This window comes from Rothia endophytica, assembly GCF_928381505.1.
Lineage (GTDB): Bacteria > Actinomycetota > Actinomycetes > Actinomycetales > Micrococcaceae > Rothia > Rothia endophytica_A.
Genome location: NZ_CAKMSJ010000001.1, coordinates 57,672 through 115,342, shown reverse-complemented (window position 1 = coordinate 115,342; position 57,671 = coordinate 57,672). Strand labels below are relative to the sequence as shown.

Annotated in this window: 43 protein-coding genes and 1 tRNA gene (1 of these 44 only partly in view); 26 read left to right on the top strand and 18 right to left on the bottom strand. The window is 58.2% G+C overall.

The window, feature by feature from the left end:
- Positions 1-120: 120 nt before the first annotated feature.
- The gene (locus L6990_RS00475) at positions 121-888 is read left to right on the top strand and encodes a transposase family protein (protein WP_237202117.1); all 768 of its coding nucleotides are present in this window, start codon (positions 121-123) and stop codon (positions 886-888) included.
- Positions 889-1,095: 207 nt separating this feature from the next.
- Here L6990_RS00475 and L6990_RS00470 read toward each other — a convergent pair whose 3' ends face one another.
- The 4 genes from L6990_RS00470 to L6990_RS00455 form a co-directional block, all read right to left on the bottom strand.
- Positions 1,096-1,368 carry a hypothetical protein gene (locus L6990_RS00470; protein WP_237202116.1) on the bottom strand — a complete coding sequence of 91 codons (273 nt, stop codon included), beginning with the start codon at positions 1,366-1,368 and terminating at the stop codon, positions 1,096-1,098.
- Between the two features lie 315 nt (positions 1,369-1,683).
- Entirely contained in the window at positions 1,684-2,817 is a 1,134-nt protein-coding gene (locus tag L6990_RS00465) for a P-loop NTPase (protein WP_237202115.1), read from the bottom strand.
- A gap of 14 nt (positions 2,818-2,831) precedes the next feature.
- The gene (locus L6990_RS00460; RefSeq protein WP_440480465.1) at positions 2,832-3,530 is read right to left on the bottom strand and encodes a DUF1003 domain-containing protein; all 699 of its coding nucleotides are present in this window, start codon (positions 3,528-3,530) and stop codon (positions 2,832-2,834) included.
- Positions 3,523-4,830: a magnesium transporter MgtE N-terminal domain-containing protein gene (locus tag L6990_RS00455; RefSeq protein ID WP_237202114.1), complete on the bottom strand. Its 1,308-nt coding sequence runs from the start codon at positions 4,828-4,830 to the stop codon at positions 3,523-3,525. Before L6990_RS00455 ends, L6990_RS00460 begins: the two co-directional genes overlap by 8 nt.
- A gap of 190 nt (positions 4,831-5,020) precedes the next feature.
- On the opposite strand from L6990_RS00455, the gene L6990_RS00450 reads away from it, so the two are divergent.
- A complete protein-coding gene (locus tag L6990_RS00450; RefSeq protein WP_237202113.1) occupies positions 5,021-5,983 on the top strand; it encodes a general stress protein in 963 nt (320 codons plus the stop codon).
- Positions 5,984-6,180: 197 nt separating this feature from the next.
- Here the strand turns inward: L6990_RS00450 and L6990_RS00445 are convergent, their stop codons facing one another.
- A complete protein-coding gene (locus L6990_RS00445; RefSeq protein WP_237202112.1) occupies positions 6,181-7,725 on the bottom strand; it encodes an aminopeptidase P family protein in 1,545 nt (514 codons plus the stop codon).
- 57 nt (positions 7,726-7,782) lie between these two features.
- Here L6990_RS00445 and L6990_RS00440 point away from each other — a divergent pair, with 57 nt between their 5' ends.
- Complete coding sequence (locus L6990_RS00440; protein ID WP_237202111.1) at positions 7,783-8,604, top strand: PHP domain-containing protein; 822 nt, start codon at positions 7,783-7,785, stop codon at positions 8,602-8,604.
- A gap of 200 nt (positions 8,605-8,804) precedes the next feature.
- Here the strand turns inward: L6990_RS00440 and L6990_RS00435 are convergent, their stop codons facing one another.
- The gene (locus L6990_RS00435; RefSeq protein WP_237202110.1) at positions 8,805-10,469 is read right to left on the bottom strand and encodes a glycoside hydrolase family 13 protein; all 1,665 of its coding nucleotides are present in this window, start codon (positions 10,467-10,469) and stop codon (positions 8,805-8,807) included.
- A gap of 213 nt (positions 10,470-10,682) precedes the next feature.
- Here L6990_RS00435 and L6990_RS00430 point away from each other — a divergent pair, with 213 nt between their 5' ends.
- On the top strand, positions 10,683-12,116 hold the full coding sequence (locus L6990_RS00430; RefSeq protein WP_237202419.1) for a GuaB1 family IMP dehydrogenase-related protein: 1,434 nt from the start codon (positions 10,683-10,685) through the stop codon (positions 12,114-12,116).
- Between the two features lie 277 nt (positions 12,117-12,393).
- Here the strand turns inward: L6990_RS00430 and L6990_RS00425 are convergent, their stop codons facing one another.
- The 4 genes from L6990_RS00425 to L6990_RS00410 all read right to left on the bottom strand — a co-directional run bounded on the left by L6990_RS00425 (position 12,394) and on the right by L6990_RS00410 (position 16,639).
- A complete protein-coding gene (locus tag L6990_RS00425) occupies positions 12,394-14,004 on the bottom strand; it encodes a DEAD/DEAH box helicase (protein ID WP_237202109.1) in 1,611 nt (536 codons plus the stop codon).
- Positions 14,005-14,243: 239 nt separating this feature from the next.
- Positions 14,244-14,477, bottom strand: a complete 234-nt coding sequence (locus L6990_RS00420; protein WP_237202108.1) for a DUF3107 domain-containing protein — start codon at positions 14,475-14,477, stop codon at positions 14,244-14,246.
- 132 nt (positions 14,478-14,609) lie between these two features.
- Positions 14,610-15,266: a TetR/AcrR family transcriptional regulator gene (locus L6990_RS00415; RefSeq protein WP_237202107.1), complete on the bottom strand. Its 657-nt coding sequence runs from the start codon at positions 15,264-15,266 to the stop codon at positions 14,610-14,612.
- 77 nt (positions 15,267-15,343) lie between these two features.
- A complete protein-coding gene (locus L6990_RS00410; RefSeq protein WP_237202106.1) occupies positions 15,344-16,639 on the bottom strand; it encodes a glutamyl-tRNA reductase in 1,296 nt (431 codons plus the stop codon).
- 243 nt (positions 16,640-16,882) lie between these two features.
- Here L6990_RS00410 and hemE point away from each other — a divergent pair, with 243 nt between their 5' ends.
- The 8 genes from hemE to hemL all read left to right on the top strand — a co-directional run bounded on the left by hemE (position 16,883) and on the right by hemL (position 25,985).
- Positions 16,883-18,004, top strand: coding sequence for a uroporphyrinogen decarboxylase (gene hemE / locus L6990_RS00405; RefSeq protein WP_237202418.1), 1,122 nt, complete (start codon positions 16,883-16,885; stop codon positions 18,002-18,004).
- Positions 18,005-18,015: 11 nt separating this feature from the next.
- On the top strand, positions 18,016-19,464 hold the full coding sequence (gene hemG, locus L6990_RS00400) for a protoporphyrinogen oxidase (protein WP_237202105.1): 1,449 nt from the start codon (positions 18,016-18,018) through the stop codon (positions 19,462-19,464).
- Between the two features lie 52 nt (positions 19,465-19,516).
- Positions 19,517-20,320, top strand: coding sequence for a hydrogen peroxide-dependent heme synthase (gene hemQ, locus L6990_RS00395; protein ID WP_237202104.1), 804 nt, complete (start codon positions 19,517-19,519; stop codon positions 20,318-20,320).
- Entirely contained in the window at positions 20,320-21,639 is a 1,320-nt protein-coding gene (locus tag L6990_RS00390) for a ferrochelatase (protein ID WP_237202103.1), read from the top strand. The genes hemQ and L6990_RS00390 overlap by 1 nt, the downstream gene beginning before the upstream one ends.
- Positions 21,640-21,708: 69 nt before the next feature.
- On the top strand, positions 21,709-22,728 hold the full coding sequence (gene hemC, locus L6990_RS00385) for a hydroxymethylbilane synthase (protein ID WP_237202102.1): 1,020 nt from the start codon (positions 21,709-21,711) through the stop codon (positions 22,726-22,728).
- Positions 22,729-22,742: 14 nt separating this feature from the next.
- Complete coding sequence (locus tag L6990_RS00380; protein WP_237202101.1) at positions 22,743-23,558, top strand: uroporphyrinogen-III synthase; 816 nt, start codon at positions 22,743-22,745, stop codon at positions 23,556-23,558.
- 21 nt (positions 23,559-23,579) lie between these two features.
- Positions 23,580-24,593, top strand: coding sequence for a porphobilinogen synthase (gene hemB / locus L6990_RS00375; protein WP_237202100.1), 1,014 nt, complete (start codon positions 23,580-23,582; stop codon positions 24,591-24,593).
- 66 nt (positions 24,594-24,659) lie between these two features.
- Positions 24,660-25,985: a glutamate-1-semialdehyde 2,1-aminomutase gene (hemL, locus tag L6990_RS00370; protein ID WP_237202099.1), complete on the top strand. Its 1,326-nt coding sequence runs from the start codon at positions 24,660-24,662 to the stop codon at positions 25,983-25,985.
- A 263-nt stretch (positions 25,986-26,248) separates the two neighbouring features.
- Here the strand turns inward: hemL and L6990_RS00365 are convergent, their stop codons facing one another.
- Both L6990_RS00365 and L6990_RS00360 read right to left on the bottom strand, forming a co-directional pair.
- Positions 26,249-27,580, bottom strand: a complete 1,332-nt coding sequence (locus L6990_RS00365; RefSeq protein ID WP_237202098.1) for a threonine/serine ThrE exporter family protein — start codon at positions 27,578-27,580, stop codon at positions 26,249-26,251.
- 40 nt (positions 27,581-27,620) lie between these two features.
- Entirely contained in the window at positions 27,621-28,310 is a 690-nt protein-coding gene (locus L6990_RS00360; protein WP_237202097.1) for a 3'-5' exonuclease, read from the bottom strand.
- A 121-nt stretch (positions 28,311-28,431) separates the two neighbouring features.
- On the opposite strand from L6990_RS00360, the gene L6990_RS00355 reads away from it, so the two are divergent.
- Both L6990_RS00355 and L6990_RS00350 read left to right on the top strand, forming a co-directional pair.
- A complete protein-coding gene (locus L6990_RS00355) occupies positions 28,432-31,929 on the top strand; it encodes a UrvD/REP family ATP-dependent DNA helicase (RefSeq protein WP_237202096.1) in 3,498 nt (1,165 codons plus the stop codon).
- Between the two features lie 8 nt (positions 31,930-31,937).
- Positions 31,938-35,645 carry an ATP-dependent DNA helicase gene (locus L6990_RS00350; protein ID WP_237202095.1) on the top strand — a complete coding sequence of 1,236 codons (3,708 nt, stop codon included), beginning with the start codon at positions 31,938-31,940 and terminating at the stop codon, positions 35,643-35,645.
- Positions 35,646-35,738: 93 nt separating this feature from the next.
- On the opposite strand, the gene L6990_RS00345 is transcribed toward L6990_RS00350, so the two are convergent.
- On the bottom strand, positions 35,739-36,731 hold the full coding sequence (locus tag L6990_RS00345) for a phosphotransferase (RefSeq protein ID WP_237202094.1): 993 nt from the start codon (positions 36,729-36,731) through the stop codon (positions 35,739-35,741).
- Positions 36,732-36,768: 37 nt separating this feature from the next.
- On the opposite strand from L6990_RS00345, the gene nudC reads away from it, so the two are divergent.
- From nudC to L6990_RS00330, 3 genes are read left to right on the top strand one after another with little or no spacing between them, the layout of a single operon-like run.
- Positions 36,769-37,926, top strand: a complete 1,158-nt coding sequence (gene nudC / locus L6990_RS00340; RefSeq protein ID WP_237202093.1) for an NAD(+) diphosphatase — start codon at positions 36,769-36,771, stop codon at positions 37,924-37,926.
- A gap of 42 nt (positions 37,927-37,968) precedes the next feature.
- Positions 37,969-39,798, top strand: coding sequence for an ATP-dependent helicase (locus L6990_RS00335; protein ID WP_336604460.1), 1,830 nt, complete (start codon positions 37,969-37,971; stop codon positions 39,796-39,798).
- Positions 39,798-40,367 (top strand): M48 family metallopeptidase, encoded by a 570-nt coding sequence (locus L6990_RS00330; protein WP_237202092.1) that lies wholly within the window; start codon positions 39,798-39,800, stop codon positions 40,365-40,367. Before L6990_RS00335 ends, L6990_RS00330 begins: the two co-directional genes overlap by 1 nt.
- Positions 40,368-40,541: 174 nt before the next feature.
- Here the strand turns inward: L6990_RS00330 and L6990_RS00325 are convergent, their stop codons facing one another.
- Positions 40,542-41,939 (bottom strand): zinc-dependent metalloprotease, encoded by a 1,398-nt coding sequence (locus tag L6990_RS00325; RefSeq protein ID WP_237202091.1) that lies wholly within the window; start codon positions 41,937-41,939, stop codon positions 40,542-40,544.
- 219 nt (positions 41,940-42,158) lie between these two features.
- Between L6990_RS00325 and L6990_RS00320 the strand changes: the two genes are divergently transcribed.
- The 3 genes from L6990_RS00320 to L6990_RS00310 all read left to right on the top strand — a co-directional run bounded on the left by L6990_RS00320 (position 42,159) and on the right by L6990_RS00310 (position 46,782).
- Positions 42,159-43,241 carry a YlbL family protein gene (locus L6990_RS00320; protein WP_237202090.1) on the top strand — a complete coding sequence of 361 codons (1,083 nt, stop codon included), beginning with the start codon at positions 42,159-42,161 and terminating at the stop codon, positions 43,239-43,241.
- A gap of 240 nt (positions 43,242-43,481) precedes the next feature.
- Complete coding sequence (locus tag L6990_RS00315; protein WP_237202416.1) at positions 43,482-46,511, top strand: UPF0182 family membrane protein; 3,030 nt, start codon at positions 43,482-43,484, stop codon at positions 46,509-46,511.
- A 194-nt stretch (positions 46,512-46,705) separates the two neighbouring features.
- Positions 46,706-46,782, top strand: a tRNA-Met gene (locus L6990_RS00310).
- 136 nt (positions 46,783-46,918) lie between these two features.
- Here L6990_RS00310 and L6990_RS00305 read toward each other — a convergent pair.
- The gene (locus tag L6990_RS00305) at positions 46,919-47,359 is read right to left on the bottom strand and encodes a hypothetical protein (protein WP_237202089.1); all 441 of its coding nucleotides are present in this window, start codon (positions 47,357-47,359) and stop codon (positions 46,919-46,921) included.
- 370 nt (positions 47,360-47,729) lie between these two features.
- Between L6990_RS00305 and udk the strand changes: the two genes are divergently transcribed.
- The gene (gene udk, locus L6990_RS00300; protein WP_237202088.1) at positions 47,730-48,353 is read left to right on the top strand and encodes a uridine kinase; all 624 of its coding nucleotides are present in this window, start codon (positions 47,730-47,732) and stop codon (positions 48,351-48,353) included.
- A 104-nt stretch (positions 48,354-48,457) separates the two neighbouring features.
- Here the strand turns inward: udk and L6990_RS00295 are convergent, their stop codons facing one another.
- Positions 48,458-49,171: a PspA/IM30 family protein gene (locus tag L6990_RS00295; protein ID WP_237202087.1), complete on the bottom strand. Its 714-nt coding sequence runs from the start codon at positions 49,169-49,171 to the stop codon at positions 48,458-48,460.
- A 161-nt stretch (positions 49,172-49,332) separates the two neighbouring features.
- Positions 49,333-51,405 carry a TPM domain-containing protein gene (locus L6990_RS11890; RefSeq protein ID WP_272879249.1) on the bottom strand — a complete coding sequence of 691 codons (2,073 nt, stop codon included), beginning with the start codon at positions 51,403-51,405 and terminating at the stop codon, positions 49,333-49,335.
- Positions 51,406-51,685: 280 nt separating this feature from the next.
- Between L6990_RS11890 and L6990_RS00285 the strand changes: the two genes are divergently transcribed.
- Entirely contained in the window at positions 51,686-53,146 is a 1,461-nt protein-coding gene (locus L6990_RS00285) for a S1C family serine protease (protein WP_237202086.1), read from the top strand.
- Positions 53,147-53,232: 86 nt separating this feature from the next.
- On the opposite strand, the gene L6990_RS00280 is transcribed toward L6990_RS00285, so the two are convergent.
- The gene (locus tag L6990_RS00280; protein WP_237202085.1) at positions 53,233-53,700 is read right to left on the bottom strand and encodes a tRNA (cytidine(34)-2'-O)-methyltransferase; all 468 of its coding nucleotides are present in this window, start codon (positions 53,698-53,700) and stop codon (positions 53,233-53,235) included.
- Between the two features lie 115 nt (positions 53,701-53,815).
- Here L6990_RS00280 and L6990_RS00275 point away from each other — a divergent pair, with 115 nt between their 5' ends.
- The 4 genes from L6990_RS00275 to L6990_RS00260 form a co-directional block, all read left to right on the top strand.
- On the top strand, positions 53,816-55,045 hold the full coding sequence (locus L6990_RS00275; RefSeq protein ID WP_237202084.1) for a cysteine desulfurase family protein: 1,230 nt from the start codon (positions 53,816-53,818) through the stop codon (positions 55,043-55,045).
- A gap of 88 nt (positions 55,046-55,133) precedes the next feature.
- A complete protein-coding gene (mnmA, locus tag L6990_RS00270) occupies positions 55,134-56,324 on the top strand; it encodes a tRNA 2-thiouridine(34) synthase MnmA (protein WP_237202083.1) in 1,191 nt (396 codons plus the stop codon).
- Between the two features lie 132 nt (positions 56,325-56,456).
- On the top strand, positions 56,457-56,837 hold the full coding sequence (locus tag L6990_RS00265; RefSeq protein WP_237202082.1) for a chorismate mutase: 381 nt from the start codon (positions 56,457-56,459) through the stop codon (positions 56,835-56,837).
- 27 nt (positions 56,838-56,864) lie between these two features.
- A protein-coding gene (locus L6990_RS00260; protein ID WP_237202081.1) for a hypothetical protein crosses the window boundary here: on the top strand, positions 56,865-57,671 show its 5' portion. The gene runs 285 nt beyond the window's last position; the window shows 807 of its 1,092 coding nt (coding positions 1-807); it begins with the start codon at positions 56,865-56,867; its stop codon lies off the right edge, out of view.

Here is a 57,671-nt window from a genome sequence, read left to right as displayed (position 1 = left end):
GAGACAACGGCCCCACCGGAGGACAATCTTGAGTGTTAAATCGCCAGAAATAACCTCAAACCACCGGAAGAACCGTTGCTCCACCAGCGTACAACAGGGCTCACACCTCAGCAATTCACCGTGCTCCTGACAGCCCTCACCTCTCATATCACCTGGGCAAAACTAGGCGGAAGGCCGCCAGCGCTCACCCTAGCACAGGCGCTGAAAGTGACCTTGCTTTATCATCGACACAACCTCACCGAAGAACTCCTCGCAGAAATCTTCAGCACCTCCCAGCCCACCATCTCACGGACCCTCAACACCGTTGAAAAAGCACTTGAGAAAGTCTTCAGGCCGCTGGAACAGTCTATAGAAAACAGCCTGAAGATCCCTGGTTCACTGGTTATCGACGGCACCCTGATTCCCACCTGGAACTGGCGTTCACTAGGAAAAACAAACTTTTCTGGTAAGCATAAACGAGTCGGTTTCAACCATCAGGTCATTTGCACCCTGGGCGGGAAACTGCTGGCCATCACTGACCCAGCCCCTGGCGCTAGGCATGATGCCTATGCCTTCAAACATCATGACCTGCAGAAGTATCTTGATGAGAGCACTTTAGCTGATAAAGGCTACATCGGGTTGGGGCTGGCCACCCCAGTAAGACGCAGCAAAGCCCGCAGGATGCCTGCAGATGTGAAGGTGGTGAACAGGTTCATTAATTCACGGCGATCGGTGGTGGAGCGGGTGATTGCCCAGGTCAAGACCTGGCGTGTTTTGCATACAGGTTTCCGGCGGCCGGTGAGCGTGTATGGGCGAGTGTTTGCGGTGGTGCGGGGTTGGTGTTTTATGCGGCTGGGAGGACTTTTGAATAAGCCTCACCCTAAAAAGGATAGGTGCCCCCATCATTAGGAGGCACCTATCTAAGCATCTTCGATAATATGCTAATTATTTTTAGATGTCTTAAATAAAAAGAATATATTTACAATAAGAAGTAAGGCTAGGGAAATCCATAATATCTTAACATAGAGTTCACTCATACCAATGAATGGGATTCCGATAAGTGATATCAATATAAATATCGAGCCGATGATTACAAGAATTTTACTATTTTTCATCTTAATCTCCTAAACAAGATAATACAGCTACACCAAAAGTTCTTAGAGATGTTATTGAAGCCCCTGCCACCACTAGCGTGGCACCTGCAGTTTCAGGTGCAGCAGCCAATGCTCCGGCTAGCGTGAGGGTTGCACCTATAAAGCCAATCGTACTGAGGATACACATACCCCATTCCACGTCCGTTTTATATCCAGTTAAATCAAAATTATTCACCGGGTCGCCCGCCGCATAAGCATACCGATTCGCATTCCCCGAATCCAAAGGAGAATCCAAAGAATCCTGCTTGGGCTGGTGTGGTGGTGAGTGCTATCCCTAGGGCGGTTAGTGGGGCTGCCGCTAGGAGGTTTCGTCTGGCGAGCATCGGGGTCCCTTCTGTTTATGGCCTTGTGGTTCATGACACTTTTAAGCTACTCCTTCAGGGGATATTCTCAGGTGCGACACAGATCTTTTTGCGTTTAATTCTTAAGAATCCACTGGTTTTTAGGGTTTAGCCACTTCTGTGACTAGATGTTTATCTACTTAGCGCATAATTCTCAAGGCTTTCCAGCCAGATGTGGATAAGTGTTATGAGCCCGAGAAACGGTGCCCCTAGACGTTGAAGGGGAGGGGTTTACCTGCCAGCCCGCGGGGGCGGTAGGTTAGCTGAGCTGCGATGTCAGTGAAAACCGCTGCTGCCTTGGTGTCTGGTGCTGACCAGACAATAGGGGTGCCGGCGTCCCCACCCTCGCGCAGAGCCATATCAAGGGGTACCGAACCAAGCAGGGGCACGGGGTAGCCCAGAGCCTTGCCCAGGGAATCAACCAGGATTTGGCCGCCGCCCTCACCGAAGAGAGCCATAGTGGAGCCATCGGGCAGGGTCATAGCTGCCATGTTCTCGATAACGCCGGTGACTTTCTGCTGGGTCTGCAAACTGAGGGTACCGGCGCGCTGGGCAACATCCACGGCGGCATGCTGCGGAGTTGAAACCAACAGAATTTCGGCGTGAGGCAGTAGCTGTGCCATAGAGATAGCGACGTCGCCGGTGCCGGGCGGCAGATCCAGGAGCAGAACGTCCAAAGCGCCAAAATGGACGTCGGTCAAGAACTGTTCCAGGGCTCGGTGGAGCATGGGTCCGCGCCAGGCAACCGGCTGGTCAGCGGCTACGAACATACCAATTGAGATGACCTTGATGTGACCGTTGCCGGTGGGAGCCTCAACGACCGGGGGGATGATCAAGTCATCCATGCGGGTGGGCCCTTCGGCCAGGCCCAGTAGACCGGGGATAGAGAAACCGTGCACATCGGCGTCGATGATGCCAACGCTCAGCCCGACGGAGGCAAAAGCTGCCGCCAGGTTGGCAGTGGCTGAAGATTTACCTACACCGCCCTTGCCAGAGGCGACAGCAAAAACGCGGGTGAGGGAGTCGGGCGCGATAAAGGGGTTAGCCTTGGTATGCCCCAGACGCTGGCGCAACTCGGAACGCTGGTCGGCGCTCATGTAGCCGATTTCCAGATTCAGATGCTCTACCTCGGCAACCCGACCGACGGCTTCCCGCACGTCCGCTTCGATGGTGTTCTTGAGCGGGCATCCCTCGATGGTGAGCAGAATTTTTACCCGGGCGGTGTTGCCATCCATCTGGGCGGTTTCCACCATACCCAGCTCGGTGATGGGCAGACGCAGCTCCGGGTCAATGACCGTCGCCAGGGCACTGTATAGAGCGGTATCGGGGGTCTGTTCAGGCATGTTCACGGGTTCGACTACTCAGGTGAGCCGTCGATATCCTTCACCATCTTCTTCTTACGGTTCTTGGGGCGGTCTTCATTCAGCAGGTCAAAAGCGCTGGTTGAAGGGTTGGCGGAGTTGGGGTCAAATTCGGGGAGTTCCACCTCGGGGTCGCTCTCATCAAGGCCACGGGCTAGATGCTCGGCGCGGGCAAAGAGCTCCTCCTGGCGTTTCTGAACCTCTTGAATTTCGTCCATCAAATCCCGCATCTCACTCCGTACGAAGTCGCGGGTGGCTACCTCACGCAGAGTGATGCGCAGGGAGGCAATTTCGCGGGTCAGGTACTCAGTTTCTTCCAGGTTCTGCTGGTCCCGCTGGCGGTCCTGTTTAGAAACCACGCGGTCGCGGTCGTCCTGCCGGTTCTGCGCTAGAAGCAGCAGAGGCGCGGCGTAGGACGCCTGCAGAGAGAGCATGAGGGTGAGCAGGGTGAAGTTCAGTGCCCTAGGGTCAAACTGCATTTCCTCGGGGGCCAGGGTGTTCCAGCCCAACCAGACAGCGCAGAAAACGGTCATCCACAGCAAGAACTGCGGGGTGCCCATAAAACGCGCAATCTTTTCGGTCATCTGACCGAAGGCATCCGGGTTGGGGTTGGCCGAGAAGAACCTGCGCCGCTTTTTTTCTTGGGGTGTGCCCAGGGTCTGCGCGGTATCTAGCGAAGGGCGTGCATCACTCAAAGCGTCGGCCTACCTTTCGGATCGGGGTTCCATCATCGTAGGTGCGCCAGTCATCGGGCAGCATCTCATCGAGCACGTCATCCACCGTGACAGCTCCGACCAGGCGGTCAAATTCGTTGACTACCGGCACGATGGTAAGGTCGTAGGTTGCCAGCACGCGGGAGACCTCCTCGATACTGGCGGCATCGTTGACTGCCTCAATTGAGGTATCCAAAATGTTGCCCACCTGCTCGCTGGGGGAATGGCGCAGTAAACGCTGCATATGCACCAGCCCCAGGTACTTGCCGGTGGGGGTTTCCAGGGGCGGACGCGCCACCATAACGGCAGCGGCCAGGGCGGGTGAAATTTCCTCCTGGCGGATGTGCGCTAGTGCCTCGGCAACAGTAGCCTCAGGGGAGAGCACAATGGGTACCGGGTTCATCAACGAACCGGCGGTGCCCTCCTCGTATTCCAGCAGACGGCGCACGTCATCAGAATCGTCAGGGTCCATGAGGGTCAGCAGCTCTTCACGCTGCTGATCAGAGAGCTCGCTGAGCAGGTCAGCGGCGTCATCGGGTTCCATCTCTTCTAGCACGTTGACCGCGCGCTCCACCTCAAGGTGGGAGAGAATCTCTACCTGATCATCCTCGGGTAGCTCCTGCAAAACGTCCGCTAGGCGTTCGTCCTGCAGCTCTTGGGCCACCTCTACCTTGCGCTTTTTGTTCATCTCGTGGATGGCGTCCGCAAGGTCAGCGGGGTTGGAGTCCTCATGGCTTGCCACGAATGCGGTGGCTGCCTGAGGCTCAAAATCGGTGGAAAGAATGGCCTCATGCCAGTCGATAATGAGGGTTTCTTTACGGCGGCGCATTAACGTGTTGTGCCCGCGGGAGACGAAGAGTTCAGAGATGAACCAGTCACCGTTACGGCGCTGTTCCATCGCGACGTCCTCAATCTGTGCCCGGCCAGAGCCATCCCGCAACTGCACCTTACGGTCAAAGAGCTCACCGACGACTAAGGCTTCTGAACCGCGCTGCTCAAAACGGCGCAGGTTCACCAGGCCGGTCAGAATGATTTGGGTGGAATCGATGCTGGTCACGCGCGTCATAGGCACAAAAATACGTTTCTTGCCCAAAATCTCAATCACAATACCCACCACCACCGGCTCTTTGAGCTTGGCCAGGGAACCCACCGCTGAGAACTGCGTGAAACCGTGTTTAAGCACCACAACATCACGCAAGCGACCTAAACGGTCACCGTGCGGGTCAAAGACATCCAGGCCAAGAAGGCGGGCAATAAAAATCTTATTCGGTGCAGTACTCACAGTTTCTAAGGGTACTAGCCTTTAGAGCGCCCCGCTACGCCGCACCCGCTGTGACAGCCATCCTTTCTTCTCCAGAGCCAGCAAGGACGCTAGCGCTCTCACCCTGCCTAGGAGCACCTCTCCGTTCACCAGGGGCGATAAAGCACCACCCACCCAGCAAGCTGCCAGCAGAGTAAGAGAAAATGGGGGAATGGACCAACTGAAAGCACCCCCGGCCCTCACCATGGCAGACGGCTCGCACATCCCGCCCGGCGAACTCGTGGCAACCTTTTCTGACCGCAAAGAACTCAACAAGGCAGTCGAATTCCTGGCAAGCCAAAAGTTCCCCGTGCACAGCCTCTTCATCGTAGGTCATGACGTTAAGCAGGTGGACTACATCACCGGCCAGGCAACCTACCCCCGAGCCGCCCTGAACGGTGCCATACAGGGCATCATGCTGGGCATTATGGTGGGTGTTTTCAATTCGATTCTTACCCAGACCTCCATGCTGGCCAACATTCTAAGCATCGTCCCGCTGGCCATTGCTTTTTGCATTATCTGGTCCATTCTGGTTGCTTCCCGCACCAAGGGAAAGGGAATTCGCACCCGTACCCAGATGTTGCCGACTCGCCTAGACCTCATGGCTATCCCCGCTACAGCAGCAGCTGCCCGTCACCTGCTGCGCGTTCCTATGCAGGGGCAGCCTCACCAGCCCGCCCAGTACCATCACCAGCAGATGCCTCCGCATCAGGCCGTTCATCACCAGGCACCTCACTACCAAGCTCCTGGGCAGCCTGCGGCACCAGCCCAGCACCCCCAGCCACCTCAGGCTACTACAGCACCCACCGGTTCACTGGCGGCACCTCAGCAAGCCCCCGAACAGGTCGAAGCACCCACCCCGGTTTTCACCCCACCGGCTGAAACCAACAAGGACGGGTCAAAGGCCGCCGGTAAGTTCGGTCTGCGTATCGACAACCCTCAGGAGTTTGAGCAGCAGATCCGTGAGCAGCCCGCACCCGCCACCACTAATGAACGGGTGGAGCAGGTGCGTGCCCAGCAGAGCGAGTCACGCTACGGGATTCGCGTGGAAGATCAGGCTGAGTTCGAGAGAACCATCCGCCAGGCACCTGCCCCCGCACCGAAAAAGGACGAGGACAGTTCTGAATCTAGCTGATGAATATAGCGGCGGCGAGCAGACCTTCTCGCCCGGTTCGCTGGCGCTCACACGGCGATTCACGCCAGACCCGACCAGCTCGCCGCTATATTCATCAGCTAGTATGCGGGAATGACGAAAGTCGTTAGGCAGACGAGAACAAAGCCCCTCACGAGTAGTAACTCGTGAGGGGCTTTGCTGTTATGGGGGGGAAGGGGCTAGTTACTCAGCTGAGCCATCCACTCTTCGATGCCCTCTACAGTACGGGGTAGGGCAGCAGAGAGGTTTTCATTGCCGGTCTCGGTGATGAGCACATCGTCCTCAATACGGATGCCGATGCCGCGTAGCTCCGCGGGGATCGCTAGGTCTTCTTCCTTGAAGTAGAGACCGGGTTCAATAGTGAAGACCATGCCGGGTTCTAGTACGCCGTCCATGTAGAGTTCACGTTTCGCCTGGGCACAGTCGTGCACATCCAGGCCCAGGTGGTGGCTGGTGCCGTGGGGCATCCAGCGGCGGTGGTGGCCGCCTTCTTCTGACAGGGAAACCTCAGCGGTGACGGGAAGCAAACCCCACTCGTGAAGACGGCTCGCCAGCACCTGCATAGCTGCGGCGTGGACGTCCTTGAAACGGGCACCGGGCACAGCTGCTTCAAAAGCAGCGTCCGCTGCTTCCAAGACAATGTTGTAAGCCTTAGCCTGAACCTCGGTGAACTTACCGTTGACGGGGAAGGTGCGGGTGATGTCAGCTGTGTAGAGGGTGTCATCCTCTACGCCGGCGTCCACCAGCATAAGTTTGCCGTCTTCTACCGTGCCGTTGTTACGAATCCAGTGCAGAACCGTGGCGTTGTTACCGCAGGCGGCAATGGTGTCGTAGCCCAAGTCGTTGCCTTCAGCGCGGGCCTTGGCAAAGAAAGCGGTTTCGATGATGCGCTCGCCGCGGTGGTGGTCGCGGGCGGCAGGTAGAGCCTTAACGACTTCTGCGAAACCGTCAATGGTGTTCGCTACCGAGCGGCGTAGATTTTCTACCTCAATGCTGTCCTTGACGAGGCGTGCCTCAGACAGCGCTTCGGTGAGCACGGCGTCCAGCTTGTCAGATTCTTCTAAATCAACGGCGGTGTTATAGCGGGAGGTATCGACCAGGGCATCCACATTGAGGTCAACATCGCGAACCAAGCGGATGCGAATACCACCCAACGCCTGGTTGCCGGCGTTCTTGGTGATAGCAACTTCAAGTTCGGACAGGTCAGCGGTTGCGATGCCGTACTCAGCCGACACAGCCTCAAGGGTGGGGCGGGCACCTACCCAGAACTCACCGTAGCGGGGGTCCTTGTAGAACTGCTCGGTGTCCCGACCCGCGAGAGGGCGGAAGTAGAGGGTTGCTTCATGGTTCGACCCCTGATCGCCGGTGCCTTCTTCCACTGGCTCAAAGACCAGCACGGCGTCCGGCTCGTGATCCAGGCCTAGTCCGGTCTGGTGAGCGAAAGCCGAATGTGGGCGGAATCGGTAGTCGGTGTCATTGGAACGTACCTTGAGCGGGCCGGCTGGGAGCACCAGTCGTTCGCCGGGGAACATTGCTGAGATCGCAGCACGCCGTTGAGCGGTGAAGTCCGCGACGGTTGAGCGCGCGGGTAGCTCGGTGTCTGCTGGAGCCCAGTTGGCTGCCATGAAATCAGTGAAAGCCTTGGAAGAAGGTGCTGCTGAGCGGTTATTCACGCGCTCTTCGATGGGCTGCTCAGAGCCTGCTGCATGTTCAGAAGTAGTCATGTCTCCACTCTAACCGATGGTTTCGCACCCGCCTGGGTGCTCGGTACAGTAGAGGGTATGTACGATCTCCACACCCACTCACAGATTTCTGACGGCACCCAGAGCCTGGACGAGTTAGTCGGTGAAATCGCTACCACCGGGCTGACCGGTTTCGCCCTCACCGACCACGACACTACCGCCGGGTGGCAGCGAGCTGGGCAACTGGCAGAGCACTTTGGGTTGGATTTTGTGCCTGGTATGGAGGTCTCTTGCTCGGGCCAGGGAGTTAGCGTCCACCTCCTGTCATATCTGCATGACCCACAGGACGCCGCTCTGCTGGCTGAAATTTCAAGAGCCAGGGAATCGCGGGTGGGCAGAGCTCAGCGCATGGTGCAACTTCTAGCAGAGGACTATCCGCTCACCTGGGAGGCGGTTCAGGCTCATACCCATGAAGGGGCTACCGTGGGCCGCCCCCATATTGCTGATGCTCTGGTAGCTGCCGGGGTAGTAGCTAACCGGTCGGAGGCCTTTGAGACCGTTTTGACGACCCGCTCAAAATACTACGTGCCTCACTACGCGGTGGACCCGGTTGAGGCTGTCCGGCTTGTGCGGGCTGCCGGGGGAGTGCCGGTCATGGCCCACCCCCGGGCAATAGCCCGAGGGCGGGTTGCCTCTGAAGAGCTAATCTTTGCCATGATTGAGGCAGGTCTTGCAGGGCTTGAGGTTTACCACCGGGACAACGGTCCAGAAGACCGCGCCTGGCTACTACAGGTAACTAAAGAACACGACCTGCTAGTCACCGGCTCCTCTGACTATCACGGCGCCGGCAAACCCAACCGGCTGGGTGAGAACACGACCGACCCCGAAACAGTTGCCCGAATCCGCGAGCAGGCGCGCTAGACTCTTACCTTTTGCCGGTTAGGCGGGAGCACGATGGCCCTGCCCTCCGGCTCGGGTCTGATCCCATAGGGCAAAGCTCAGCGGCACACCTTCGACCCCGACTGCGAGTTTTTCGAAGCGAAGCGAGAAACTGTTTGAGCTTGAGGGCTCTGGAGGTGTGCCGCTGAGCCGTGTCCCTATGCGGGACGCTGATTCTCTGCTTACTGCTGGAGCCAGGCGGTGGCTGGGCCGGGTAGTTTGCCGTTTACTAGCTCCGCTGAGGCCAGGACCAGCTGACCTGCCGGAAGCTCAATGGGCTGGTCACCGAAGTTGGTGACGTTGACCCAGCCTGAGGGGCGGCGGAAGGCTAGTACCTGCTCAGAGTCTGTTTCCAGCCACTCTAGTTCTTCAGCTCCCTGGAGCTTGCGGCGGGCTGCCAGCGCTGCCCGGTAGAGGTTGAGCGTTGAGGTGGGGTCGGCGTCCTGCAGGCTCACTGCAACGTCAGCAAACCAGGTGGGCTGAGGTAGGTGTGCAGTGCCGGGGCCGAAGCCGTAGGAGCTTCCGCGGCTCTTCCAGGGCAGGGGCACTCGGCAGCCGTCGCGGCCAACGTTGACACCGGGGGAGTTGAAGAAGGTGGGGTCCTGGCGCTGCTCATCGGGGATATCGGCAACCTCGTGCAACCCGAGCTCTTCACCCTGGTAGAGGTAGGCTGAGCCCGGCAGAGCTAGCTCGAAGAGGGTAGCTGCACGAGCACGCGCCAAACCTAGGGCACGGTCCAGCCGGCTTTCGGGGCCACCGGCTAGCAACCACTCGTGGCCCACCTTCTCATTGGTCTTCCCCTCGACAAAAGGCAGACCGTAGCGGCTGGGGTGGCGCACCACGTCATGGTTTGAGAGCACCCAGGTGCTTGATGAGCCGGACTCAGCAGACAGTTCCAGGTTCTCGGTCACGATCTTTTTGAACTCGCCTGCATCAAAGTGAGCGGTGAGCAGGTCAAAGTTAAAGGCCTGGCCCAGACCTTCGGGGCTGGCATAGGCGGGGCGGCGGTCTCGTTCCACCCAAGCCTCAGCAACGGCGGTGCGCGGCGGGGTGTACTCGTTGAAAACGGTTCGCCACTCACGGTAAATCTCGTGGACTTCGTCTCGATCCCAGATGGGGTGAGTTCCGTCCTTGGGCAGTTCCTGCAGCTCTTCTTCGCTGGGCAGATCGCCCCACATGTCACCCTTAGCGAGGCCGTGAGCGACGTCGATGCGGAAGCCGTCGACACCCCGGTCTGCCCAGAATCGGAAGGTGTCCAGGAAGTCTTGGTGCACCTCGGGGTTGCGCCAGTTGAGGTCAGGCTGCTCCTTGGCAAAGATATGCAGGTACCACTGGCCGTCCTCTACCTGTTCCCAGGCCGGGCCACCAAAAATGGATTCCCAGTCTGAGGGGGGTAGCTCGCCCTTCTCACCCAGGCCATCGCGGAAGATGTAGCGCTCGCGCTCCGGCGAACCGGGGCCTGCCGCTAGAGCTGCTGTGAACCAGACATGCTGGTCTGAGCTGTGGTTGGGCACTACATCTACAATGAGCTTGATACCGGCCTCGTGCAGAACCCGAGACATCTCATCAAAATCCTCCAGGCTGCCGATTTTAGGGTCAACATTGCGGAAGTCGTCCACATCGTAGCCACCATCTGCCAGCTGGGAGGGGTAGAAGGGGGAGAGCCAGACGGCGTCCACACCCAACTCTTTGAGGTAGGGAACCCGGCTGGTGATGCCCTTTAGGTCACCGATGGAGTTGCCATCGGCATCGGCAAAGGAGCGGGGATAAATTTGGTAGACGGTGGCTTGACGCCACCAGTTGGGATCATCAGCAGCGGGGACCAGTAGGTTCTTGGGGGTGCTCACGGTGAGTGCCTTTCAGTAAGGGGACGGCTTACGTTTAAGCCTATAGAACCGTCTGCGCACTGGAGCGCTCTTGGCAAAAATTCCCGACTTTGGAGCGCCCCCATCACCTTCATCAGGCTCATCCAGCCCGACGTGAAATCAGTATTTGGCTATGAGCTAAGTAGAAGAAAGAGGAGTGTGCGCGCTCCTACTTCTACCCGTAAGCTGGGTTACATGAAGTTTCTGAACGATATGACTCCCTCCACCGATCTGACCTACAACGACGTTTTTATGGTGCCCTCCCGCTCGTCTGTAGGCTCCCGCATGGGCGTTGACCTTGCGACCGCTGACGGTACCGGCACCACCATCCCTCTGGTCGTTGCTAACATGACCGCTGTTTCAGGCCGACGCATGGCAGAAACCGTTGCCCGCCGCGGTGGAATCGCCATCATCCCTCAGGACGTTCCCGCTGACATCGTGGCTGAGACCATCGCTCGGGTGAAGAATGCCCACCTGCTCTTCGAAACCCCCATCACGGTAAAGCCTCACCACACCGCAGGCTACGTGCGTCACCTGTTGCCCAAGCGCGCCCACGGGGCTGCCTTCGTCATGGACGGTGACCAGCCCATTGGCGTCGTCACCGCCAAGGATCTGCGCGGTTGCGATAACTTTGACCAGGTTGAGGACGTCATGTCCACCGAGTTACTGACCCTCCCAGACACTGTTAGCCCCCAAGAAGCCTTCGAGATTCTGCACCAGCACTCCCGTAAGGTAGCGCCCGTGGTCGATGTGGAAGGTAATCTGGTGGGCGTTCTCACCCGCGCGGCGGCCCTGCGCGCCAGCCTCTACACTCCGGCCACCGATGACCAGAGCCGCCTGCGCATTGGTGTCGCCATCGGCATCAACGGCGATGTAGCAGGCCGCGCCCGCACCCTTCTGGATGCCGGTGCCGACGTGCTGGTGGTAGACACTGCCCACGGTCACCAGGAAAGCATGATCGAAGCCCTCAAAAAGGTGAAGGCTCTCAACCCGAAGGTGCCTATCGTCGCAGGCAACGTCGTCACCGCCGCTGGTGTTCGTGACCTCGCTGAAGCAGGCGCTGACATCATCAAGGTGGGCGTTGGTCCCGGTGCTATGTGCACCACTCGCATGCAAACCGGCGTGGGGCGCCCCCAATTTTCAGCCGTGCTTGAATGCGCAGCAGAAGCCAAAAAGCTGGGCGTCCACATCTGGGCTGACGGCGGCGTCAAAGACCCCCGCGACGTAGCCCTCGCACTAGCAGCAGGTGCCTCCAACGTCATGATTGGCTCCTGGTTCGCTGGCACCTACGAATCACCCGGTGACGTTTTGCAGGACGCGGATGGCCGCCTTTATAAGGAATCCTTCGGTATGGCATCCCGCCGTGCCGTCACCAACCGCAACGCCAAAACCGAAGCCTTTGAGAAGGCCCGACGCCAAATGTTCGAAGAAGGCATCTCATCAGCCCGCATCTACCTACCCAAGGGTAAGGGCGGCGTTGAAGACCAGATCGACTCCATCATCTCCGGCGTCCGATCCTCCTTCACCTACGCCGGTGCCTCAAGCATCGCAGAATTCGCTGAGCGCGCCACCGTGGGCATCCAGTCCGCCGCCGGCTACGCCGAAGGCCAGGCACGCGAAACCCGCTAGCCCTATTTGGAGAAGCCTATTCCTAAATATTTTCAGGTGGTACAGGCTCGCGCTCGCTGCCGACCCTCTCGCCCGGTTCGCTAGCTGGCTCGCAAGCTCACCAGATTCGCACCAGGATTTATTTCCTCGCGCTCCGAAAAGTGTGCTCCATCGAACCAGCAGCTTCGCTGCGAGCCTGTACCACCTTCTCCTATGAGGCTAGTATCCCAATAAGAGCTATGGCCGGGTTGAAAAGAATTAAATTTCTTTCCAACCCGGCCATAGCTTTTAAACTATTTTAGTTTTCTGCGCGGGGAGTGCGGCGGCGACGACGGCGTGTGCCATCCCCGCTCTTTTCAACGCTCTTCTCACGGGGTGTGCGCTCAGCGGAGCCTTCGCCCTGACGGGCGCGGCGGCGACGCTCACCCTGGGGCTTGTCGCCGGTGCGCTCTGTACCTTCTGCGCCCTCAGATGAGCGCTCACGGCCACCGGAGCGGCGTCCACGACCGTCACCGCGGCTACGGCTGCTGTCGCGGTTTGATGAGCGGCGGCGGTCATTCCCACCGCGTCGGTCGTTACCGCCACGAGGGCTGCGGCGCTCGCGGCCGTCCCCGTAGTCTTCTGCCTCTTCAGCATCCAGCCCAGCAGCAGTCTGCTCGCTTTTAGGCAGCTTGCCCTTGGTCCCCTTTTCGATGCCTAAGTCAGTGAAGAGGTGGGGGGACGATGAGTAGGTTTCTACCGGGTCGTCCACGCCCAGCTCAAGAGCCGCATTAATAAGCTTCCAGCGGGGTACATCTTCCCAATCCACCAGGGTCACGGCGGTACCCGTGTTGCTCGCACGGCCGGTGCGGCCTACACGGTGCAGGTAGGTCTTTTCGTCTTCAGGGCACTGGAAATTGATGACGTGAGTGACGTCTTCAACGTCGATACCGCGTGCAGCCACGTCGGTTGCCACCAAAATATCAACCTTGCCGTTGCGGAAGGCGCGCAGAGCTTGTTCGCGGGCGCCCTGGTTAAGGTCACCATGGATAGCGCCGGCTGCGAACCCGCGCCCCATGAGTTCCTCTGAAAGGCGGGCGGCGCTACGCTTGGTCTTGGTGAAGATGATGGTGCGCCCTCGGCCTTCGGCACGTAGAATGCGGCCAACCAGCTCGTCCTTGTCCATGGGATGGGCGCGGTAGATCACCTGGCGGATAGAAGCCTTGGTGGCGGTTTCGTCCTCGCCACTTTCAGCACGAATGTGCATGGGACGGCTCATGTAGCGGCGGGCCATGGTCAGCACGGCACCGGGCATGGTAGCCGAGAAGAGCATGGTCTGGCGCTTTTCAGGGATAAGCGAGAGCAGCTTTTCAACATCGGGTAAGAAGCCCAGGTCTAGCATTTCGTCGGCCTCATCCAGCACCACAATTTTGACCTGAGAAAGGTTTAAAAAGTGCTGGCGCTGCAGGTCAATGAGACGGCCAGGGGTGCCCACGATAACCTCAACACCAGCTTCAAGTTCTTTAACCTGGCTTTCGTAGGGGCGGCCACCGTAGAGGGTGGCGACGCGGGCGTTGCGCTTAGTCGCTGCGATGGAGAGGTCGTTGCCCACCTGAATCGCAAGTTCACGGGTAGGGACGATAATGAGCGCCTGTGGTGCTCCTGGGGTATTCAAAGACGCCCACGCTTCGTCCTCACGCCCGACCACGGACTGAATCGCGGGCAAGCCAAAGCCGAGAGTCTTACCGGTACCGGTCTTAGCCTGGCCGATGATGTCATGCCCCGAAAGAGCAACGGGAAGGGTCAGAGCCTGGATGGGGAAGGGCGTGGTGATACCCTTTTCTGCCAAAGCATCGCTGATGTCCTGACGAACGCCATAATCGGCAAAAGTGCGACTATCAGTGGTGACCGTTTCAAAATTTTCTGTCAAGAATCGTTTTCCTTAGATGGTGCCGCAGCGAAGTGCGGCAGTGGGGAAGCCGATCGCAGGTTAGTCTCGTTCAATCGACCGCACAAACGGTGCGGGAGAACTTTGTTCAGGTGTTGATAGGTGAGGTTCACGACCGGGCAACCAAATAACTTTTTCATTCTACCGACAAAAAGACATAAAAACAGGGCAGGTGGGTGAGTCGCCTACGACTCACCCACCTGCCCTGAAGCGTGGCAGCGTTATTCGCCCACGCCGATGCCGAAGCCAATGCGACGCTTGGACTCAGCGCCGATTTCAACGAAGCCAATTTGAGCTGCTGGTACCAGGGTAGTTGCACCCTTAGAGTCAGTCAGTTCAAGAATGCTGCCCTGAGCCAAGGCGTCTGCCACTTTAGCCTTGATATCAGCAGTGGTTTCATCCGAGTCGATAACAACCTGGGTGGGCACATTCAGCACGCCAATTTTGATTTCCACGAGAAACTCCCTCAATACGGTGGGGCACGATGGAACCGTGCCAAGCTTTACCCCAGTGTACGTGAGCGCACTAGTTCTCAGACACCTCGGCGTCCTGTGTTCGTAACAGGCGAAACAGGTCTTTAGACTTGTTTATTCCCAGTCCTCGTCGATGATTGAAATGCCACCCCAGGCAAGGCGGAAGGTGGCCCTTTCGGCTGCCGCAAGAGCTTCATCGGAACTGCCATTGCCGATCACGACCTGTGTTGAGGAAAGTACCATACCGGTCAGCATGCGGGCAGTCAGCATCGCTTCCTTAAAGGGTAGGCCTGCATTGGGCGCTAAGATTCCGGCAATATTTTCTGCAATGAGGGTATGCAAATTTTCGATGCGTTCGAGCACCGCAAAGTCGTTGTGGATATCTGATGCAAAAATCAGGCGGTAGCCGGCAACGTTAGTGCGGGCATAGGTAAAGAAAGCGCCGATAACCCCCTCGACGCGTTCCCTATTGACCTCTGATTGATGCAGGGGCGCGATGATGAGCTTCAACATATTCTTGATTTCTTCATCGAGCGCCGCCAGGTAGAGATCACGTTTACCCGCAAAATGCTGGTAGAGCACCGGTTTGCTCACATTTGAGGCGTTAGCAATGTGATCCATAGTGGTGTGGTGGTAGCCTTGCGCAGCAAAAATCCGTACTGCGTTATTGATGAGCTGCTGCCTCCGCAAATCCTTGGGTAGGCGGGACACAACAAACGCATCGTTGGAGCCTTCTGGTGCACTGGGTGCTACTACAAGGTGAGAGCTCATCTGGAGATAAACCTTAGATGTAGGGATGGGGTCTTGCTAACGAAGCCATGAATCTCGCCCCTGCGTGCGGCTTCAGGTTATGAAGCGTCATCTTGCGAAAGGGCCTGATTTTGGATTTGTTCCTGCACTTCAATGCCATATAGTGCCTCGAGGGCAGATACGTAGTCATCAATCCTGCCGTCACGGGCTAGTTCCCTAGCTCGCACGGTGGGGGTGTGCAAAAGCGATTTAACCATGCGGCGCATGGCAAATTCGAGTTCTTCGGTGGCTGCTGTGCAACCGTATTGATGACGCACTTTAGCTAGTTCTGCATCGAGAACGCTCATGGTGTGCTGTCTGAGAGCAACAATAGCAGCATCCACATTGCGAGCCTTCTCTTTGACCCTGAATTCAGCAGCTTCTTCGTCCACAATTGTGCGGGCAGTATGCACCGACTCCACGGTTTCTTCCGGCGCGGCGAGGCGTACCGACTCTAGGGTAATGAGTTCGACATTGGGTAAATCGGCCACCTCGGGGGCGAAGTCCCTAGACAGGGCTAGATCAAGGATGACGCGCTTACCCTCGGGGATTTCAATCGGCAACATGGGGGAGGAAGCACCAGAGCAGCCAATGATGATGTCGGCCTTTTCCATAGAGGAATAGAGGCTGCCGTGGGGCACTGCTTGAGCGCCTCTTTTGTCCGCAAAAGAAGCTGCACGATCACTTCGGGAATAAACCCAAATATCGGTGCATCCCCGCTCGTGAAGTGCGGCAATAGTCGCACCGGCATAGGCGCCAGTGCCAAAAACCAGCGCTGTGCGGGTGGCCCAGGTCTTCTCGGTGATGTCATCAGAAATATCTAGAGCAACAGAAACAATCGAGCGACCGCGAGAACCCAACATGGTGCGCTGCCCAACCTTGCGTGCCGTGGCAGCTCCATGGTCGAAAAGTCGCACCAGGTTACCGGTAGCCCGCCCCTTCTCCTGCGCCAGGGAGAGCGCTCGGCGCACCTGACCGGTGATTTCTCGCTCGCCCACAACCGCGGACTCCAACCCAGAGGCAACCGTGAAAAGGTGGTGGGCGGCGTCCGAGTTGATAAAAACATCAAAGCTGCTCTCAACGATGTCGTAGCTGAGACCAGAACGCGTTGAGACCGTTTCAAAAATCTTTTCAGAGGCGAGAGCCACATCATTGTGGATATTCTGCTGGGTGGCCCCGGGCTTGCTGGCCAGTTCGACGTAGATTTCTAGGCGATTGCAGGTAGACAGAATCACCTCGCCCTCAACGCCTTTGCTGACAAGGTGGGAGGGGAGGTCTTGAACACCATCGCTGAGATGAGCGATGGTGGTGAGGTCTACAGTGCGGTGCGATGCAACGAGGCTAAAAATAGTCACAACGCTCTTAATAATAAACAAAAACTTGCTAGAAATTTCTGACAGGGTGTCACTAAGGTAAGGGTGGTAGGGGTCAACCGTGGGCACTTGAGCTTTACAAGGCCGCATCTCGCGGCGCAGCGGGTCTGCACTTAAAAGTGCATTTCTGCTGGTGGTAGCCAGGTCATACATCTCTAGATTTACTCCAGCGACACCCTGTCTCTAAAATTTTTTATTTTGATTGGCACAATAGTGTGTATGAGTATGAACCAGAGCCCTGCCCTCAGGCAGCGTGCCCTGCTCACCGATGAGCAGCTCGCGCACCTCCCTGCCAACCACCCCCTCAAAACTGCGAACACCGGCGAGTCGGCCATGATTCGCACCCTCACCGGGCGTCAGGCTGACCACGCTCCGGTCTGGTTCATGCGTCAGGCTGGTCGCTCTCTGCCGGAATATCGCGAGGTTCGTGAAGGGATCCCCATGCTGGATGCCTGCCTCACACCCGCACTCGCTGCAGAAATTACAGTGCAGCCCGTCCGCCGACACAAGGTGGACGCCGGTATTTTCTTCTCTGACATCGTTATCCCCATGAAGCTTGCTGGAGTCAACGTTGATATCGTTCCCGGCCGCGGCCCGGTGCTGGACGCCCCCGTGCGCACCATGGAAGAGATCAAGAACCTGCCGGAACTTGAGAATTCAGCCCTAGACCCCATCCGTGAGGCTGTTGCCCTGACCGTCAAAGAGCTGGGCTCCACCCCGCTGATCGGTTTTGCTGGCGCCCCCTTCACCGTAGCCGCCTACATGGTTGAAGGCGGCCCCTCCCGTGACCACCTGCGCCCTCGCACCATGATGCACGCAGACCCGGAAGCCTGGTACGCCCTGGCATCCTGGGCAGCCCGCACCAGTGCTCAGTTCCTGGCAGCTCAAATTGAAGCCGGCGCATCAGCGGTACAGCTCTTTGACTCCTGGGCAGGATCCTTGGGTGAGGGTGACTACCGCCGCTTCGTGCAGCCCCATTCTGCCGCCGTCCTCTCTGCTGTTGAACACTATGGCGTGCCCCGAATCCACTTTGGCACCGGTACCGCTGAGCTGCTGCCCGCCATGCTAGAAGCTGGTGCTGATGTGATCGGCGTGGACTACCGTCTGCCCCTGTCCGCAGCCCAGGAGCGTCTGGGCGGCGGCATCGTCTTGCAAGGCAACATTGACCCGGCACTTCTCGCCTCGGGCTGGGAGGCGCTTGCCGCCCACACCGACGCCGTGCTGGAAGAAGGACGCTGCGCACCGGCCCATGTCGTCAACCTGGGCCACGGCGTACCACCGGCCACTGACCCCACCGTGCTCACCGCCCTGGTGGACTACATCCATACCCAAACTCGTAAAGGCTAGGTAGAGAGCCCATGGCAACCGGAGCTTCACAGGCGGAAACCGCACTCGTTATCGGTGGCGGTATTTCAGGTCTTCTTGCTGCGCGCGAGCTAGCGCGCGCGGGCAAAAGAGTCACCCTGGTTGAACGCGAAGAGCATCTGGGCGGTGCGGTAGGTTCTCATCAACTCGCTGGGCTGGTGCTGGACTCAGGTGCTGAGTCCTTTGCTACCCGTACCCCGGTGGTAACCAACCTACTGGGTGAACTGGGGCTTGAAGAGCAGATCGTGCACCCCAACCCCCTGGGCTCCTGGCTCTACCTGCCTGAGGGCGCTTTTCCCTCACCATCCACCGGTGTGCTGGGTATGCCGGGAAGCTTTGATAACCCGGCTCTCAAACAGATTTTGGGGCGCAGAGGTTACCGCCGCGCCACCTTGGATAAGGTGCTGCCGCGCTCTGCCGGCTCCACGGCAAAAACCCTGGGTGAGCTTGTGCGGGTACGCATGGGGCAGCAGGTACTTGATCAGCTGGTGACCCCCGTGGTATCCGGTGTCTTCTCAACTCACCCTGACAAACTCGAAATTGCCACCATCGCGCCGCGCTTACTAGAGGGCCTGGCCCAGCACGGCTCTCTGGCGGCAGCATCCGCCGCTCAACGGGCTGCTTCACCAGCTGGGTCCCAAGTAGCGGGAATTGATGGCGGCATGAACCGCCTGTCGGAAGCACTGGTTGATGAACTGCTCAATCTTAGAGTGAGGCTGGTCAGCGGGTTCGACACTATTGCCGTTGACCGCGATCCCTCGGACGGCCGCTGGACCGCTATCCAGCGTCAACCTCAGAGCGGTGAGCGTGCAGCCGTTATTTCTGCTGACCTGCTGGTCGTCGCTACTGACGCCCAAACCGCTGTGCGCTTGCTTGGCCCCTACCTGCCAGCCAGCGCACTGCCTGCTGTGAAACCGGGGCCAGAAGTTGCCCTGGTCTCCCTTGTGCTGGACGCTCCAGCCCTGGACGCTAACCCCCGCGGCACCGGCCTTTTGGTGAGCGAGCAGGTCACCGGCGTCCGCGCCAAGGCACTGACCCACGCCACTGCCAAGTGGAGTTGGGTTGCCGAAAGAGCAGGGGAGGGGCGCCACGTCGTCCGCCTGTCCTACGGCCGTGCTGGGCAGGAGAACTCACCGCTGTCAGACCTCGCCCTGCACGATGACCAGCTGGTCACCCTGGGCCTGCATGACGCCGGGCGTCTACTGGGCGTGCCCCTGAGCAAGTCATCGTTGGTTGCCGCTGATGTGGTGCGCTGGCGTACGGCGCTACCCTCCACCGGGCCAGGGCACCGTCAGGGCGTCGCAGCCTTCCGCTCAGCTCTTGAAGATCTGGATGGAGCCACCGCAGTTGGGGCCTGGGTAGCAGGCACCGGCCTGGTTGCTATCGTCACGGACACCGCCCCGCACATCCAGCGTTTTATGCAGCGCAATTCAACCGTCTAAGTCAGCCACAAGTTTCATCACACCCTAACCCAACGGTCAAGGAAGAAAACCCATGTCACACCCCACCTCAGCCCACGGTTCAGAACACGGTGCAAGCGGCTACAGCCACGCAGCTGCAGCTCGCCCCACCGCCAAGGACGCCAACGGTAAGGTTCAGGGCCAGCGCCCCGGCGAAGTTGCCGAAGGCGATACCCAGTTCCACTACGCCCTCTACACCATCTTCGCCCGCGAGGGCGTTGCCAGCCCCAACGCACGGGGTGCAGAAGCAACCGCTGAACTCGAAAAAGCAGTAGCAGAGTTAGAGGCTTCCGGCATTACCGTTCGCGGCTTCTACGATGTCTCAGCGATGCGTAACGACGCCGACGTGATGGTCTGGGTGCACGGTGCTGTGCCCGAGGACCTGCAGGCAGCCATCCGCACTCTACGCCGTACCGAAGCCTTTAGCGGCACCAAAATTGTCTGGTCTACTATGGGTGTGCACCGTGACGCTGAGTTCGTCGTCAACCACACTCCCACCTTTGCTAAGGGCATCGAACCCGAAGCCTGGCTCTGCGTTTACCCCTTCGTGCGTAGCTTTGACTGGTACACCATGAACCCCGAAAAGCGCCGCGAGATCATGAAGAACCACGGGCTCAAGGGCGTGGACTTCCCCGAAGTTCTGCCCAACACCATCGCCACCTTTGGTCTCAATGACTACGAATGGCTCATCGCTTTGGAAGCTCCCGAGCTGGTGCTGATCGTGGATATTATGCGCTCCTTCCGTAACACCGAAGCCCGCCACTACATCCGCGAAGAGATTCCCTTCTACACTGGCCGCCGCATCCCGGCTGCCGAGGTCGCTGAGGTGCTTGCCTAATGACTGCTATCCCTAACGACGTCCGGCCCAACGTCACGGACCCCAACAACACCGCCTCCAACGGCCCTGCCCGCCTGGATGAGACCACCATCGCCGACTTCCACGGTGAAGAAAACCTGACCCGCCCGCGCGCAGAAGCACCCCAGAACTACGACCTGGTCATCCTCTCATCCTTCGGCGGGCCCGAAGGGCAAGAGGACGTGATCCCCTTCTTGCGCAATGTCACGGCCGGCCGCGGCATCCCCGACGAGCGCCTTGAAGAGGTTGCCACCCACTACCGTGCCAACGGTGGAGTGTCGCCCATTAACGCCCAAAACCGTGCCCTGTTGGCTGCCCTGCAAGAAGCTCTGGCTGAGAAGGGCCCCAACATTCCTATCACCTGGGCTAACCGCAACTGGGAACCTTACGTCAAAGACGTGGTGCAAAACGCCTACGACGAGGGTAAACGCAACATTCTGGTGCTAGCTACCAGCGCCTACCCCGGTTACTCCTCCTGCCGCCAGTACCGCGAGGACTACGGCATGGCGCTTGAAAAGCTAGGTCTGGAAGGCAAACTGAACATCGATAAGGTGCGTCAGTTCTTCGACTCACCCGGCTTTATCCAGTCCTTTGTTGATGGTCTGGTGGATGGCCTGAAGGACGTGCGCGCCCGCCTGGCAGAAACTGAACAGAAGGCAGCCGGTAACGGCAAGATCCGCATTATGTTCTGCACCCACTCGGTGCCCACCAGCGCAGCCAACGAAGCTGGCCCGCGCGGAGTGGACTACGAAGGCGGCAGCGCCTACGTTGAGAAGCACCTGCAGGCAGCACGCGCCGTCCTCACCGGTGTAGAGGCAGTAGACCCTGCCCTGCTCGATGAGGTTGAGTGGGAGCTGGTCTACCAGTCACGCTCCGGCCCACCCAGCATGCCCTGGCTAGAACCCGATGTGAACGACGCGCTAGACGCCATCGAGGGAGCTGTTGACGGTGTGGTTCTGGTACCCCTGGGCTTCGTCTCGGATCACATGGAAGTAAAGTGGGATTTGGACACCGAAGCTCTGGATACCTGCGCTCGCCTGGGTTTTGTAGCAACACGCACTCCTACCCCCGGCGTTCACCCTGAGTATGTGGAGTCCCTGCGCCAGCTGATCGCTGAGCGTGTGGCCGAAACTGCTTCTTCTGCCGATCCGGCTGAACTGGAAGCTAATCGTGGGGGAGTCTGCGGCGGCAAGGGATGGTTTGACGCCTGCAACCCGGACTGCTGCAAGTCTCTGCGCCCCGGCTCAGACAAGGCACGTATTGCTGATTACACCGGTGACACCACCGGCGGAACCCGCTAAAAACGTCAGCACAGCGCCCCGGCACCCCTGCCGGGGCGCACTGATGCTTAAACCTAAGGACGAAGGTACATGGTAGCGAAAGCACCCTACACTGTTGGCACCCGCGGCTCAGCTCTGGCGATGACGCAGAGCAAAATGGCGGCAGATTCCGTGGCAGAAGCCGGAGGTTTTGAGTTGGGCATGGTCACCGTTAAAACCGAAGGGGACGTGCTTACCGGCCCGCTCTCTCAGATGGGTGGCACCGGCGTTTTTGCTGCCACCCTGCGTACGCGCCTGCTCGAAGGAGCTGTTGACCTGGCAGTCCACTCCCTCAAGGACCTACCCAGCGCACCCTGCCCGGGACTGGTTATTGGTGCTACCCCTGAGCGAGAAGACCCACGTGATGCCCTCTGCGCCCGTGACGGTCTAACTCTTGACGCCCTGCCGACCGGCGCCCGCGTGGGCACAGGCTCCCCGCGCCGTGCCGCCCAGCTCTTGGCATTGCGCCCCGATCTAACCATCGTTGATATCCGCGGTAACGTGGGCACCCGCCTGGCACGTGTGGCCGGTAACGAAGCCTACGGAGTTGGCGGTGCCGGCCTGCACGGCGAAAAGAAACTGGGCGCTATCACCGGCGACTGCGATGCGGTCATTCTGGCGGCTTCGGGGCTTAAACGCCTGAACCTAGAGGAAACCATCACCGAGTACCTGCCTACTGATCGGGTGGTTCCTGCCCCCGGTCAGGGTTCGCTGGCACTTGAAGTTCGTGAAGGTGAACTGGACGGTGAGCCTACTCCTCTGGGGTCGGCAGTCACTGCGGTGGACCACCTACCCACTCGTCTGGCGGTCACCGCCGAACGCGCTCTACTGCGCCGTCTTGAGGCAGGCTGTGCCGCCCCCATCGGCGCCTATGCCTACATCGAGGAAGACCAGCTCACCCTGGATATTTGCGTGGCAGCTACCGACGGTTCAGAGACCCTGCGTCAGACCCTCACCACTGACAAGCTCACCCTTGAAGCGGCGGCTGCTCTGGGCGTCCGCGCCGCTGAGCAACTTTTGGAGCAAGGCGCAGCCAGTCTTGCCGGGCTCGAAACTGCTTTTGGGAACTAGGTAGAGTGAAGACTATGACGCACCTTCTTTTCACCCGCTTTCCCCGCAAGGCGGGCGGCTTTACCCAAGAACTGCAGAAACTCTTGCCCGGCACTACTGTCGATTGCGCTCCGGTGCTTGAAGCGGTTGCGGTAACCCCGGAAGACTGGGACGCCACCGCCTTCTCGCTGATTCGCGGAGAATATAGCTGGGTCACCTTTACCTCGGTCAACGGTGTTCTTGCTTTTGACGCTCTGGCTGCGGAGCTAGGGCAGAGCACTGTTGAATTGCTGGGTGCTGCCCAGGTTGCCGCGGTGGGCACTGCCACGGGCAAGGCGCTAGAAGCCTTGGGTGTACTGGTGGATTTTGTGCCAGAAGAGCAGTCTGCAGCGGGCATGGTGGCCGAGTGGCCCCTGGATGAAGAATGGGAAGACCCTACAGAAGAAACCGTACTGCTGGTACAGGGCCTGACCGCCTCACCCACCCTGGAAGCCGGGCTCACCGACTACGGCTATACTGCCCTAACCCTGGGCGTCTACGACATGCAGACCTACCCGGCGCAGGAGCCCCTGGTGGAGCGTCAGGAAGAGGACGCTGCGGCTCTTGACCTGGACGCCGCCCGGGCGGCTGTGACCTCGGCTGATGTCCTGGTAGCTACCTCACCGCTGATTCTTTCTACCCTGGCTGAGGGCTACTCTGGGCAGCTGCCGCCCACAGTGACTATCGGAGCAGCTACCGAAGCTGCTGCCCGTGAGCTGCCTGCCAGTGTACAGCCCGCGAAAATTTCTGCCGCTGCCACCCCCGCTCCGGCTGATCTGGCAGCCGCTGCAGCTGACCTTCTCAACTCCTAAGAATGACCCAAAGGACCAACGATGTTCTCAAAACCCAGCCTTGATTTACCCGTGCGCCCCCGCCGCCTGCGCACCAGCGGCCCCATGCGCGCGCTGACCGCTGAGACCCGCCTGGCACCTGCCAACCTGATTCAGGTGCTCTTTGTGCGCGACGGCATCGACGCACCCGTTGAAATCGCTTCCATGCCAGGCCAGTACCAGCACACCCTGGATTCCGTACTGGGGGAGGTTCAAAAAGCTATTGACGCCGGCGTCGCCGCCATTGACCTCTTCGGTGTGCCCAAGGACGAAGACAAGGACGCCGCCGGCTCGGTGGCCTGGGCAGATGACGGTATTCTCAACCGCGCTATTGCCGCCGTCCGTAAGAAATTTGGTGAGCAGATTGTCATCGTTGCTGATACCTGTCTGGACGAGTTCACCGACCACGGCCACTGCGGCCCGCTGACCACCGATGACTTCGGCGTAGTGTCTGTTGATAATGACGCAGCTGTGGAAGCCTACTGCAAGATGGCTGTCTCCCAGGCCAAAGCCGGCGCTCACACCGTCAGCCCCTCGGGCATGATGGATGGCCAGATCTCTGCCATGAGGGCAGCCCTGGACGATGCCGGTTATAGCCACGTCTCCATCCTCGCCTACTCCGCCAAGTACGCTTCAGCCTTCTTTGGCCCCTTCCGCGATGCCGTGGGGTCAACCTTCACCGGTGACCGCAAGACCTACCAGCAGGACCCAGCTAACCGCCGCGAATCCCTCTACGAGGCCGCCCTTGATATTGAAGAGGGCGCCGATATGGTCATGGTCAAACCTGCCACCGCCTACCTGGATATCGTCCGCGAAATTACCGACTTCTCACCCGTTCCGGTTGCTGCTTACCACGTCAGCGGCGAGTACGCCATGATTGAGGCAGCTGCAGCTCAGGGCTGGATTGACCGCAAGGCGGTTGCCCTTGAAGCGCTGACCGGCATCCACCGCGCCGGTGCCACCATGATTTTGACCTATTACGCCACCGAAGCCGCCGGCTGGCTTAACCAGCGCTAATCCCTCATTTCCTCTTGACCTCAGGGCAGGTAGAACACCTGCTTTACCACTGAAAGGTTCCCTAATATGACTGTTTCAGAAGATCTCTTCGCTCGCTCCGCCAAGGTGATTCCCGGCGGCGTTAACTCCCCGGTCCGTGCCTTCAACTCTGTGGGCGGCACCCCCGCCTTTATGGTGGAAGCCCAGGGCCCGTACCTGACCGACGCTGACGGTCGCAGCTATGTTGACCTGGTCTGCTCCTGGGGCCCGGCGCTCCTGGGCCATAAGCACCCCGGCGTGATTGAGGCTGTACACGCCGCCGTAGAGCACGGGCTCTCCTTCGGCGCTTCCACCGCTGCTGAAACCGAACTGGCTGAACTGGTCGTGGACCGTATCAATGCCGCTATTCCTGGTGCTATCGACCAGATTCGTATGGTCTCCACCGGTACCGAGGCCACCATGACCGCTATTCGCCTGGCACGCGGTTACACAGGCCGCGACAAGGTCATCAAGTTCGCTGGCTGCTACCACGGCCACGTTGACGCTCTGCTTTCTGAGGCTGGCTCAGGCGTTGCTACCCTCTCTCTGCCTGGTTCTGCGGGTGTTACCGCAGCAACGGCGGCCGAGACCATCGTCCTGCCCTACAACGACGAGGACGCCGTACGTGCTGCCTTTGCTGCCCACCCCGGTGAGATTGCAGCCATCATCACTGAGGCAGCTCCCTGCAACATGGGTGTGGTTCCACCTGCTCCCGGCTTTAACAAGTTCCTGAGCCAGGTCACCAAGGAAAACGGCGCCCTCTTCATCTTTGACGAGGTGCTGACCGGCTTCCGTGTTTCATCTGCCGGTTACTGGGGCTTCGCTTCACCCGAGGACGGCGGCTGGGTGCCCGACCTCTTCACCTTCGGCAAGGTCATTGGTGGCGGTATGCCTATGGCTGCTCTGGGCGGCAAGCGTCAGGTCATGGAGTACCTGGCACCCACCGGCCCCGTCTACCAGGCAGGCACCCTCTCAGGTAACCCCATCGCTATGGCAGCGGGCCTGGCAACCCTCAAGGCAGCTGACGCTGGTGTCTATCAGACTATCGACCAGCGTTCAGTCCAGCTCCAGACTGAGCTCAAGAGTGCCTTTGACGCTGCGGGCGTGGACCACTCTATCCAGACTGCCGGTAACCTCTTCTCGGTTGCCTTTGGCACTAGCCAGGCTGGGGTGCACAACTACGCTGATATTAAGGCGTCACAGACCTACCGCTACAACGCTTTCTTCCACTCCATGCTTAACTCCGGTGTCTACCTGCCGCCCAGCGCTTTTGAGGCCTGGTTCCTTTCGGCTTCCCACGATGATGCCGCCATGGACCTCATCGTCTCCGCCTTGCCGGACGCCGCGCAGGCAGCAGCCGCAGCCACCGCCTAAGAGGGGAGAGGCCTAGCCCCTTTCAACCCCACAACACAGTAGACGCACCTGCTTCTTACTCAGCTCACTTGCTGGCAAGAAGTAGGTGCGTCTACTTATTAAAATCACTAACCTCTGTGAGATTGTGAGTGAAGGATTACACGGTTTTGGGAAAATTTGGGTTCATGTGATGCGATGTATCGGTCTGATTCTGCCGGGGCACGTCGAAAGGCGCCGGGTTTTTACTTGCTCTCCAACAATCCTTATCTTAGGGGGTTGGAAGCCTAGCGGGTATGCCCGGTCGGCAGACTGGCGACGTCCTGGGTGTCGCGGTCATAGCGCCAGTCGGGGTCCATGAGCAGGCGTGAGAAGGCCAAGCCCATGCCCAGCGCCATGAAAATAAAGAGCACCTGCACAAAGCTCTCGAGAGCCGCGGAGATATTTCCGTTGGAGAAATGTGCCATCGACATATAAAAACTGACACCCGGAACCATGGTCACAACCGCCGGCACCGAGAGGGAGACGCGGGAGACGCGGCGTCCAAAAGCAGGGGCAAGAATCTCAGACAGCACTCCTGCAGCGAAAACAGCGGTAGCAACTGCCAGGTGGGGTGCCCACCCCGTCTCCACCAACCAGATACGCGCCGGGTTTACTCCAGCCGCTATTACTCCGGCCCAGAAGCAGGCAAGAGGGGAAGCCGAGAAGAGCATGGCGAAGCCGAAAGCGGCGATGAAGGACGCCACCACCTGCGCCAGCACTAGCAGCCAGGTGGCGATATGAGGTGACGCTGCCTGCTCTAAGGGCAGGTCAAAGGCCGTGGAGACCAGCCAGACAGCGCAGGAAGCTGAAACCAGCAGCAGCATGACGTAGGTTAGCCGGTTGATACCGGCGGCAAAATCCATGCGGAAAAGATCTAAGAGCCCGGTCACCAGAGGAAAGCCGGGCACCAAGTAGAGCACCGATGATATAAAGCCCACCAGGTGGTTATCGCCAATGAACCCAGGGGCAATGAGGGCGTTCATAACACCCACATAAAGGCCCGCTGACAAAAGGCCACACAGTAACCAGACTGCTGCATGGTTCATTCCCTTGTGCGCTAGCGTGGAGCGTAGTAGCTGGCCAGCGAAGGCAGCGAGCAGAACTACAGCGCACTCGATGATGCCGCCCCGGTTAAGGAAGGCAAAGCCTGCGCAGGCAAAAGCAGCTGCTAGGGCTAGGAGACAGGGAGGGTAGATGGGCTTTTCCGCGCCGATGCGATCCAGGGTAGCGCTGGCCTGTATCGGGCTGATGTGCTCGGGTAGGGATGAAACAAAGTCACCCAGTACATCAATTTTGAAGGCGTTAATGCCTTTGATACGAGTCTCGGCGACCTCGGTGCGAAAGTTGTTCCCCGAATAAGAGGTCGTAGAGATTTCGGTAAAGCTAATTTGGGCGTGGTGCTCATCCAGCCCCACTGCTCTTGCAAGGCGTGACATGGAAGATTTAACCCTGTAGGCAGAGGCCCCAGACTGCATGAGCAACAGACCCAGTTTCATCACTACTGCTGACTGGTCCATCAGCAGACGGTGCTCGCTGGGGTTTGAACCCCTATAGGCGGCGCTGATGGTGTCGTTCATGGTGCCCTCACAGGTCTAAGAAGGATGTGCGTCTTTAATCCTACTCGCCGGTACGCACCGGCCATTCACCGCTAATGTCAGCCTGTTTGCCAATGCGGTCAAAGTATTCCTGCAGCTCTTTGGCCTGCTCAGCAGCCCAGGTAATTTGGGCTTTGTGCAGGTCAGCGGCAGGTTGCTCAATCTCGTCGTATTCCAGGCTCATGGCGGTCAACAGACGCTCGGCGGCCAGAGCGTCGTCCTTTGAAGTGTGAGCGTTTTCAAGTTCTACGCCGTACTCACCGGCGAGGACTTCTAGGGTGCGCTTGCCCTTCTTGAACTTGTGCACGTGCTTGTTGATGACCAGGGGGTCCAGCACGGGGTAGCAGGTCAGTGGCGGGTAGTCATAGCGGGCTAGCTCGTGATGCATGACCGAGAAATCGTAGGAAGCGTTGAAAGCAATCACGGGCACCCCATCCGCGAAGAGACCGCCCAGCGCCATAGCCACCTCATAGGCTACTTTGGCCGCAGGCTGACCGTGTTCACGGGCGTATTCGGTGGTGATTCCGTGTACCGCGGCTGCTGGGGCTGGAATTTCAATGCCCGGGTCAGCTAGCCACTCACCGGCGCGCAATACCTGACCGTCGGCGTCCACCAAGACCAGGGAGGCGGTGACAATACGAGCGGTTGCGGGGTCAACGCCGGTGGTTTCAAGGTCGAAGGTGGCGCGGGGCAGGTCTGTCCATGAAGTCATACCTCGATAGTAGCCGCTGGCAGGAGGTGATAAAAAATATTTTCTGCCCTTGAGCGCACAATGCTTAAAGTGTCAGACCCCTGTGATGAAATGATGGGGTAGAGCCAAAGGAGAGCTACCGATGACCGCTGAACACCTTCTGGGGGCACAGACACCTGCCCGTCTTCTCTTGGGCGCGCCGGGCACGGGTAAGACCGAGCGTCTGCTACGCGCAGCCCAGGAGTTTTTGGACGGCGGCGCTGACCCTGCCCGCCTGCTGGTGCTGACCCCTTCGCGTGTCTCTGCCACCCGCTTCCGCGAGGAGCTTTCATCGCGTATCTCAGCCACGGTTTCTACCGCTCCGGTGCGAGCCTGGCAGGCCTACGCCTTCGATCTTCTGCGCCGGGCCCATGTGCAGGGCTACCTGCCGGGGGTCGAATTTTCCCCCAAACTTTTGAGCGGCCCCGAGCAGGATGTACTGATTAGAGAACTTCTTGAGGGCCACCAGCAGGGGCATGGTACTAGCCTGACCTGGCCCCAGGATCTGCGTGAGGCTCTTGACACCAGGGGTTTTAGGCACGAGGTGCGAGATTTCTTTGACCGCCTGGCAGAACACGACCTCTCAGCCGAGGCGGTGCAGCAGCTGGGGCAGCAGGCAGGGCGCCCTGAATGGATGGCGGTGGGCAAGCTTTATGCCGAGTACCGGCAGATTCGTGCCCTGCGAGCGCCCCAGGCCTTTGACCCCGCTGCCCTTATTCATGAGGCTGTTAAGGTTCTGCTGGCTAACCCTGAGTTTTTGGCGGCCGAACGGTCTCGGTTCGATGTGGTGCTAGTGGATGATGTGCAGGAGCTGACTCCTTCTATTTATCGGCTTCTCTCTGCCCTGGCGGGGAGGTCGCTGGATGATCTGTTGAGCCGTAGCCGCAGCTCGGTGCAGGGGCTGGGCGAGCACGCCGCAGAGCAACTTGCCGCAGCCTTTACTGCCGCTCCCCGTGTCATTTTGACCTGTTGCACAGATACAGTGGTGCAGGGCTTCCGCGGTGCGGTGCCTCAGCTAGCATCTGGGCTGGGTGACATGATGGGGGAGCTGGTTCAAGAGCAACTCACGGTCTCTTACCGAATGCCAGAGGCCGTGGCTAGCAGCTGGGCGGCACTTGTTAGCCGCCTGCCCGCCGTCCCCGGTGCGGTGCACCCGCGTCAGCTTTCGTTTACTTCACGGCAGGTTGAAGGCGATCAGGCTTTGCTTCATCTGGGGGACGACGGCGCCCTACTTGACCCTGAAAAAGCGGCGGATCCTCACCCGGCGGTTTTGGGGCTGACCGTAGAAAGTGCCCAGCACGAGAGCCGCCTGCTGGGGCAGATGATTTTAGAGGACCACCTCTACCGGGGTAGATCCTACCGACGCTCTGCCATCATTGTGCGCAACGGTTCCGATGTCACTCGTATCAAGAGGGCGCTTACCGGTTTGGGTGTACCCGTGCAAACAGCAGCTTCTATCACCCCGGTGCGCGATGAACCGGCAGCTCGCCCCTTCCTCGATGCTCTAGGGCTCCTGCTGCACACCAGGTCGCTGGGAGAAGCCCCTAAGACCGTTCAAGCAAAGGACAAGGGACCGGCTGAAGAGCAGAACCAACTGACCGAAACGGGAGAAGTCTCACCCTTCACCCCGGCGCCGGGTTCTGCTTGGGGGCTGGGGGTTGATACAGCGCTGTCTCTGCTCACTTCTCGTCTGGGTGGAGCCAGCACCGCTGAAATTCGCCGTCTGCGTCAGCATCTACGGGCCGCTGATCTGCGAGCAGGGAGGGGGCGTAACAGCGATGAGCTTTTGGTTGAAGCCCTGATTCACCCCGAGCTGCTACCCACCAGCGGGGCGGGTAGGGCCGCTAGCAGACTGGCATCTGTCCTCAAAGCAGGCAATATCGCACTGGATCAACCGGGTGCGACCGCTGAAACAGTGCTTTGGGCGCTCTGGGAGGCGTCCGGTCTAGCCGCTGAATGGAAGAAACTAGCCGCTGGTACCGGAACAGCTGCAGATCGTGCTAACCGTGATATTGACGCTATGATTGGGCTCTTTGAGGCCGCAGAACGCTACACCGACCAGATGCCCGGTGCCACTGCCGAGCAGTTCCTCACCTACATTGATGCCCAAGACCTGCCCATGGATACCCTGGCAGAACGCACTGGCAACCGAGATGCAGTAGAAATTATGACCCCAGCCTTGGCCGCCGGCAGGCAGTGGGAGACGGTCTACATTGCTGGCTTGCAAGAAGGCACCTGGCCTAACACCACCGTGCGTGGTTCTCTGCTAGGAACCCAAGATCTGGTTGATCTGGCGACCGGCGCTGCCTATGGTCCCGGGCGGCTGCTAGAACGTCTCAAAGAAACCCGCTTTGATGAGTTCCGCATGTTCTCCACTGCCGTCTCCCGTGCCAGCTACCGCGTGGTCTGCACGGCGGTCTCGTCCGCCGATGAGGCAGCCAGCGAACTGCTCGATATCTTCGCCCCGGCCCCCGGCGGCGAACGGTCCAACACCGAGGTGCGCCGCCCCATGACTCTGCGCTCACTGATTGCGGAGTTGCGTCAGTGGGCTGAAAGCCAGCACATCTCGCCCAGCAAGGCAGACGCCGCGGCCCGCTTGCTCAACCGCCTGAGTAACACAGAGAACACCGCTGGTCTGGTCTTACCCGGCGTAAACCCTGCTCATTGGTGGGGCCTTTTACCGCTATCGTCTTCAACCCCTGCCTTCGAGGGGGACGGACCGGTGCCGATTTCGCCGTCCCAACTAGAGAAGATCCACCGCTCACCTCTAGACTGGTTCGTCTCAGCCTCTAAAGCTGAAGCTGCTACAGACGCATCACGTTCCTTAGGCACACTTATTCACTCTATTTGTGAGGACTTCCCGGATGCCCCTGGCCACCAGTTGCGAGAGGAGCTTCACCGACGGCTCCCCACCCTGGGGTTACCAGACACCTGGGAGAGCCGCAAGACCATCGAACGGGCTGAGCAGATGGTCTCAAAGTTCGCCAGCTACGTGGCTGAACTGCCCGGTAAGGGGCGCGAACTCGTGGGAGTTGAAGGTTCCTTTACCGTTCTGGTGCCGGGCCCTGCCCGGGACGCCCTGCTTTCGGGCCGGGTTGACCGCATCGAGAAAGACCAGTTAGGGCGGTTCATCATTATTGACCTCAAAACTGGTAAGTCTAAGCCCTCTAAAGCTGACCTTGAAAAACACCCCCAGCTCGCTGCCTACCAGGTGGCTCTCGAAGCAGGCGCTGGCCAGCTCATGCAAGAGGCCCTCACACAGGACCAAGCAGGGCAAGAGCAGTCTTCTGACCAGCGTCCTGGCGGCTCTGTTAGCCGAAAAACTCTCGAATTTACCGGTCTGCGCGAGCTCTCCGGCGGTGCCCTACTGCTACAGATTGGCGACAGCACTAAGAGCTACGGTGAACAGGCGCAGGCTCCCCTCGATACTGATAGCGCATGGGCAGTAGAACTCATTAACCGGGCTGCAGAACTCATTGCTGGTGAGCAACTACAAGCTCGTCATGCCGGTGGCGGCGCCTTTGGTATTGGCTGCGCCCTGCCCGATATCTGCCCGCTATGCTCCCGCGGCAGGCAACTGACCGCTCGCTCGGCCCTCTAAGGATCAAGATGATGACTACTTCACTCCCTGATAGCCAGCACCCCTACCTGACTCCGGAGCAGATTGCTGATGCCCTGGGCCGGCCCCGCCCTACCCCCGAACAGTCCGAGATTATCTCAGCACCGCTCACTCCGCGTCTGGTGGTGGCTGGTGCAGGTTCGGGAAAAACAGCGACCATGGTGGATCGGGTGGTCTGGCTGGTGGCTAATGGGCTGGTGCGTGCTGACCAGGTGCTAGGCGTTACCTTCACCCGTAAGGCCGCCGGTGAGCTACGCGAGCGTATGCGCGGGCGCCTAGAAGAGTTGCGCCGCCAGAACCTGGTGCGCCAGGCTCCGGGTGCGCAGGACGAGCCGGTAGGCGACCCCGTAGTGTCGACCTATCACTCCTACGCAAATTCTCTGGTGGCCGCCTACGGTTTGCGCATCGGTATTGAGGACGACGCGCAGATGTTGGGCGGCGCTCAGGCCTGGCAGTTGGTGGCGCAGTTGGTCGAACACTACGATGGAAAGCTGCCTGAAAAAGAGGTGGCAAAATCATCCATGGTGAAGTCGGTCTTGCAGCTCTCGGGGGAGTGCGCTGAGCACCTGGTGACCCCGGAGCAGGTGAGTGACTGGTGCCAGGAACAGATTAACCGAATTCAAGGATTGGGCAAGCCTACCGGTAAGGGTGCAACCGCTGAACAGCGCACTCTCGTTCAGGGGCTGCAACTGCGCATTTTCTATGCTGAGCTGGTGAAGCGCTATTCCCAGGTCAAACGCAGAATGCAGGTCATGGACTACGGTGACCTTATTGCTTACGCCGCTCGGATCGCCCAGGAGGTGCCGCTAGCCGCCTCTACAGAGCGGGAGCGGTTTGCAGTGGTGCTTTTGGACGAATTCCAGGACACCTCCCACGCCCAAATGCAGCTCTTCTCTGATCTGTATGGAGCCAGAAACGGTGCTGCAGAACATCCGGTCATGGCAGTGGGTGACCCCAAACAGTCCATCTACGGTTTCCGTGGCGCCTCAGACGGTCAGCTCTTTAGCTTCTATGACTTTTTCCCCACCACCGACTGCACCGCCCGCTATCTGACGGTTGCTTGGCGTAACGATACCGCCATTCTGGCGGCAGCTAACGCCAACGCGGCTCCGCTAGCTCTGCAGCCTTATTGGGTTCGTTCCCAGCACTCCATCGAAGTGCCCAACCTCGTGCCACGCCCCGAGCCGGGCAGTGGCCGGGTTGAAATAGGGGAGTACCTGACCGACCGGGAAGAAGCTGAGGTTATCGCTGAAAAAATTGCCCAGCAGCGAGCGCCCTTCGCGCACCGTCCCCTAGCTGAGATGCCAACGATGGCGGTACTATGCAAAAAGCGAGCCCAAATGGAACCCCTGCGGGACGCCTTCGAAGCCAAGGGCGTGCCCTACCAGGTGGTTGGCTTGGGAGGTTTGCTGGATACCCCCGAGATCGTTGATACGGTCGCGGTCTTGCGGGTGCTCTCAGACCCGGGGCGCTCTGACGCGCTGATGAGACTGCTGTCCGGCGCTCGCTGGCGTCTGGGCGTCAGCGACCTGCTGGCCTTCGCTGACTGGGCGGGGGCACTCAAACAGCAGCGCGAGTACGAGATTCGTTTTGGTATCACCGGTGAGGCGGCTGCCCTGCGCGTGGAACAAGAAACCCTTGATGAACTCGATGAGGTACGCTCACGGGGGCTGAGCAACAGGCAGGACATCACCCGCCTCAAAGAAGCCGAACAGACCACCGATTATGAACGTTACCGCCGTATTCTAGATTCTGCTGCCCCCGATACCTCAGACGGGGCGTCGCTGGTTGAGGCTCTTGAAAACCTGCCCCCTGAGGGTTGGGCTAGCCCCCGCACCGGCCGGTCATTGACGAATGCGGCTCGTGGCCGTCTGCAGGCACTAGCAGCAGAAATTAACTACCTGCGTCAGTTCACCTCCGATGACCTCTCTACCCTGCTCTATGAAATTGAGCGCACCATGCTACTGGATATTGAACTGGCAGCCCGCCCCGGCGTCCGCTCACACGCAGCTCGGCAGCACCTGGATGCCTTCCATGGGGTCGCAGCTACCTACGAGTCCAGCGCCCCGCGCATCAATGCACTCCTGTTAGCAGCAGCTAACGGTCTAGACGCTGACGAGGCTGAAGAAACCGTGCGTTTTTCGCTGACCGCTACCGGCGCATCAGCTAGCGGCATCAGCGGTTTTTTGGCCTGGCTTGATGCGGCTGCCGCCGAAGAGGGTGGGCTGGATATGGTGGTGGAAGCGCCGCGCCATGATGCGGTGCAGTTGCTGACCGTACACGCTTCTAAGGGTTTGGAATGGGACCACGTGTATATCCCCGGTATAGCTGCCGGTGAATTCCCCGATGGTAAGGACGAACGCTGGACTAAGAAAGGGGATACCCTGCCCTGGCCACTGCGTGGTGACGCCAATTATCTGCCGCCCTGGCGCGATGACTTTGAGAACCTTAAGGACTTCGGCGAGTTCATGGGCGTCATGAAGGAACAGGCCATTGAACATCGTGTCGCCGAGGAACGCCGGCTCGCCTACGTGGGCTTCACCCGGGCACGGTCTCTCCTGGTGCTGACCAGCTCAGCGTGGAAGGGTACCGGGGCTAAACCCCGGCAGGTCTCAGACTTCCTGCAAGAGCTACTAGACCGAGGTCAAGACCTGGCAGGTAGCGATAGCCAGGACGCCGTTCAGCTGCTGGCGCGTGTTGACGAGGCTCAGCTTGAAGCCGGTAACCCTCAATCAGCCACCCTACTCACAGCCCTCTGGCCCTTTGACCCCTTTAACGGGCCAGAAATCCGTAGCTGGTCCTCTCTAGAAGATTTGGAGGCCGCCGGGGTAGAAGCGGTCAGTGAATCCGGTATTTCTCACGCGGAGCTGCGCTCGAGCGGAGATGAAGCTCCCCAGCTCACCCCGCGTCAGAGAGTTGAGCGCGCTGCCAAGAACGTGTTCCTGGGTGGGCTAGAGCCAGGAGAACTGTCTCGTGCACAGGCCGCCACCGATAGCAACGGCCAAGAGACCGCTGACATCGAAGACTGGGAAGAAGAGACGAGGCTGCTGCTTGAAATCTTGTGTGCCCCAGCAGATCACCAAGAGTTTGAGCTACCCCAGCACATTTCAGCCTCCCTCCTGGTTCAGCTAGCGCAGAACCCTGAGGCAGTCATCGATAACCTGCAGCGCCCCATGCCCCAGCGCCCCGGCATCGCAGCCCGTCAGGGCACCCTCTTTCACACCTGGGTTGAAGAACACTACGGTCAGAGCGCCATGCTGGACTTGGGGGAGGAAGACTTCGAAGATGATGACACCGCAGAAGAGCTAGACCTACCCACCCTGCGCTCTAACTTTTTAGCTAGCCGCTGGGCAGAGCTAACGCCCTGGGCCATCGAGTACCCCCTGGAGACCCCCATCAATGGGGTAACGGTGCGCGGCCGAGTGGATGCTATCTTCCGTTACCAGGATGAGAACGGCCAAGAAACCTGGGAACTGGTGGACTGGAAGACCGGGCGAGTACCCAGCACCAAGGAGATGAGCAAGAGAGGTATTCAGTTGGCGCTCTACCGCATTGGTTTCGCTCGCCTGCACCAGATTCCCCTGGAGAACATCAGTGCTTCCTTCTTCTACGCCGCTGATGGAAAAGAGAAGGCGCTGGAGAGCTTTGTCAGTGAAGAGAAGATTGCCAAGATACTGGGTCAGGCCCGTCAGCGCTAGCGAGGATCACTGAGCAACTTATCTGCAGCCATCCTCCTGCCTGGCTGCAGTTTCTGCCTCACAGTTAAGCCTGGCTGCAGCAGGCTCAGTGGCTTAGAAGTCGTCGGCTACTTTGTCTGGTAGCTGGGCAGCCGGCTGCGGGTCAAGAGCCCCTACTTCGCGCAGTTCAGTTTCAAGGCTGGTGAGCATCGAGACCGCCTCCGATACCATCACACGGTCTTCAAGCTCAACTCCGCGAATCAGCCACTGAGCTAAACCGAACTCAGCGTAAAGGTTAGCGCGGGACTCAAGGTGTTCGTCGGGCTGCTGCGGCATCTGGTCGCGGTAAAGCTCGAAGATGCGGTCACGGAAGTCAGTATCTGAGCAGGCAAAAAGCCAGGAGAAATCTTGGGCAGGGTCGCCTACACAGACCTCCGACCAGCCGGTTACCTCAACAATAGTTTTCTTGTCGAGCACCAGGTTGTCTTCGTTGAGATCTCCGTGAATGACGCGGGGGCGGAACTGCCAGAGGGATACATCATTGAGTTGCTTTTCCCAGCGTTCTAACAGACCTGAGGGCACCTTACCGGTTGCTACGGCGCGGTCCAGTTCAGCCAAGCGGCGCTCGCGAATCTGTTCACCGGTATAAACGGGTAGGTCAGCCTCTTCTACGATGGTTTCGGGGAAGACGTGCACGGTGGCGATGATGCCAGCGATAGCTTCTGCGATGTCGGTTTTGCCCCCGCGGTTGCCGTAGCTGATATCTGCTAGCTCATCAATATCGATGGGCGCACCGGGATTATGTGAGTAGATAAAGGTTTGCAGACCGCCCTGGGGTACCGTTCCGACGATGGTGGGTACCAAAAAGGGGAGCCGGGCGCGCAGCCCCGGAGAGAAGGACTGCAGAATCATGTGCTCTGCTTCAAGTCGCACGCTAGCTTCTGGGTTTTTGGGGGCGCGGACGCGCCAGCGTTTATCAGCGGAGTCGATAATGATCGCTGAGTCGAAGTCTACGGTGTCATCAGCTGAGGGGAGGGCGGCTACAGGGTAGAGCCCTGGCACGCCAGCTGATACGATTGCGGCAAGTTGAAGCGGTGTCGAAGTCACACTTCCAGGGTACAAGAGATAGAGGGGCATAGAACCGATGAATGCCGAAAATATGATGAATCTGTCGCTGACGGGGCATTTTTCGCCCCTGGGTCGTCTACCTTTTGTGCCGCATCGTCTCTCCGAGCAGGGTAGCGTGCGCGATGAACCTGGGTTCTTAGCGGCAGTAGTGGCGCAGTTAGTGGACGGCGGGCAGCCGGCTACTGCGGCTGACGACGGGCAGCTCTACCCTTGGGAGCACCTGCCACTGGTACTTGCGGTGGACCGCGGCAGGGTACTGGTGAAGGGCATGGGAGAGGGGCAGACTCCTGAGCCCCTAAATCTTGCGGCGCACTACGGTCTGCAGGCTGAGCACTGGCATGACTACGCAGTTACTGATAGCCACCACACCGCCCGGCTCGTTTTTGCCGGTTTACTGGCCCTAGAGGATGGGGATGCCCCGGTCCTTGCCCTGACCGGTGACTTTGAATATTTTTTGGACCTCGGGCATCAACCCCTGAACCTGCAAGGCTTCGATCAGCAGGAGCAGACCGTGGCAGACATCCTCGCCGCTCAAACCGGTGGGCAGTGGGAGATGATCCGAGACTATGCCGCCTACGGCTATGAGGGCAGCGGCTTAGCTTTCGCCTGGGGTCAGCCGCTGGCAGCTGCTGCTTCTCTGGCCAATTGGCACGGTTCGCACAGGTTTGACCCCGCGACCGGAGAACCCACCCTAGCCATACGCGCCGGTTGGGCGCGGGTGACCCAGAGCGGCCGGGAACTTTTCCCGCGCACCGACCCCGCCGTCATTACAGCGGTCACCGCTCAGGTAGACGGCGAAGAAAAAATTCTGCTGGGTCAGGCAAGAGCTTGGGGTGCGGGGCGCTTTTCTACCTTCGCCGGTTTTGTCGAGGGCGGTGAGTCTCTGGAGGACGCCGTGATTCGGGAGGTCTGGGAAGAAAACGGTGGGCGTGTGGTCGGCATGGCTTATCTGGGCTCCCAGCCCTGGCCCTTTCCCCGTTCGCTCATGTGTGGTTACATTGCTGTCATTGATAACCCGCAGCAGGTGAAAGCTGACGGAGCCGAAATAGAAACGATCCGCTGGTTCACCCGCCAGGAACTCATTGCCGCCCACCAACATCAAGAAGTTCAGTTTCCGGGTCAAAGTTCGATTTCCCGTCGTCTGATTGAACACTGGTTGGGGCAGCCCCTGTAAACGGTAGACTGGTTGACTGCCCCGTCTAACCAAGGAGTCCTCGTGCTAGAAACTGATCGTCTGCGTGCTGAGCCCATTGAGCTAACGCAGCGTAGCGCTGATTCTATCCTTGAGGGCCTTGACCCGGAGCAGCGCCGGGTTGCCACTGAAATATCCGGCCCCATGTGCGTGTTAGCAGGTGCGGGCACCGGTAAGACCCGGGCGATTACCCACCGCATTGCTTACGGCATTGCCATCGGGCGCTATAACCCTCGCAGTGTTCTGGCGCTGACCTTTACTACTCGTGCGGCAGAAGAAATGAAGGTGCGCCTGCGCGCTTTGGGGGCTGTAGGCGTGGTGGCCCGCACCTTCCATTCGGCTGCACTGGCCCAACTAAAGTATTTTTGGCCGCAGGCAATTGGCGGCTCAACCCCTGAGATCCTCAAAAATAAAGCGCAGTACATCATTGAATCCGCTAGGCGCTTAGGCTTGGGCACGGATCGCGCGATAGTGCGAGATTTAGCCTCTGAAATTGAGTGGGCTAAGGTCTCCATGTTGACCCCCGATACCCTGATGCCAAGCCTGGCTAACCGGGAGTTGCCAGCGGATATTACCCCCATTGATATGGTGCGCCTTTTTCGTACCTATGAGGAGCTCAAGGACGAGCGCAACGTTATTGACTTTGAAGATATTCTCTTACTGACTATCGCCATTATTGAAGAGAACCCGCAGATTGCTGGGCAGATTCATCAGCAGTACCGCCACTTTGTGGTGGATGAGTACCAGGACGTCTCGCCGCTGCAGCAACGCCTGTTGGACGCTTGGCTGGGTCAGCGCGATGACATCTGCGTGGTGGGCGATGCCTCCCAGACTATTTACTCTTTTGCCGGGGCTACCAGCCGCCACCTGCTTGATTTTCCCCGCCGTTTTGAGGGCGCCACGGTGGTTAAACTGATTCGTGACTACCGCTCAACACCCCAGGTGGTTCAGCTGGCTAACCGTCTGCTGGCAGCGCGCCGGGTTCAGCCTGACTCTACTCGCTTCTCTTGGGCACCGCCCCTGGAACTCAAGTCCCAGCGTCCGGGTGGGCCGGATGCCGCCTGGTTTGGTTACGCTGATGATGAGCAAGAAGCCGCCGGTATCGCCGAGGATATCAAGGATCTCATCGAGAAGGACGGTGTGCCAGCAGCTGAGATAGCTGTGCTCTACCGTACCAATGGCCAGTCGGCCGCCTTAGAACAAGCCCTGAACGATGCAGGAATTAAGTACCAGCTACGCGGGGCTGAAAAATTCTTTGATCGAGCTGAAGTGCGCGCTGCACTCAGCATGCTTCAGGGGGCTGCCAAGGGGGCAGACCCCGCTGAGAGTGTGCCGCAACTGGTGTGCGATAACCTGAAATCACTGGGCTGGGCAGAGAAAGCCCCAGAGCGCAGCGGTCAGGTGCGTCAGCGATGGGAATCCTTGGAGACCCTGGTAGCTCTGGCTGACCGTCTCACTCATGAGAGGGAGCAACAGCGCCAGCAGGCAGCAGCTAATGATGCTACTGAGCTGCCGCCCGAACTCACCATTTACGAGTTCGTGGCGGTGCTCTTCCAACGCTCAACCCAGCGAGACGCCCCTTCCATGAACGGAGTAACCCTGGCCTCGCTCCACTCAGCCAAGGGCCTGGAATGGGACGCTGTATTCCTCTGCGGTCTTAACGAGGGGCTGATGCCCATCTCCTTCGCTAAGAATAGCGATGCGGTCGATGAGGAACGTCGCCTCTTTTACGTCGGTATCACCCGTGCCCGCAAACATCTAACTTTTACATGGTCTCGCTCGCGCACCCCAGGTGGGCGAAGCGGCCGGCAGCGGTCCCGCTTTATCAACGATATTGCCCCCAAGGGCGTCTAGTGGCCTCATCACTCCAGATCATTGAGGCAGGGGAGGGTCGCCCCGAAATTGAGGTCGTGCGTTCAGCGCGGCGCAGGCGCACGGTGCAAGCGCAGCCGCTGGATGATGGGCGGGTGCGACTTTTAGTACCCGCTACTAGCAGTCAGGCAGATGTCTGGGGCTACCTTGAGAAGCTCCTGCCCAAGGTTCAAGCGCGCAGAGAACGCAGAGAAGCTAATCTCCGGCAGGTCACCTCTGATGACTTTTTGGTAGGACGAGCCGCCCAGCTTCGCGCTCAATATCTGCCGGAGTGCCCCGAACCGGCCTCCGTCCGCTGGGTGAGTAATCAGAAACAGCAGTGGGGTTCGGCTACTCCGGCTCAGCTCAGCATCCGAATATCTGATGTCTTGCAGGGGGCACCCACCTACGCCCTAGACGCAGTACTTTTTCACGAACTCTGCCATCTGGTTGAAGCCAACCACAGTGCCCGCTTTAGGGCTTTAGAAGCCCGCTACCCGCAGCTTGAAGAGGCACGAGCCTTCCTGGAGGGCCTTACCTTCGGCCAGCACAGACCTGTTAGGAACAAATAAAAAAAGAGGGGTATGAAGGCTATTTCCAGTAGCACCCTTAAATGCCACACCCTCCTGAAGTCGGGTGATTCCGAGCCCTCTTGAGTGCTCGCGAACTCGCACCCAGGCTCTCCATCAAGCCAGCTACCGGAAATAGCCTTCATACCCCCTTATCGTGTGGTTCAGGTTAAAAAACTAGTTTTTGCCGGAGTTATCGTCTTCAGCACCGGGTTCTTCGTCGTAGCCGCCGGAGAGAAGCTTTTCGAGGGCTGCGTCGAACTCGTCTTCGCTGGCGTTGAGCAGGGCTCGGCGGGAGATGAAACCTTCGGGGTCATCGAGGTCCTCGCTGGTGGGTAGCGTCTCGGGAGCTGCCCAGAGGCCATCGCGAGCCTCAAAGCCGTGGGCCTCTTCGTAGGAGCGCCAGAAGCCCAGAGCCTCGCGCATTTTGCGGGGGCGGAGCTCCAACCCAACGAGCTGGGAGAAGGCATGCTCAGCAGGGCCGCCGGTGGCGCGGCGTCGTGCCATGGTCTCAGCCAGCTGAACTGCCATGGGCAGGTTTTTGGTGGCTTCTTCGGTGATGAGGGTGACCCATCCCTCGATAAGGGCTAGCAGAGTTTCGAGGCGGTCCAGGGCAAGCTGCTGGTCCTCAGTGTTCTGCGGCTTGAACATATCACCGCTGAAAGCCGCCATCATTTCTTCGGGATTGGTGGGGTCAAGCTCAATCTCTGAGGCAGCTTCTTGCATCCGTTCAATATCTACGTGGATGCCGCGTGAGTAGCGTTTGATGAGTTCTATAATGTCTTCGCGCAGCCAGGGATTAGCCTTATGCAGACGGGTGAGGGCTACTTCACGCACAGCTAGGTAGAGCATGACCTCCTGAGCAGGAATCTCAAGCCCTTCACCAAAAGCAGCAACACCGCCGGGGAGCAGGGCCGAGCGTCCTTGAGCTAGGGGAATGCCGATGTCGGTGGAGGAGACAACTTCACCGGCAAGCTGGCCTATAGCCTGGCCCACCTGCATACCGAACATCATGCCGCCAATTCCAGCAAAGATGTTGCCACCGCCCAGCATGCCTTTGATTTCTTCGGGCATCTGGGTCTGAATAGAGGTATTCATGGCGGTAGAAACCGAGGACGCCACGGGGCCAGCAATTTCTTTCCAGGTATCAAAGGAGTTCTCAACCCACTCTGCCTTGGACCAGGCTTCAACGTTAAAGGCGGGGCGGTCGAAGGCGGTGACGGGGTCGAGCCAGAGGTCAGCCAGAGCGGCTGCATCACGAACAGCGCCTTCCTGGTTGGACATCATGGACGGGTCAGAGCCCGCGGTAAGCACCTGCCGGGCGTGCTGCTTAGCCAAGTCCCAGTTAACCGGTTCATCGGTGGGCTGGGCGCTCATCATGGCGTTGACCTGCGCGAAGATGCCAGAAAGCATCGCGGGGTCGATGGGCATCCCCATATTTTTCATGGCCTCAGGGTCAAAAGCACCGTTGGCGCCCATACCCATAGCGTTGGGGTCGAAGCCTGATTCTTGAAGTTTTCTGAAGAATTCTTCCATGGGGTCATTGCCGGAGTTACCAAATGGATTGTTGGTCATGCTCTGCCTCGCTTGTTGGGTAGGGGCGCAGCCTCAAGCTGCACAGTTCTTCTACCAGCCTACTTGCTCAGCCCTCTAACTGCCCCGTAGTTTAGCCCTGGGCGAGTGGGAGTCTGCTGGGTAAATAATGGATGCCGAGTAGGGGAAAGCAACTGAAGCGCTGGCTTAGAGATTCCCGCAGGGTAGGGGCAGGGTTACTTTGCTTGTAGGCTATTGCTTATGGTTTTTTCTCAGAAGGTTAAGAAGAACGGGGCACCTGCAGCCCGCACCGATTTGCGCAGGGTCAGTGCCTGGGCAACTCTGGCGTTGGTGGCTGGTTCTTTTGTGGCGCCGGCTAACTTTGTGACTGAGCAGCCCGGCCCCACCTTTAATACCATCGGTGATTTTAATGAGAAGCAACTAATCGAGATTGAGGACGCAGAGACCTACCCGGTCAGTGGCGCCCTTGATATGACTACTGTGTCCGTAGCTGGTGGGCCCAACTCAACGGTAGGAGCCTTGAATGTGCTTTCAGCCTGGCTGAGTGATTCGGGCTCGGTGCTGCCCAGTGACCTCATGTATGCCCCCACCGTGACCAACGAACAGGTCAGTCAGCGTAATTCGGCAGAGATGACCAATTCGCAGGAGGTGGCTCAAGCGGCAGCGCTCACCTACCTTGGTGAAGATTTTACTGAGCATCTGACTGTTTCCGCGGTGGCTGAAGGCGGCCCTAGCGAGGGGCTCATCGAGGACCAGGATGTTATTCTGCGGGTCAACGGGAAGAAGCTAGATGGTTTTGAAAGCCTGACAAAGGCAATTAATGAGCCTAAGGGGGATGCCGTGACCGTCACCGTCCAGAGGGATGGAGCGGAACGGGAGTTCACTATCACCCCCGTCTATAACGAAGAGAACGATAGCTATCTCTTGGGGCTCTATCTGGCACGCAGCTTTGACTTTCCGCTGACCGTTAATTACGGCTTAGAGGAAGTGGGTGGCCCCTCTGCTGGCATGATGTTCGCCCTCGGTATTATCGATGAACTCACCGAGGGGGAGATGACCGGGGGAGAGCACTTCGCTGGTACCGGCACCATTGACACCGATGGGGCCGTAGGCGGTATTGGAGGTATCGCGCAAAAGATGCGGGGCGCCTTGGACGCCGGGGCTACCGTCTTTCTTGCACCCGCTGAGAACTGTGATGAAGTGGTGGGTCGAGTGCCTGCTGGGCTGAGCGTGGTGAAGGTAGAGACCCTTACCGATGCTGTGGAGGCAGTAGAGCAGATTGGCAAGGGCTCAGACCCGGCGACCTTCCCCACCTGCTCCTAAAGACCAGTGCACTGAGGTTTTATCTCCCTCTGCTAGCTGAATGTTACCTTTCACCTCGAAACCCCCTGTTTTCTTTGGCAGAATGGTGCCTAATACCTTGAACCGTTTCACCACGGTTCAGTTATTTATGTAGCCGCTCAATCTGCGGCGCACCATTACAACACCGAAGGAACATGTGTGAGTACCGGAAGCACCGCTAACACCTCTTCACGCGCTCCTCGGCGTAGAAATAAACCCCTCATGATGACAGCCGCTATCGTTGCAGTTGCCATCGTAGTTTTTGTTTTTGCTACCCAGGTGTACACCGACGTCCTCTGGTACAACCAGCTGGGCTACCTCAAGGTGTTCATCACCGAAAATCTCACCCGCATTATCATTTTTGCTGTGGTGGCTCTGATTTCAGGGTTAGCGATCTGGGCAAGCCTCTTCTACGCTTACAAGCGCGGCGAACTGCAAACTCCCAACCCCAAGCGTCCTCAACAGCGTGGCCCCAGAGTCGATGCTGAGGGCAACCCGCTGCCCGATCCCTACGCTGATTTTCAAGAAATGTTCAATCAGAACATGGCACGCTACCGCGATAGCGTTGATTCGATGCGTAAGGTGCTGTTGATTGCAGTGCCTCTGCTCCTGGGTGCTTTTATTGGCACCGGGGCTATGTCCCAGTGGGAGACCGTTCTACTTTTCTTCAACGGTGAGAGCTTTGGCGCCACCGATGCTGAGTTCGGTATTGATCTGGGCTTCTTTATGTTCACCCTGCCCTTCCTGAATCTGCTGACCGGTGTTCTGCGCACCATCGTCATTTTTGCAGCGATGGCAGCTCTGGTCATGCACTACTTCTACGGTGGCATTCTGGTACACGAAAAGGGCATTACCACGACTAAGGCTTTCCGCCGGCACTTCGCTATTCTGGGTGGCATCTTCTTGCTGCTGACCGCGGCTGTGCTCTGGCTGGATCGTTACAACACTACTCAGGACCAGTCCGGTTCTTGGGCTGGCGCTATGTACAGTGACGTAAACTCCATCATCCCGGTCAAGGCCATTCTCGCTATTGCGGCTCTGCTGGTCGCGGTTCTCTTTATCGTGGCAGCCATCAACGGTAATTGGCGTCTTCCCATGATTGGTACCGCGGTGCTGGTTATTGCTTCTCTGGTTGCTGGTAGCCTCTACCCCTGGATCGTTCAGCGCTTCCAGGTAGTACCCAACGAGCAGGCTGCTGAAGAACCCTACATCCAGCGCAATATTGACGCTACTCGCGCTGCTTACGGTCTGGATGCCATCGAGGTCACTAATTACGACGCGAAAACTTCAACCGTCGCTGGAACCCTATCCGGTGAAAGTGAGACTGTCTCGAATATTCGCCTACTGGACCCCAACGTGGTTTCCGGGGCTTTCGCGCAGCTGCAGCAGTTCCGCCCTTACTACCAGTTTGGGCAAAACCTCTCAGTGGACCGCTACGAAATTGACGGCACCCCCACGGACACCGTTATTGCCGCCCGTGAGCTAAACCCCGCGCAGAACTCCGGTTCGTCCTGGGTTAACCAGCACGTGGTCTACACCCACGGTTACGGCGTTATCGCAGCTTACGGCAACCAGGTAGAAGCCGACGGTAAGCCCAAGTTCATCCAGTCTGGCATCCAGGCAACCGGTGACATTAGCGAGAGCTATGAGCCCCGTATCTACTTCGGTGAATCATCCCCCGACTACTCCATTGTTGGTGGAACCCCCGAGGATGAGCCGCTGGAGCTTGACCGCCCCCAGACCACGGACGATGAGAGTGGTGCTGACGCCAAGTACACCTTCAGCGGTAACGGCGGGCCTAACATCGGTAACCCCTTTAACCGTCTTGCCTACGCTATCAAGTACCAGTCATCTGACATTCTGCTTTCTGATGCGGTGCGTCCTGAATCCCAGATTCTCTACGATCGCAACCCCTCTGAGCGTGTTCAGAAGGTAGCTCCCTACCTGACTGTGGATGGCAACCCTTACCCTGCGATTGTTGATGATCAGGTGGTTTGGATTGTTGATGCTTACACCACCAGCAACCAGTACCCCTACTCCCAGTCAGCTGAGCTTGATAACGCAACTGCTGACTCTGACACCGCCACCGGCATTGCCCAGGCGCTGCCCAGCGAGCGGGTTAACTACATCCGTAACTCGGTGAAGGCAACGGTCAACGCTTACGATGGTTCGGTTAACCTCTATGCCTGGGATGACGAAGACCCTGTGCTGAAGTCTTGGCAGAAGGTTTTCCCCGAGACCGTGAAGCCTTATAGCGAAATGAGCGCTTCACTGATTGATCACGTACGTTACCCGCAGGATCTTTTCAAGGTTCAGCGTGAGGTGCTCAACGCCTACCACGTGACTCGCGCTAATAGCCTCTACGCCGGTGATGATCTCTGGTCTATTCCTAACGATCCCACCAACGATAGCGGCCAGCCGCTTCCGCCTTACTACATGTCTCTGCAGATGCCAGGGGAAGATTCAGCGAACTTCTCGCTGACTACCTCCTTCATCCCGCAGCAGTCAGATAGCAACACCCGTAACGTTATGTACGGCTTCCTGTCTGCTAATGGTGATGCTGGTACCGGTCAGGACGGCGAGAAGCGCGAGAATTACGGCAAGCTCTCCTTGCTGGAGCTTCCCCGCTCGTCAGTTGTCCCTGGCCCCGGTCAGGCTCAGAACGTCTTTGACTCTGATACAGCGGTCTCTACCGAGCTGAACCTGCTACGTACCGGTGCATCATCGGTCATCAACGGTAACCTGCTGACTCTGCCTGTGGGCGACGGTATTCTCTACGTCCAGCCTGTTTACGTACAGTCATCGGGCGATGCAGCCTACCCGTCACTGCGCCGCGTACTGGTTGGTTTCGGTGAGAACGTTGGCTTTGCTCCCACGCTTGATGAGGCACTGAATGAGCTCTTTGGCGGTTCTTCTGGCGCTGAAACTGCAGCGGATGCCGGCGTGAATGAGGCTGAAGCTGCTCAGGCAACTGACACTGAAGCTGCTGATACCGGTTCTTCTGGCTCGGCTCCTAGTGATGCTGCTGGTCTGCAGGGTGCTCTTGAGGACGCTCAGACCGCCATGGAAGATGCAGATGCTGCTATGAAGAATGGTGACTGGGCTGCCTATGGTGAAGCTCAGAATCGTCTGAATGAGGCTCTGCAACGGGCTCTTGAGGCTGACGGTGTTGAAGGTACCGTTGCTTCTCAGCCCGCAAGCGGTGCTAGCGCTTCGGCGCTGGCAACTGCTAGTGCGTCAGCTAATCGCTAGTGCTAGCCTCTGATCTAGGGAGACAGAGCTAAGCGAGAGGGTGGTGCCTTCCCTGTCGGGGCGGGCACCACCCTTTTTAGCGTTCCATCGGTGGTTCATCTGGTTGGCCCGCGTGAAGCTTTTGAGGGGTGGGTCACAAATGCCCCTTTCGGCTTGCGCACTGCCTGCGGGGTGCGTATAGTTATATAAGTCGCCGCGGGGTGGAGCAGTTCGGTAGCTCGCCGGGCTCATAACCCGGAGGTCAGAGGTTCAAATCCTCTCCCCGCAACCAAGACGAAAAGCGCCTCACGAAAGTGAGGCGCTTTTCTTTTTAACTATATGCGCGGATGAGGGCAATAAAAACCTGCAATTGGTACCGGGGGCACCAATTGCAGGTCTATATCGTGTACACAGCGATCTTGAAGGCTTTAGTCGGCCTGGGCCATCTGGGAAAATGTTTTCTGCTCTTCAAAGAGTGCTTTACGTAAGCTGTTGGCAAAACCAGCGGGGATGCGTGTAAAGCGGTGCGCACCATCGCCTAGGGATAGAGTATGGCCTGCAAGTGGCTGGTAGGACAGGCGCGCGTTCTCAAGACTATCGAGGTCTAGCGAAACTAAATGGCCGGATTGAAAACTGTTTTTAGTGATCAGCAGACGCTGACTGGTCACGAAAAGAACTGAATCCCCAAAGCCAGAAAAGCGTCCGGGGGCAATTTCTAAGACAGTCTCGCGGCCGAGAAGTGAATCAGCCATGTGCAACGCCTTTTGCAGCTTCTTCAGCTGTTTCTGATGAGATGAATGGTAGGAGAAGACCTGATTCAGGGAGGGGGAGTCGAAGGTTTCATTGACCCAGTTTTTGAATTTCATCATGGTTAGTCCTTTGTGGGGGAAAGGCAGGCATGTGCTTCCATTTACTATACGGGTTTTGTCCCCCAAAAGGAGGGAGTCTCATTGGAATTATAAAAACTTAGCTTAGGGTCACCAATAATTTTCTGTGAAGAATAAATAACGTTTAAATTTATAAAGCACCTAGTAGAAAAGAGTTATAAAGTTTCTATATCAAGTAAATGTTTTCTAATGAGGCAAGCTGGATTCAGTCAGATAGGGGGACAAAAACCTAGGTTGGCGGGCAAAGAAATTAACTGAAGGTAGACAGTTAACCCTCCAAGGCTTCCACGCCCTGATGTCATAAACATGTCACAATTAAGGAAGTTCTCCACACAAACGGCAGAAGAGACTCATGAAACCCCTCATTATTGGTATTGCAGGCGGCACCGGCTCCGGCAAGACGACGCTCACCAACTCACTTCTCAAGCGCTTCAACGGTCAGGTAGGGGTGATTTATCACGATAACTACTACAAGCGCAATGATCATCTCACTTACGATGAGCGTACTGAACTTAACTACGATGCACCCACAGCCTTCGATAATGACCTCCTGGTCACCCATCTCAAGGCTCTCATCGCCGGTCAGACTATCGAGACTCCGGTGTATGACTTCACCGACCATAATCGCTCAGAAGAAACGATGATTGTTCAGCCTCAGAGGATTATTATTCTTGAGGGCATTCTCATCTTCGTTGAGGAAGAAATCCGAAAACTGTGCGATATCAAAATTTTCGTTGATACTGATGCGGATGTACGCATTCTGCGTCGACTACGCAGAGATGTCATTGAGCGTGGCCGCAGTATTGAGTCGGTTGAAAGCCAGTATCTCGCCACCGTTAAGCCCATGCATGAGCTCCACGTCGAGCCTTCAAAACGTCACGCGGACATGATTATTCCTGAAGGAGCGAACCTTGTTGCTTTAGATATGCTGTTCCATCGTGTCAACGGGCAAATCCACGGGTGGGCAGAGAAGTAGTACAAACCAGGGCTTAAAGTAAGGGGCCGGGCGCCACTAAGAGCGGTGCCCGGCTCCTTTAATCACTTCTAACCCTGCATAAGAGAGGCTAGGAGCTGGGGAGCTTACTTGCCGTTTTTGAGAGCAGCGAGTCGTGCATCAAGCTCAGCCTCACGGCCCAGCGATTCAAGGTCGTTGAACTGGGCGTCCAAGGAGGACGCTGCGAGCTCCTGCTGCCCACGAACCTTTGCTTCCTCACGGCGAACCTTGTCCTCAAAACGGGAGATTTCGCTGGTGGGGTCCATAACGTCAAAGGACTTGAGGGCATCGTGCACCTGTGACTGGGCAGCAGCAGATTTCTGGCGAGCGTTGAGCTCATCGCGCTTGCGTGAGATTTCGCCCAGCTTTTCCTTCATCTGAGTCAGCCCAACCTTGAGCTTCTCCACGATTTCGGTCTGTGACTGAATCTGAGGTTCGATAGCTGAGGCTTCGTTCTCTGCCTGCATCTGGCGACCAAGGGCAACGCGCGCAAGGTTGTCGAACTTATCAGCGTTGGCGGTGTCACCAGCAGCACGGAATTCATCGGCTTTGCTAGAGGCAGCTAGAGCCTTTGAGCCCCATTCGCTCGCTTCACGGGTATCTTCTGCATGGTCTTCTTCGAGCATACGCAGATTGCCGATAGTCTGAGCAACAGCCTGCTCAGCCTCTGCAATATTGTTGGTGTAGTCACGAACCATCTGATCCAGCATCTTCTGAGGATCCTCTGCAGCATCGAGCAGGGAGTTAATGTTTGCCTTGGTAAGCTGTGCGATGCGGCTAAAAATAGTCTGCTTTGCCATGGGTCTACCTTTCGGGTATTGCGGGTCAGGCGTCGGGCACATGACCACTTGTTTTATTGTCTCAGGACGCCCGCCCCTGGGCTAGGGGTTAGGGGTGTCTGATGCTACGTTCTGGGCGAAATTGGGTGTTCTATGAGCCCGCCTTTAGGGGAGGGTGCTGCTTAGAAGTTGCCACCGGCACCACCGCCTGAGCCCCAGCCACCTCCGCCGAAGCCGCCACCAAAGCCGCCACCAAAGCCGCCACCTCCGCCAAAGCCACCTCCGAAGGAGCCCCCGCCCCAGCTTCCTCCGCCAAAGCCACCGCTGCTGCTGTTGTTTCCGCCCAGCAAGGTGCCCAGCAGAATGCCGCCCAGCATTGCCGAGTTGAAGTTGCCATTATTACCACCGCGACCACCGTAGCCGCTGTTGTTGAAGTGATCGACGTCGTTGCGGGCGATGTTCTGGGCCTCGTTGGCCAATCTAATAGCGTCATTGGCGTTAGCCAGTGCGGTCAATGGGTCTGAGGTTTGCAGCCGCTGCGCCTCTTGGAGGTGGCGCTCAGCTTCACGCAGGCGGGTTCGAGCCTCTGCCTTCACCCCGCCGCGTCGGGCCCACACATATTCACTAGCGGCAGATACCTGGGCTTGGGCTGAAACCAGTGCATGGCCCAGTGTCTGGCGTGCTGACTGTTGCTGTTCGTGGATCTGACGTACAGAGCCTAAGGCGGTATCTAGTTCGGAGCGCACTTCGTGCAGGCGCTGGCTCAGAAGGTAGGGGTCAATTAGTCCCTTATGGCGTTCTGCTCGAATTTGACCCAGCACTGCTTCAACTCCTGCTGCTGCACCTTGCAACTGGCTACTGCTTCCGGCTCCGCTGCGAGCCAGTTCTTTAGCCTGAGCTACATCTCGGTCGGCAATGATGAGAGCGCTGTCGAGGGACGCGGCCGTTGCATCGAGGTCTTTGGACGCGTGATCAATGGACTCCAAAAGACCCTTGGCCTGCCCCAGGGCCTCTTCAGCGGCACGTAATTTGATGATGGCACCACTGCGATTGGTAGCAAGCTGCTCCTCAGCTTCCTGCTCGGTGTTTCGGGCGAATTCAAGACGGGCCTCGGCTTCTTCGATATTGTCCGCCACCGTGGCGAAGGCGCTAGGGGCGTAGGCTGCAGCCATCGCAGTGAGTGAGCGTTCAGCTGCGGGGAAGAGCTGCTCTGTTTGCTTAATTTCAGTAGCTAGGGACTCTAGAGCCTGCGGGGCATTGTGCTCCAGCTGACGAAGCTTAGCGAAGTTATCTTCCTGTTCGCTGAGTGCCTTCTGCGCGTCTTGGGTTCTAGCGATAATCTCGCTGAGCCAGGCACGCTGATCGGCTTCGGTGTCAGGAATATCGTCATCAAGCTGTTTTTGCAACTGGAAAGATCGCTGCATGTGAGACTTAGCTTCTTCAACAGCTGCCAGGTAAGGGGTTACCGCATCTTCGCCGTATTGCAGGCGAGCAAACTCAACTTCTTGCAAGGAGTGGGCAATAGCGTCGTCGGTTGAAATGAGTAGCTCACCGGCCTGCTGGCGCAGTTGCTGGATACTGGACTGGGGAGGCTGCTGGGCAGAGGAGGCGCCTGGGCGGCCGCCTTCTGTGCGCTGACCCTTACGGGCAGAACGGCTACGGCTCAAGAGCAGAGCGCCACCGCCGGCCACTGCGGCAACACCCAACAAAGTGCCGCCGCCCACCATCACTTCGGTTGCGCGTGAGGTATCAGAGCCTGAGGAACCAGATCCACCGGTGCCACTTGAAACCGCTGTTTCTTCGATTCCTGTGACCGCGGCGTCGGCAGCCCCCTGGAAGTCAAGTTGGGTGAGTTTGGGGTAGATGTAATCATTGTAGATGGTGTTTTGCTGGTCCCTCGAAAGAACCGAAGTGTCACCGGCAATGAAGTAGGCCTGGCGGTCTTCGGTAGCAATAACTAACAGAACATCCTGGGCACCAAAGTTGTTGAGCTCAGCGAACCGGCTAGCCCATTCGGAGGAGCTGGAAGGTGCCTCAAAGCTATCAACCGTCACCACAAAGAGATTAACCCGCTGACTGCTTGAAAGATTTGAGATATCAGTTTCAAGACTGGAAGTATTGCCCAGGGAACTGGTGGTATCGGCTACACGGACACCGGGATCTAAATCAAACGGTGCTTCAGCGTAGGCGGCGGGGCCTAGGGCCAGCCCTAGGGCAGCGAGTAGTGAAGCACTCGTGAGTCGTGTGCGTGACATATTTCCCCTTGGTGTAATGGTCCGAACATTGCTCTGTTTTCATCATAGGGCGTAAATCACTCTATGGCGCCCTGCTGGAGCTAACCTTTCGCGGTGAGCACAGGGCGAGCAATTTTCAGGGGTAAATATGGGTTTATTACTGAACTTTCCTCCAAACCTGGCTCCCAGTTAAAGCACAGCTAATCTTCACAGTGAATCCAGATGCGTGGAGAATAATAAGCTGACGAACATGCGCCAGCCAGGTCGGGGGCGCTGAATTGATGATGAAGGACATACGCTCATGACCGAGAATTCCCAGAACCCCCAGAACCCCCAGAACCCTCAGAGGCCCCAGGGGGAAAGTGAGCCGAACCCGGCACCTGCTGACCAGGACCAAACCGTTCCGCTGAACACAGCCTACCCCGGTGATTATGGGCGTTCAGCTTACGGTTCATTTGGTGCCTATCAACCGCAACCGGCACCCAATGCCCCTTACGGAGCTCCGGCCGCTCCCTATAACACTGATGCGGGCTACGAAGATCAAGCGCAAAAGAAAAAGCCCGGCATCAAGACCTTAGCCGCGGTTGCCCTACTGTCAGCTCTGTTAGGTGGTGGCGCCGGTGGGGCTGTGGTCGCAGCCAGTGACTCTTCCCCCGCCTCCGGTATCGCTTCTCTCAGTAGCGGCACTACCATCGTCAATAACACCGACTCTGTTAACGCTGTAACCGCTGCTGCAGCCAAAGCGACCTCCTCAACGGTGACTATTTCGGCTGCTTCAACGAGGGAATCTGGCTCAGGCTCTGGAGTTGTCCTTGATGATCAGGGGCATATCCTCACTAACACCCACGTGGTAACGCTTGACGGGGCGACTGCATCAGCCGAGATTGAAGTGCAGCTTTCCGATGGCTCGGTTCGTGCCGCCAGTGTCGTGGGTACTGACCCCACCAGTGACCTGGCAGTCATCAAACTTAACGATGTTTCGGGCCTGACCCTCACGCCGGCGTCCCTGGGAGACTCGGGGAACCTCAATGTGGGTGACACAGCGATTGCCATCGGTGCTCCGCTGGGGCTACAGAATACGGTAACCACAGGTATCGTGTCTAACCTGGTGCGCACCATCGAGGTGGCATCATCTGCCGCTAATGAGCAGCAGACCGACTCTAGTGCCCAGCAGGACCCTTTTGGCACTTCCCCTTTCCAGTTTGATGTGCCTGGCCAGCAGCCACAGAACAACACCAAGTCAACAATTTCAATTAATGTTATTCAGACCGATGCGGCGGTTAATCCCGGCAACTCGGGAGGCGCTTTGGTCAATGCTGACGGTGAAGTCATCGGAATTAACGTGGCGATTGCTTCCACCGATTCAGGCAGTTCAAGTAGCGGCAACATCGGCGTAGGCTTCGCCATCCCTATCAACTACGCCAAGCGCGTTTCTCAGGAAATCATTGAGAATGGTTCTGCAAGTCACGGTTTGCTGGGGGCTAGTGTTTCAACGTCACCAGCTAATAATGATCAGTCCCTGGCATTCGGTGACGGAGCCCTGATTCAGGAAGTGGTCAGGGGCAGTGCGGCTGACCAGGCGGGGCTCCGCAGCGGGGATGTTGTGGTTGCTGTGAACGGCCGTTCTATCAGCGAAGCCACTGAGCTTACCGCTGCGGTGCGGCAAGCGGCAGCTGGTAGCAAGGTTAGCTTGACCGTCAACCGAAATGGCTCAACTCAGGATGTCGATGTAACCCTGGGCGATGCCAGGGACGCTGGCTAATAGATATAACGAAGCGGGGTGGGTCTCACTGTTAGGTGGGCCCACCCCGCTTCGTTGCAACCGGTAGTCTCTAAAGCTCTCCGGCTCTAGATTTGGCCTCCGGGAAACCCGTGCTGCCGCCATGCCTCGTAAATTGCGATAGAGGCGCTATTGGCTAGGTTGAGAGAGCGGCGCCCCGGAACCATGGGAATTTTGACACGTTCGGTAATGTGATCATCGTTCTGTACTGCCTCGGGTAGCCCTACCGATTCGGGGCCGAACATCAGCACATCCCCCTCTTGGTATGCGATATCGGCAAAGTTGGTGCGGGCCGTGGTGGTAAAGGCAAAGACACGGGCCGGGGTAAGAGCTGCCCAGGCGTCCTCCAGGGTTTCGTGGACGGTCATCACGGCTAGGTCGTGATAATCCAGACCTGCTCGGCGCAGGTTGGCGTCCTCAAAGTTAAAGCCCAGGGGCTTAACCAGGTGAAGCTCGGCACCGGTGATGGCAGCTAGACGGATCGCGTTGCCGGTATTACCGGGGATCTCGGGGGTATAAAAAAGAATCTTGAACACCCCACCAGTTTACGCAGAAGCCGTGGTGGGTTTTTCGTGAACCAGCCCATACGCGCCCGGGGGAGTGGGCGGGTAAGATGAAAGGCTGTACTTGAGCCGGCACGAAAGGGAGCCTATGCCACGCGTTTATATGGATCACGCTGCTACCACCGATGTCCTGCCTGCAGTGATTGAAGTGGTGACCGAGCAGATGCGTGCTGGCGGCAACCCCTCATCGCTACATTCTGCTGGGCGGCGAGCCCGTGCCACCGTTGAGTATGCCCGAGAACAGATCGCTGGGCTGGCTGGCTGTGACTCAGCTGAGGTCATTTTTACCTCCGGTGGTACGGAGGCAGATAACCTGGCGGTCAAGGGTCTCTACTGGAAGCGACGTGAAGCCAACCCTCAGTCAGTGCGTATTATCCTCTCAGCGGTGGAGCACCATGCTGTGGGGGATGCAGCAGAGTGGCTCGAAAAGCACGAGGGCGCTGAGCTGACTTGGCTACAACCGGATGCTCGGGGGCTTATTGCTCCCGAAACTCTTCGAGAAGCGATAGGCGATCACCCTGAAACGGTGGCACTGGCAACGGTGATGTGGGCTAACAATGAGGTGGGCACCGTTCAGCCGGTTGCACAACTAGCAGCAGTCGCTGCTGAATGTGGCATTCCCTTCCACACTGATGCTGTTCAGGCTTTTGGCACTCTCCCTCTTAACTTCCGTGCAAGCGGGGTCAGCACCATGGCTATTTCCGCCCATAAGATTGGTGGCCCCATGGGGGTTGGTGCTCTCATCGCTACCCGAGCTACCGGGCTAACCCCCGTCTTGCACGGGGGCGGGCAAGAGCGCTCGGTGCGTTCAGGCACGATTGATGCCGCCTCTATCGCAGGTTTTGGTGAAGCAGCTAGGTGGGCCGGGCAGAACCTGAAGCAGGAAGGCCAGCGTCTAGCCCAGCTACGCAATCGCCTGGTGGAGGGCGTCCTGGCAGCTATTCCTGAAGCTACTCTGCAGGGCGCACCGCTTGATGCTCCTGAGCAGAAGGAGGGCGGCGCTGGCAGGCTTCCCGGCAACGCCCACTTCACCTTCCCCGGCTGTGAGGGCGATTCCCTGCTCTTTTTGCTGGATATGGCTGGCATTGAAAGTTCTACCGGTTCAGCCTGCAACGCCGGGGTACCCCGCCCCTCCCACGTCCTTCTGGCAATGGGGCTCACCGAACATGAGGCCCGCGGCGCTCAGCGCTTCACCCTGGGCCACACCAGTACCGAAGCCGATGTCGATGCCCTGCTAGCAGCCCTACCGGCTGCCTGGGCCCAAGCAAAGAAAGCCGGCATGGCAGATCATACCCCTGATGCTGATCGCTGGAACTAGCCTTAGAGCAAGCAAACTCACGAAATAAGTAGACCCTCCCGGTGGTTACTCAAGAAAGAGACCACCGCACCCAAGGAATGACAAGACTATGAAAATACTGGCAGCTATGAGCGGTGGCGTAGACTCCGCCGTTGCCGCAGCCCGCGCCGTCGAAGCTGGCCACGAGGTGGTCGGCGTGCACCTAGCCCTCTCCCGCATGCCCGGCACCCTGCGTACCGGCAGCCGAGGCTGCTGCACCATTGAGGACTCCATGGACGCCCGCCGTGTCTGCGACCAGCTTGGCATCCCCTTCTACGTTTGGGACTTCTCGGAACGCTTCAAGGAAGACGTGGTCGATGACTTCATCAGCGAATACGAACACGGCCGTACCCCCAACCCCTGTATGCGTTGTAACGAAAAAATCAAGTTCGCAGCCCTTCTGGAAAAGGCAGTTGCTCTAGGTTTTGACGCTGTGGTGACTGGCCACTACGCCAAGGTCATCACCGATGCGGAGGGCAACCGAGAACTACACCGCGCCGCCACCTGGGCGAAAGACCAGTCCTACGTGCTGGGCGTACTCACCCACGAACAGCTACGGCACGCCTGGTTCCCTCTCGCCGATACCCCCTCCAAGGACGAGGTACGTGCCGAAGCAGCCCAGCGCGGCTTCTCGGTGGCCAAAAAACCGGACTCCTACGACATCTGCTTTATCCCCGAGGGCGATACCCGCGAATGGCTCGAAGAACACATCGATATGACCCAGGGCGATATTAAAGATACTGAAGGCAATCTCTTGGGCACCCACCGCGGGTCCCAAGCCTTCACCGTAGGCCAGCGTAAGGGGCTGGCCATCGGGCACCCAGCCCCAGACGGCAAACCCCGCTTTGTGCTCGAAATCCGCCCCAAAACCAACGAGGTGATCGTGGGCGGCCGTGACCTGCTCGAAATTGACGAGATCCGCGGCATCCGCGAAACCTGGGCCGGTGAGCCCATCGCCGAAGCCGCCGACTTTCTGGCCCAAGAGCCCGTGGAGGGCGCTCGCAGCGCTGATTTTGAGGTAGAAGCACAGGTGCGTGCCCACGCAGACCCGGTTGCTTCAACCGCCCACCTGGTCTGGGTTTTGGACGATGAGGCCGAGACCCCCGGTGCTCTCAGACTAGAAACCGTGGTTCGTCTGCACGAGAAGCTCCGCGGCGTAGCTCCTGGGCAGACCATGGTGATTTATCAGGGCACCCGAGTTCTGGGCCAGTCAACCATCGCCCGTGCCTACTCACTGGACCGGGCTGACATTACTGCTTGATGACGGGGAACTGTATGGTTTCCATCTTCTGGCGGGGCGTAAACGCTCACCACGGCGTCCTCAGTGTTTCAACAGGTGGGAACTTAGCCCCATAGATGTACCCAAAGAGCTGAGAATTTTTAGACTGGGATTATGAGTAACATGAGCACAGACCCTGATGAGCTGAGCACTCACGAGAATTTTGATACCCGGGCTACCTCCATGACGGGTGTAGCCCCTGAAGTGCTTGAAGAGCTGTTCACCATGCGGCAGACCATCGATAATATGGACGCTGCTCTGGTGCACATTTTGGCTGAGCGCTTTCGTGCTACCCAGCGGGTAGGGCACCTTAAGGCTGAGCACAGTTTGCCGGCGGGGGACCCGGGGCGGGAAGAGGCCCAGATCAAGCGTCTGCGTGGCCTGGCCCAGGCCGCCCATCTTGATCCTGAGTTTGCAGAGAAGTTTCTGAACTTTATTATTTCTGAGGTAATCCGCCACCATGAGCAGATTGCCGCCAAAATTACTGAGCCCTAATCTTAACTGAAAGGTCAGCTGAAACCTGTGAAACAGCGCCCTGCACTTTATTTGCCCACAGACGCTGAGATGCTTGCGCTTCGCAGGGACTCTGAGCAAGCCCTGACCTTTGAAGAGCATCTCTTGGTGCGTGCAACCGGTCTAGGGGGCTGGGGCGGGGTGAACATGGTGGATGCTGTCAGCCGGGTACGGGGGGAGCTGGGCGCCCCGCACCTCAGTTTCTTGCCTGAACTTGCTGACCGAGGTTTTCATGCCACGGCCCTGGGCCGTACCCTGGCCTGCCTTGAGGGGCTGACTGCTGATATAACGGCCAGCGGCTGGCGTATCACGGAGGGGTTCGCCAAAGAAGGCAGTCTTGCACAGACCCTTTTAGCTTCTGATATCAATGCTCTGGCAGATGTTGTGGGCAAAGAGAAGCACCCCGAGGGCGGGCTCAAGGTGCGGCTCCTGGGGCCTTTTAGCCTTGCAGCTAGTACCTACCTGACTAACGGGGAGCTGGTACTAATTGATCACGGGGCCCGCAGGGATCTATGTGATTCCCTTCTTGCTGGTCTTGAAGCACTGGTAGAGCGATTAAAGCAGGCAGCACCCGGTTTGCACCTCAGCTTGCAGTTCGACGAACCGTTGCTTCCCGCCGTCCTCGCCGGAACGATCAAGACATCCAGCGGGTATTCAACCGTGAGGGCACTGAAACGTCATGAAGCCGTCGAAACCTTTGCTCAGATTCACCGCCGTGCGGAGGGGTTGGGCGCTAACGTGCTGGTGCGCAGCAACGTCCTTGAACTGGACCCAGAAATTCAGGCAGTGCTCACGGCTCCGATGCTCAACCTCTCC

What these genes read in the sequence shown, in the direction of transcription:
- L6990_RS00295 (WP_237202087.1), bottom strand. Translation starts at nt 49,171, where the DNA reads ATGGCAAAGCAGACTATTTTTAGCCGCATCGCACAGCTTACCAAGGCA.
- hemE (WP_237202418.1), top strand. Translation starts at nt 16,883, where the DNA reads ATGAACCAGAGCCCTGCCCTCAGGCAGCGTGCCCTGCTCACCGATGAG.
- L6990_RS00430 (WP_237202419.1), top strand. Translation starts at nt 10,683, where the DNA reads ATGAAGTTTCTGAACGATATGACTCCCTCCACCGATCTGACCTACAAC.
- L6990_RS00360 (WP_237202097.1), bottom strand. Translation starts at nt 28,310, where the DNA reads ATGACTTCATGGACAGACCTGCCCCGCGCCACCTTCGACCTTGAAACC.
- hemB (WP_237202100.1), top strand. Translation starts at nt 23,580, where the DNA reads ATGTTCTCAAAACCCAGCCTTGATTTACCCGTGCGCCCCCGCCGCCTG.
- mnmA (WP_237202083.1), top strand. Translation starts at nt 55,134, where the DNA reads ATGAAAATACTGGCAGCTATGAGCGGTGGCGTAGACTCCGCCGTTGCC.
- udk (WP_237202088.1), top strand. Translation starts at nt 47,730, where the DNA reads ATGAAACCCCTCATTATTGGTATTGCAGGCGGCACCGGCTCCGGCAAG.
- L6990_RS00450 (WP_237202113.1), top strand. Translation starts at nt 5,021, where the DNA reads ATGGACCAACTGAAAGCACCCCCGGCCCTCACCATGGCAGACGGCTCG.
- L6990_RS00440 (WP_237202111.1), top strand. Translation starts at nt 7,783, where the DNA reads ATGTACGATCTCCACACCCACTCACAGATTTCTGACGGCACCCAGAGC.
- L6990_RS00315 (WP_237202416.1), top strand. Translation starts at nt 43,482, where the DNA reads ATGATGACAGCCGCTATCGTTGCAGTTGCCATCGTAGTTTTTGTTTTT.
- L6990_RS00350 (WP_237202095.1), top strand. Translation starts at nt 31,938, where the DNA reads ATGATGACTACTTCACTCCCTGATAGCCAGCACCCCTACCTGACTCCG.
- hemG (WP_237202105.1), top strand. Translation starts at nt 18,016, where the DNA reads ATGGCAACCGGAGCTTCACAGGCGGAAACCGCACTCGTTATCGGTGGC.
- L6990_RS00265 (WP_237202082.1), top strand. Translation starts at nt 56,457, where the DNA reads ATGAGTAACATGAGCACAGACCCTGATGAGCTGAGCACTCACGAGAAT.
- L6990_RS00465 (WP_237202115.1), bottom strand. Translation starts at nt 2,817, where the DNA reads ATGCCTGAACAGACCCCCGATACCGCTCTATACAGTGCCCTGGCGACG.
- L6990_RS00320 (WP_237202090.1), top strand. Translation starts at nt 42,159, where the DNA reads ATGGTTTTTTCTCAGAAGGTTAAGAAGAACGGGGCACCTGCAGCCCGC.
- L6990_RS00380 (WP_237202101.1), top strand. Translation starts at nt 22,743, where the DNA reads ATGACGCACCTTCTTTTCACCCGCTTTCCCCGCAAGGCGGGCGGCTTT.
- L6990_RS00365 (WP_237202098.1), bottom strand. Translation starts at nt 27,580, where the DNA reads ATGAACGACACCATCAGCGCCGCCTATAGGGGTTCAAACCCCAGCGAG.
- L6990_RS00415 (WP_237202107.1), bottom strand. Translation starts at nt 15,266, where the DNA reads ATGAGCTCTCACCTTGTAGTAGCACCCAGTGCACCAGAAGGCTCCAAC.
- hemQ (WP_237202104.1), top strand. Translation starts at nt 19,517, where the DNA reads ATGTCACACCCCACCTCAGCCCACGGTTCAGAACACGGTGCAAGCGGC.
- nudC (WP_237202093.1), top strand. Translation starts at nt 36,769, where the DNA reads ATGAATGCCGAAAATATGATGAATCTGTCGCTGACGGGGCATTTTTCG.
- L6990_RS00325 (WP_237202091.1), bottom strand. Translation starts at nt 41,939, where the DNA reads ATGACCAACAATCCATTTGGTAACTCCGGCAATGACCCCATGGAAGAA.
- hemC (WP_237202102.1), top strand. Translation starts at nt 21,709, where the DNA reads ATGGTAGCGAAAGCACCCTACACTGTTGGCACCCGCGGCTCAGCTCTG.
- hemL (WP_237202099.1), top strand. Translation starts at nt 24,660, where the DNA reads ATGACTGTTTCAGAAGATCTCTTCGCTCGCTCCGCCAAGGTGATTCCC.
- L6990_RS00305 (WP_237202089.1), bottom strand. Translation starts at nt 47,359, where the DNA reads ATGATGAAATTCAAAAACTGGGTCAATGAAACCTTCGACTCCCCCTCC.
- L6990_RS00390 (WP_237202103.1), top strand. Translation starts at nt 20,320, where the DNA reads ATGACTGCTATCCCTAACGACGTCCGGCCCAACGTCACGGACCCCAAC.
- L6990_RS11890 (WP_272879249.1), bottom strand. Translation starts at nt 51,405, where the DNA reads ATGTCACGCACACGACTCACGAGTGCTTCACTACTCGCTGCCCTAGGG.
- L6990_RS00285 (WP_237202086.1), top strand. Translation starts at nt 51,686, where the DNA reads ATGACCGAGAATTCCCAGAACCCCCAGAACCCCCAGAACCCTCAGAGG.
- L6990_RS00445 (WP_237202112.1), bottom strand. Translation starts at nt 7,725, where the DNA reads ATGACTACTTCTGAACATGCAGCAGGCTCTGAGCAGCCCATCGAAGAG.
- L6990_RS00275 (WP_237202084.1), top strand. Translation starts at nt 53,816, where the DNA reads ATGCCACGCGTTTATATGGATCACGCTGCTACCACCGATGTCCTGCCT.
- L6990_RS00355 (WP_237202096.1), top strand. Translation starts at nt 28,432, where the DNA reads ATGACCGCTGAACACCTTCTGGGGGCACAGACACCTGCCCGTCTTCTC.